Origin of the sequence: Myroides sp. DF42-4-2, from assembly GCF_030326445.1 — a bacterium.
GTDB lineage: Bacteria > Bacteroidota > Bacteroidia > Flavobacteriales > Flavobacteriaceae > Flavobacterium.
This window is the reverse complement of sequence record NZ_JACAKI010000009.1, coordinates 1-55,610: the sequence shown is the minus strand read 5'-3', so window position 1 is coordinate 55,610 and position 55,610 is coordinate 1. Positions and strand designations below refer to the sequence as shown.

Below are 55,610 nucleotides of genomic sequence, written 5' to 3'. Positions count from 1 at the left end.
CGATCATTTTTTGTTGGAGTTCTTGGTTCTGGCTTCCCAAAATTTGCAAAGCCAATAAACCTGCATTTTTACCTCCATTTAATGCAACGGTTGCAACAGGTACACCACCTGGCATTTGCAAAATAGAAAGTACACTATCCCAACCATCAATTGAATTGCTTGACTTTACTGGTACTCCAATCACGGGAAGGGGAGACATAGACGCTACCATACCCGGTAAGTGTGCGGCTCCGCCTGCGCCTGCGATAATTACTTGAATACCCCTGCTATGTGCATGAGATGAAAACTCAACTAATTTTTCAGGAGTACGGTGTGCAGAAACGATATCTACTTCTACTTCAACGCCAAATTCTTTGATAATATCAATGGCGTCTTGCATGATAGGCATATCTGAGATACTGCCCATTACTACAGCTATTTTCATAATTTATTGACTGATTACTTTGATGGTTTCTTTCACTTGTTGTGCGATTGCTCGCGCTTTGTCCATATCGCTATTCACAATGGTAACATGCCCCATTTTGCGGAAAGGTCTGGTTTCTTGTTTTCCGTAGATGTGAGGGGTAACACCTGCAATAGCAAGAATTTCGTTCATGCCCTCGTAATATACTTGTCCTGTGTATCCTTCAGCACCTACTAGGTTAACCATGACGCCCGCTACTTTGCTGTCTGTATTACCCAATGGTAAATCTAAAATAGCGCGAATATGTTGTTCAAATTGTGAGGTATAGCTTGCTTCTATCGAGTAGTGGCCTGAATTGTGTGGACGTGGTGCTACTTCGTTAACTAGAATTTCGTCTTCTTGCGTTTGAAACATCTCAACCGCCAATAAACCAACATGATTAAATTTTTCAGAGACACTTAGTGCAACTGCTCTTGCTTTGTCCGCTACTTTTTCATCAATGCGCGCTGGGCAAATCACGTATTCCACTTGATTTGCTTCAGGGTGAAACTCCATCTCTACAACGGGAAATGTTTTAATTTCACCAGAGGCTGAACGAGCTACAATAACCGCTAATTCGTTTTTGAAGGCAACCATTGTTTCTGCAATGCACTCCACCTCCGGTAATCCCGCTAGGTCTTCAACCGAACGAACCACTTTTACTCCATTGCCATCATAACCGAATTGAGCCGATTTCCATACAAAAGGAAGGGCAATGCGATTTTCATTGACTGCGACTTGTAGTGCCTCTTTAGTTGCGTAACGTGTATAGGGAGCTGTAGGGATGTTATGAGAAGTATAAAAATCCTTTTGTTTGCCTTTGTGTTGAATCAAACGCAACGTTTCAGGCGCAGGGTATACTTTTATTCCCTCTTGTTGTAATTGATCTAAGGCATCCAAATTAACACCTTCAATTTCAATGGTCAAAACATCTACCTTTTTTCCAAAGCGATATACCGTTTCATAGTCCATTAAATCCCCTTGAAAAAATTGATGTGCACCATATTGTGCTGGCGCCTCTTTACTTGGATCCAAGATAAAAGTAGCAATGTCAAACTTGCGGGTGTCGTACAAAAGCATTTTTCCCAGTTGTCCACCACCTAATATTCCCAAGCGAAAATCAGTTGAATAATAATTCATTGTGTTGTTGTAATTGTGTTTGTGCAAAGATATACTAATTCAAATGGTGTACATATAGTCCCAACAAAAAAAGTCAGTAAACAACCCCTAAAGAATTAAAATAACCGCTTGATCGATGCATAGCGGGAATAGGTAAGTAGTATCTAATATCTGGTTTTATTGAACTTTATTAGGGTGGGGGAGATACAAACCGAGATAATAGAAAAATAGTAGTGTGAAAAAAAACTTAAAATACCGCTTGGTTAGTTAAAAAATTAACTTATATTTGAAACAATATAATTAAGGTATATTGTATTAAAAAATAATATATGCCCTTGATCTGGTGTATAAAAAGTAATCTTAACAATAAAACTTATTAGCTTTGGTTTTAGAGTTAGATTGAATTAGTTTGTTTTAGACGTAGCGTTTGTAGAAAGCGCTACGTTTTTTTTTAGGTACTATCCTTACATAGTACTAAAGCTCTTCCCTAGTTATGCCAAGGAAAAAAAAATGCGGTATTTGCGAGAGGGAATCTTACTGCTGTTAATGATTGGAAAACCGAAGAAGAGGGAAAATATTTATTTCTAGCTTGTTTTCTTTGTTCAGATTTGCCCCTAACTATTGGTTAACATACCGTCTTGGGAGCTGTTATTCAAAGTAATTTTTCGAATTTCACTATGAATTTGTTTGGAATTCATTACCTAAGGTGTATAAATGTGGTGTATCTTTTTTGTATATTTGCAAATTATCAATTCAATTGTTTATGGAAATCCAAGTTTTAGACAAGACTTTTGTTCCTTTCATTTCTGAAAAACAAATTCAAGAGAGACTCAAAGAGATCGCAAGTGAAATACTGCAAGACATGAATGGAGAAACGCCAGTTTTTATTGGTGTTTTGAATGGATCTTTTATGGTTGTTTCCGATTTAGTGAAGCACTATAAAGGCGAGTGTGAAATGAGTTTTGTCAAGATGGCTTCATATATTGGAACCCAATCGACAAATCAAGTCAATCAGTTATTAGGACTGGACATTGACGTAACTGATCGCCGTGTAATTATCATTGAAGATATTGTAGATACTGGAAATACGTTGGTAGCCTTGAAAAAGCTTTTCGAACAACAACGTCCAAAAGAATTGAAAATCTGTACCTTGTGTTTAAAACCAGAAGCCTATACCAAAGATATTAAATTGGACTACGTCGCTTTTGAAATTGAGAACAAATTTATCGTAGGATACGGTATGGATTATGACAAGCATGGAAGAAATATCCCGGCTATCTATCAGATAAAAGAATAATAAACAGTAACAGCATAAATAAAGTATAGTAGCATGATTGCAATAGTTTTATTTGGAAAACCTGGTGCAGGTAAAGGTACTCAGGCAGAATTTCTAAAAGGAAAATACAATTTAACTCATATTTCTACTGGAGATGTATTTCGTTATAACTTAAAAAACGGAACAGAATTAGGAAGACAGGCCAAGGTCTTTATGGATAGAGCAGAATTAGTCCCAGATTCTATTACAATTGATATGCTTGCAGATGAGGTAGAGAAAAACATGGATAAAGCAGGGTTTTTATTTGATGGATTTCCGCGTACCATTCAACAAGCAGAAGCTTTAGAAGCTTTATTAAAAGAAAAAAACATTCGTTTTGTAGGAACAATTGGTTTAGAAGCTGATGACGATGTTTTGGTACAACGTATCCTCGAGCGCGGAAAAACAAGTGGAAGAGCAGACGATCAAGATGAGAAAATCATCAGAAGTCGCTATGAAGAATACAATGAAAAAACTGCGCCATTAATTGAGTACTATACGGCAAAAAACTGTTACAATTCCGTAGATGGAATTGGTAGCGTTGAAGAAATTACAACGCGATTAAGCGCTGTGATTGACCGCTTGATCTAATCGATCTTTTGCAAACGAAAGACAAATACAAAGACAAGGTAATAAAATAAAAGATGACTGAAGGGAATTTTGTAGACTACGTAAAAATTTATGTAGCCTCAGGAAAAGGTGGAAGAGGTTCTACGCATTTGCACCGAGAAAAATTTATTGAAAAAGGAGGTCCTGACGGTGGAGATGGTGGACGAGGAGGTCATGTCTATATTGTCGGAAATGAAGGGCTATGGACATTGTACCATTTAAAATTCATGCGCCACATTAAAGCGGGACACGGAGGAGATGGAGGAAGTTCAAGAAGTACAGGAGCAGACGGAGAAGATAAAGTTATCGAAGTGCCTTTGGGTACTGTTGTAAAAGACAAAGAAACAGGAGAAGTTCTCTTTGAGATTACCGAACACAATGAGAAGCGCATTTTAGGAAAAGGGGGTAAAGGAGGGTTAGGTAACTGGCACTTTAGAACGTCTACAAATCAAACGCCTCGTTATGCTCAACCAGGGATGCCTGGCCAAGAACTAGACATTATCCTCGAGTTAAAAGTGTTGGCAGATGTAGGGTTAGTAGGTTTTCCCAATGCAGGAAAATCAACCTTGTTGTCTGTCTTAACTTCAGCTAAACCCAAAATTGCAGATTATCCGTTTACAACTTTGAAACCCAATTTGGGAATCGTCGCTTACCGCGATTTTAAATCGTTCGTAATCGCTGATATTCCTGGAATTATTGAAGGTGCAGCAGAAGGAAAAGGCTTAGGTCACTATTTCTTGCGCCACATTGAGCGAAACTCAACCCTTCTTTTTATGGTTCCTGCTGATGCAGAAGATATCCAAAAAGAATATGAGATTTTGCTAGATGAACTCAGAAGATACAATCCTGAAATGCTCGATAAAGACCGCCTTTTGGTGATTACTAAATCTGATATGCTCGACGAAGAGCTAAAAGCAGAGATGAAAGAAGAACTCGATCAAACTTTACAAGGCGTGCCCTATATGTTTATATCGGCAGTTGCTAATCAAGGTTTGCAAGAATTAAAAGATAGATTGTGGCAAATGTTAACTAACTAAGCCTGTAAAGCGAGATTTTTCAATCTCGCTTTTTTTATGGATATACCTGCTTTTAAATGGTTATAGTTTTGTTAAATAAAGACGCATTTCTTGGCTTTTTCTAGTTTTTTTTTGATTTTTTTATATATTTACCCTCAGTTGAAATATTCGGAAAAAGAGAAATAAAGCTCATTTATGCTATTAATTATTTTACTCACTTTTGTACTAGCTTTTAGTACACTTTTCCTGAAGGGTTTAGGACGTTCTAAGTTTACAGGATTATTAACTTTACTACCGTTCGGTCTTTTTATCTATTTCCTATCCTTTATACCACAAATAAAGTCTGGAAAGGAAATAGTAATGTTTAGAAATGAATGGGTACCCTCTTTGGGTATTGCTTTTGACTTCAAGCTAGATGGATTAGCTTTGTTGTTCGCCCTCTTGATTACAGGAATTGGAACACTCGTCTATTGGTATGCCTCATACTATCTAAAAGGACATGTTTATATTCACCGGTTTTTTTCGTTTCTCGGACTTTTTATGGCTGCCATGTTAGGGGTTGTACTGTCAGATAACTTAATTACCTTATTTGTATTTTGGGAATTGACCAGTATTACTTCCTTTTTCCTGATCGGATTTAATAACGAAGAGGAAGACTCGCGAAAAAGTGCACTTTGGGCACTCGGAATTACAGGTCTCGGTGGGTTTTTCTTGCTTTCTTTTGCCGCAGTAGTCGGCAGTATTGCAGGAACCTATTCCATTCACGAATTACTGACACAATCGCAATTCTTAAAAGAACACAGCTCTTATGGCATTTTGTTGTTCTTCTTGTTCATGGGAGCTTTTACAAAATCTGCCCAATTTCCTTTCCACTTTTGGCTGCCCGGTGCCATGAAAGCCCCAACACCTGTGTCGGCTTACTTGCACTCTGCAACTATGGTGAAAGCAGGAATATATCTTTTAGCGCGTTTTACGCCTGTTTTAGGGGATCACCTGTATTGGAATACCACTTTACAGTTAATAGGCGGTATAACGATGTTATTTGGCGCAATACACTCAGTCTTCCGCAAGGATATGAAGGGAATATTAGCTTATACAACTATCTCTGCCCTGGGAATGATCGTTTTTCTACTTGGAGTAGGATCAGAAAATGCTATTTATGCCGCTGCGATTTTTATTTTAGTACACGCTTTGTACAAAGCTACACTTTTCTTAGTTACTGGAACCGTCGACCATCAAACACATACCCGTGATATCAATCAATTGGGAGGATTGTACAAAGCAATGCCAGCACTAGCTACTGCCGCTTTGATCGCTGCACTATCAAGTGCAGGAATTCCCCTCACATTTGGTTTTATAGGGAAGGAAGTTATTTACGACGCCACGTTTAATTATCCCATTAATCCTTGGGCCTTGGCGTTTACCATTGCCGCAGTGGTGACCAATGTATTCCTGACGGCTTCGGGATTCCTCGTGGGAATCAAACCATTCTTCGGCAAAGTGAAAGAAGATTGCCAAGAGGTGCCTAAACCATCTATTCAAATGTGGCTGCCCCCTTTGGTTCTGGCTGCATTGAGTTTGATTTTTGGACTTCTCCCTCAATTCGTCAACGTGGAAATCCTCGGATCTGTTGTACGTGCTATCGGTGGAAAACCTATTGAAATGGAATTGGCTATATGGCACGGCTTTAATGAGATTGTAGCCCTGAGTGGAGCAACTATCATTGGAGGTACAGCCCTGTATTTTGCCTTTAAGGGATACAAAAACTCCCTAGACGTTATGTCGCGCTTTTGCAACGTTTCGCCTCAACATATTTTCGGTTACGCCATCGAGAAGTTTAGGCTTTTTGCCTATGCTTATACTCGCTTGTTCCAAAGTGGCTACCTCCGCTTGTATTTGATGGTGATAATCGTTTTCTTCATCGGACTTGTCGGGTATAAATTATTCGCCGATGTGCCGTTGCGCGTGAATACCGAAGGATTATCTGAGTTTAGAGTGTACGAATTAGTCGTATTTTTAATTACGGTAATAGCTATTTTCTTTGCCATCAATACGCCTTCGCGTTTGTCTGCTATCGCAGCAACGGGAGTTGTGGGCTACTGTATCTGTTTGATCTTCGTTTTCTACGGTGCACCTGATTTAGCCATGACACAATTTGCAATTGATACCCTAACGGTGGTGCTCTTTGTATTGGTTTTGTTTAAACTACCCGGTTTCCTCAAACTCAGTAACCGAAAAATACAAGTGAGAGATGCTGTCGTATCTATCGCATTTGGCGCTTTAATATCGTTGATTACCCTCCAAGCCCTAGTGTCTCCAGCAGATAAAGAAATTAGTCGATACTACGCTGAAAATGCCTATGTGCTAGCAAAAGGTAAAAACGTGGTAAACGTGATTCTCGTTGATTTTAGAGGATTTGATACATTAATTGAGACCATCGTACTCTCCATCGCTGCATTAGGTGTATATGGTCTACTAAAATACGGAAAGAAAGATGAAGAAATCTCCGAATAAGAATCAAGTATTGGATTCAACAATCCTGCGAACGGCAACGAATTATTTATTGCCTTTGCTGATTTTGTTCTCTTTGTTTGTATTATTACGAGGACATTATCTCTCAGGAGGTGGCTTTGTCGGCGGATTAATCGCTTCCATTGCCTTTGTGTTACACTCCTTCGCCTATAGTACAAAACAAACCTTAGCGCTGTTTCAGTTCTCACCAATGCGTTTGATCGGGCTGGGGTTGTCGATTTCAATTATCAGTGCACTTGTCCCTGTTTTTGTGGGATTACCCGTGATGACAGGTGTTTGGTTCGCCGAATCTGTAGCCGTTATCGGAGCCGTAGGAACTGCCCTATTTTTTGATATTGGCGTGTATTTGGTTGTAATTGGCGTGGTATTGACCATCCTCTTTACAATCGCAGAAAATGTTTAATGATTAAAGATACCTATACATGGAATTATTACTAGTCGCTTTAGTAGGGATATTGTATTCAGCCGGTATTTATCTCATGTTTCGACGAAGCATGGTTAAATTGCTCTTAGGATTGATGATGCTGGGAAATGGAGCGAATATCCTTATCTTTTTAATGGGGGAACTAACCAAAGGAAAAGCACCTATAATCGATGAAGAACACACCCAGTTTTTTGATGCTTATGCTGATCCAGTGCCCCAAGCACTTATCTTAACGGCAATCGTAATCAGTTTTGGCTTAACTGCTTTCGCCATTGTTTTACTGAATAAAGTGTACAGTACTACTGGAACAGACGACTTAGATTCCCTTAATATTCAAGATTTAGATATATGATTTCAAACTTCATATTAGCGCCCATATTTGCTCATATGTTTACAGCGGTTGTGTTGTTGATTTTTTGGAAAAACGTCAAAATTCAAAAAATAATAAGCATCGTTGGAAATAGTATTGCGTTTCTCCTGTGTTGGAATTTGTTTACAGCCACTTGGGAGCACAGCGCTATTACCTTACAACTCGGAAGCTGGAAAGCGCCTTTTGGAATAACATTCGTAGCTGATACGTTAAGTGCCGTTATGGTTTTATTAACCGCAACAGTCGCTTTGGCCGTAGGGATCTATTCTACGTCCGCTATTAATATCAGCCGTATAAAATACGGTTACTTCATCATCTTTCACTTCCTCATCATGGGATTGTTAGGTGCCTTCTTAACTGGAGATATCTTCAACTTATATGTGTGGTTCGAGGTGGTGATTATCTCTTCCTTTGTTTTGCTAACCCTAGGGGGAAAGAAGAGACAAATGGAATCCGCAGTCAAGTACGTTACAATGAATATGTTGGCCTCAACCATTTTTTTAACAGCCATCGGAATCCTTTACGGAATTACTGGAAGCTTAAACATAGCCGATCTTGCACATCAAGTAGCAATTGTAGAAAATCGCGGACTTGTAACTGTCACAGCCTTGTTGTTCTTCGTTGGATTTGGAATCAAATCTGCTGTATTCCCGATGTATTTCTGGTTGCCTTCCTCTTATCATACGCCACCTTCAGCTATTGGGGCTATTTTTGGCGGATTACTTACCAAGATGGGAGTGTACTCCATGTTTCGCGTGTTTACTATTGTCTTCCAACCCGATGACTTTCTCCTTGGTGTATTTGTTGTCATTGCCATCCTAACAATGATCAGCGGTGCCCTCGGCGCAATCAATAAGCGAAATATTCGACGTATTCTTTCTTACTTTATTGTCTGTCATATCGGATACCTCATTGCTGGTTTTGGTTTGTATACCGAATTAGCCTTCGTAGGGGTGATCTTCTACCTGATTCACGATGTAATTGTCAAGAGTAATTTGTTTATGATGAGTGGGTTAATTCAAAAGATTAGAGAAACTCAAGACATCAACCGCTTAGGAGGATTGTATAAAGATTATCCGAAATTGTCGATTCTCTTTGCCGTGATCTTGTTCTCACTGGTAGGAATCCCTCCTTTATCAGGATTCTGGCCCAAAATCATGCTCTTTCAAGAAGCCTTTCGATTGGAACAATATGTCTTGCTAGGGACATTGATTTTTGCGAGCTTTATAACCTTGTTTATCGTAGCCCGTATTTGGTCCGAAGTGTTTTGGAAGGATTTACCCAAACCCAATAGCGAAGAAATTGACCACTTTGCCCCTTTTGTGAGCTCTGGGAAAGTAGCCCTGATCTTACCAGTAGCCGCTTTAGCTGCAGTGTCTTTGTTTATCGGGTTTAATGCGCCTTTAATTTTCGAAGTATCTGAACGTGTTGCCCACGAGATGATGAATCCTTCGATTTATATAGAATCAGTTTTACAAGGGATAAAATAACGAAAACATGCTAAAATACTTTTTACTTAATATCCTGTTGACGTTTGTTTGGGTGGCCCTAACCGGACAGCTAAATTATGCCAATTTCTTTTTTGGAGGTGTAGCTGGGTTTTTTATCCTCTGGATGTTGACCAAAACCTCCTCCAATAAGGCCGATAAAGAATACTTTTATCGCGTACCCAAAATTATTGTTTTTGCCTTCTATTTCTTCGTGGATATGTTGCAAGCCAACTTACAAGTGGCAATTGATGTGATCACACCCAATTACCACACCACCCCAGGAATTATAAAATACGAAATCGATGCAAAAACAGATTTTGAAATTACCATGTTAGCCAATATTATTGCCCTAACTCCAGGAACCATGGTAATCGATATTGCTGATGATAAAAGCCATATCTTTATTCATACCATGTATTTGAAAGATAAAGATAAATTTATCCAACGCATGAAAGAAAGAACAGAAATGAAACTCTTAGCTATTTTACGATGACAGTAGAAACTTATTTGATATACGTAGTGATGCCCATCATCTGCCTGTCCTTGATTCTGATCTTTATTAGATTCTTAAAAGGACCTGCTGTAGTTGATCGTGTAGTGGCTATTGATTTACTGATAACCGTAGGTGTTGGATTTATTGGACTGTTTAGTTTGATCGCCAATAACCCTATATTTTTAGATGTTGCTGTGATTATGGCGCTGATCGCCTTCTTGAGTACAGTAGCCTTTTCGTTTTACCTTGATAAAAGAGAAAGAGATGACTGATATACTAATCATGATATTGAGTACATTAGGTGCTATTTTTATCCTAATTGCCTCCATCGGTATTTTTCGAATGCCCGATTTCTATACCCGACTTTCCATCACCATTAAAGCAGCAACCCTGGGGATCGGTTGTATTCTAGGGGCAGCGGCAATTCACTTCTCCGAGTTTTCAATTACGACCAAAGTATTTGCCATTGTGTTTTTCTTGTTCATCACTTCCCCAGTCGCCGCATTCTTAATCGCTAGAACTGCTTATATGACCGGAATAAAATTGTGGAATCGCTCCGTAATTGACGAATTGAAAGACCGATATGGTTTCGATAACCCCAAAGAACACGAAGGGAAAAACATTCATCCCAAGACAAATAACAATAAAATTGATGAGGATAAGGATTAATTATTTTGTTTATTAAACTATCTTCGCACAACTAAGTAACATACTAATATAATTATGAAAAAAATCGTTCTATTACTGACCGCTTTTTTACTTGTAGCGCCGATCAAAGTTAAGGCAGACGAGGGAATGTGGTTTTTAATGTTCCTTGAGCGTTTGAACCAACGCGATATGGAAAAAATGGGATTACAGCTTACAGCTGAAGAAATTTACAGCATCAATAACCACTCGCTGAAAGATGCAATTGTTCAGTTTGATGGTGGATGTACAGCTGAGATCATTTCAGATCAAGGATTAGTTTTAACTAACCACCACTGCGGATACGATAAGATAGCGAGCTTATCAACACCAGAAGATGATATTTTAACCAATGGATTTTGGGCTAAAGACAAAGCAGCAGAACGCCCTGCAAAAGGATTATCTGTACGTTTCTTCGTGCGCATGGATGACGTTACAAAACGTATCTTGAGCGTGATAAATGATAAAATGTCTGAAGCTGATAGAGAAAAAGCAATCAACCAAGAGATTGCTAAAATTCAAAAAGAAAACGACGGTGATGGTAGATATACTGTATCTGTAAAGTCATTCTTTCAAGGTAATGAGTTTTACTACTTCGTTTATGAAGACTTTAACGACGTTCGTTTAGTAGGTACCCCACCAAATAGCATTGGTAAATTCGGTGGAGATACTGACAACTGGGAATGGCCACGCCACACAGGAGATTTTTCTTTGTTCCGCGTATATACAGATGCAAAGGGAAACCCTGCTGAATATGCTGCTGATAACGTTCCAATGAAACCAAAACACGTATTACCTGTTTCGATTGCGGGAATCAAAGAAGGTGACTTCTCTATGATTTTGGGATACCCAGGTAGAACAAACCGTTGGATGCCTGCACAAGGAGTTGAACAAAATATTAAATACGCTTATCCAGCTTGGGTTGAAGGTTCAAGATTGGGAATGGACGTAATGAAAAAATACATGGGACAAGATGACGCTGTGCGTCTGAACTATGCCTCTAAATATGCAGGTGTTGCAAACTACTGGAAAAACAGACAAGGGATGATTGATGCATTAAATCAACACCAAACGGTTGCAACAAAAACCAAAGCAGAAAACGAGTTCCAAAAATGGGCAAATAAAAAAGAAAATAAAGCAAAATACGGTAACGTAATCGCTGATATTAACGCTTTCTATCAAGCAACTAACACAAAGGCACGTCACGATAATTACTTGATGACCTTATTGCGTACTTCAGCTTTAGCTGCTACACCATACCGCTTGTCAGGTGGATTAGAAGCTTATGCTGCTGGTGATGATAAGAAAAGAGCTGAAATGCATGATGATTTTATCGCTTATATAGAGGATATCTATGAAGGACAAAACGAGGCTTTAGAAAAAGAAATGTTGGCGAAACAATTAGAATTGTATGCTACAAAATCGGAGGGTTATGCAATCGCGCCTTATATCGCTCAAATCCAAAAAGAGTATAACGGTGATTTCCAAAAATTCGTAAACGAAGCTTTTGAAAAAAGTGTTTTTGTAAACAAATCGAAAATTGAAGCTTTCTTAGCGAACCCAACAAATACAACTATTGCAAACGATCCACTATTGAAACTTTCGGTTGCAATTATGGAACAATACCGCGCAAAAAGTGACGAGTTAGCTCTATTAGAAGACAAATACCAAAAAGCTTATCGCTTGTTCGTTGACGGTGTTAGAAAAAGTAACCCAGAAGGAAAATACTATCCAGATGCAAACTCTACTTTACGCCTAACTTATGGTACAGTAAAAGACTTGCCAAGAGGAGAAAAAGTAAATGATGCAAAAGAAAACTGGTACACTACGCTAAAAGGGACTGTGGCAAAACACATTCCTGGAGATGAAGAGTTTGACGTTCCACAAAAATTAATCGACTTGTATAATGCAAAAGATTACGGAGTGTATGCTGATAAACAAAGTCACTTACCTGTAAACTTCTTAACAAACCACGATATTACAGGAGGTAACTCAGGTTCACCTGTATTGAATGGAAAAGGAGAGTTGATTGGTTTGGCTTTTGATGGTAACATTGAAGCAATGGCTGGAGACGTAATCTATGATCCAGAATTACAACGCACAATCAACGTGGATATCCGTTATGTACTATTCATCATCGACAAATTTGCTGATGCAAAACACATTGTGGATGAAATGAATGTTGTAAAATAACTGAACACATCAATATAGGCTTTCTGAAAAGCCTAACAACATAGAACCCCATCTAATTTTAGATGGGGTTTTTTTGTGCTGTACTGTCTCGTCCTGATTACTATTTTTAACAATCGTTCTTTGTTATTCACAAACTACACACCTACATCATTCAAAATTAACCTGCAATACTCCCTTCCTTGTTTTTCCATTATTTGCAAAACAAGAGCACAACCAAACAATACAAAAAGCTGTTATTTAGTTGTTTGTGTTGTTTGGTTTTACTCTTGTTCGGGTCTTCTTCGATAGACATGCGTATTTACTTGGGATAAACCCCGATTTACCGAAGCTGACTCGAACAAGACTCGAACAAGACTCGAACAAGACTCGAACAAGACTCGAACAAAATCCAACCTCTTTCCGTTTTACTGCAAGAAACTACCCCTTCTTTTTCGTCTAAATTCATCTAAATACAAAGCTCTTTGTCCGATGGTGCAGATTTGTTGCCCGGGCCTTCATCTATCCGTCTAACTGTTGTTAGGGGTATGAAATAGGTACTATGAATATCCGTTGCTTTGTATTTTGTTGAGCTTGTTCTATAGATTGAAACAACTATTTTTACCTCAGGATTAAAAATCCGCACAATCGGGATAGACAATGAAAAAACCCCGTCTAAAAAAGAAGGGGTTTTGTTTTTAGGCCTTTTGGACAGCCTCTTTTATGTTTTTTAAATAATTCCCAATAAGGGGATAAATGCGTATAAAAAGAAAATAGATAACAAGGGGAGATCGACATATAATAGTCCCTTTTTATAATAAGATACAGGAAGTAGAACTAATAGTCCCCTACTTATACTTACATAAATAAAAAAGAGAAAAATCGAATAGCTATAAGGGTTGATTAAGTCTTTTTTTCCTTGTATTAACGCCATAAAATCTCGTGTTAGGCCTCTGCTTCTACATAAGGTTTCAGGGAGTCCCTCACAGGAAGAACGAATACTGAAAGCGGTTGAGGTAGCTGTAGTAAGCCAGAAAATATACCCCCATAGACAGAGCATTAAAACAAAAAAAATACAGTTAATTATCTTATAGTTGTTCACCCTTATTCTGCTACTTGCTCGTCTAAATAGTATACCTCACCTTGCCCTTGAAGTGAATCTTCTGCTTCGTTATATTCCTCCTCGTAATAAGGGGTATAATCGTCTTGATTAAGGCTTTCAATCTCATTCTGTATGTCGTTGAGATCATTAATTACAGCATTGGCAGCAGTAGCAAAGAATGCTCCCCAAGCGAGTATAATAATAAAACTGATGCCTCCAAGCACAAGCCCAGCTATTCCTAACCCTTTTGCTTCGTTGTGCTTCTTAGCACTGGAGATAGTTAAGATCCCCAATACAATGGCGACAACTGAAACAATAAGCGCTATAAGTCCAAAACACGGAATAAAAGAAGAAGGTAAAGCAATGATCCCTGCTACAAGAGCTAAAATACCCAATACTTGCGTGTTGCTCTCACTTTTTTGTGGCGGTACTGGTGGTGGATTGTAATTGTTCATAGGGTGATTTTTATATAAATTTTAGCAAAAATACGATATATTTTGTCTCAATTCTTTGGTGAAAAGCAAATTTGCACCAAAATTGTGAACACCTAGGTATAAGAAGACAGCAGAAATACCAACGAGAGGGATAGGTATATAGCAACAACTACGACTAGAGGCTACTTGTAATTTACTGAAAGGAAGACAGATTTTGTACCGGCATTCGAAAATGTATTCTGTTTTTTTAGTAATAAAATTGTAATTTTATCCTCCAATAAGAATCGACGTAAAAAAGATATATAATGCGCGTACATTTTATCGCAATAGGGGGAAGTGCCATGCACAATCTTGCCTTAGCCTTACATGCAAAAGGAGATGTTGTTACAGGAAGTGACGATGCTATTTTTGAACCCTCTAAAACGAGATTAGCCAAGCAAGGACTACTTCCCGAAACAGAAGGTTGGTATCCAGAAAAAATTACACCGGCAATTGACGCTGTGATTTTGGGTATGCATGCCAAAGAAGATAACCCCGAGTTGATCAAAGCTAAAGAGTTAGGCCTGAAAATCTATTCCTATCCCGAGTTTATTTATGAACATGCCAAGAATAAAACCCGTGTAGTCATTGGAGGTTCTCACGGAAAAACGACCATTACTTCGATGGTGTTGCACGTGTTAAATTACCATGGCGTCGAGGTGGATTATTTAGTAGGAGCACAGCTGGAGGGATTTGATCGTATGGTGAACCTAACTAATGAAAATGATTTCATCCTCATTGAAGGCGATGAATATCTTTCTTCTCCTATTGATCGACGTCCAAAATTTCATCTATATGAACCCAATATCGCCCTCTTGAGCGGTATTGCTTGGGACCATATTAACGTGTTTCCAACGATGGAGAACTATGTGGATCAGTTCCGCATTTTTATTGATAAAATTACCAATGGTGGCATTCTAATTTACAACGAAGAAGATGAAATCGTCAAACAAATTGCTGAAGAAAGTAGCAATCCAATTCGCAAAATCCCTTATACAACCCTAGAAAATGAGATTGTTGATGGAGTTGCTTATTTAGTGACTTCCGAAGGACCGATGCCCTTAGAGGTGTTTGGTCAGCACAACATCAATAACATCAGTGGTGCTAAATGGGTATGTCAGAATATGGGAATTGACGAAGATGATTTCTATGATGCTATTACCAGTTTTAAAGGCGCTTCTAAACGTTTAGAAAAATTGTATGACAACAATACTACAGTGGTCTATAAGGATTTTGCACATTCGCCAAGTAAGGTAAAAGCAACAATGAAGGCAGTTCGCGAACAATACCCAGACAAAAAGCTAGTGGCTTGTTTAGAATTGCATACCTATAGCAGCTTGAATGCTGATTTCTTAACTGAATACAAAGGTAGTTTAGACCCTGCAGATCAAGCTGTGGTTTTCTATTCCTTAGAAGCTTTAAAAATCAAACGCATGCCAGAGATTCCTGCAGCTCAAATGCAAGAGGCCTTCGCCTTACCATCTTTGACAACCTATACCAATGCGGAAGACTTTAAAGCATTTATCAAAACACTGGAATTAAAAAATAGCGTACTGTTATTTATGAGTTCTGGAGATTATGGCGGGTTAGATTTGAATGCCTACGTTCAAACAATATAAAAAATAAAAAAATCCTTTCAACGAAAGGATTTTTTTATGGAGAATATTGAATAAACGAATAGTTGAGGTTTGCTTTCGTTTTTTAGGACTGCTTTTTGTTGAGGTTGAAAGAGTAAAAACCGCAAGATAATGTCAGCCATCAGAAAACCTATTTCCAGCTGGGCAGAAGATGATCGCCCAAGAGAAAAGCTCCTCCTCAAAGGGAAAAACTCCCTTAGTGATGCGGAGTTGCTTGCCATTTTAATCGGTTCGGGAAATAAAAACGAAAGCGCAATTGACCTCAGTCGACGGATTTTAGCGAACTATGATACCAGCCTGTCCGAATTGGCTAAACAATCCGTCTTGAACTTGCAACAGTTTAAAGGTATCGGTCAAGCCAAAGCAATTGCAATTGTTGCCGCGCTAGAACTTGGGCAACGTAGACGAAGGGCAGATGCCGTGAATCAAAATAAAATCAGTTGTAGTCAAGATGTATTTGAATTGATGCAACCCAAACTAGGAGAACTAACCCATGAGGAGTTCTGGGTCATATTTTTAAACAACGCCAATCGCGTTCGTGCTGTTGTTGCCAATAAAGAGAATCCCTTCATAAGTCACCAATGCATTGATACAGTAAACATCAGTAAAGGAGGTGTCACAGGAACGATTGTGGATTTGAGAATACTGTTTAAACTAGCTATAGAAAAACAAGCAACAGCCGTTATTCTCGTTCATAATCATCCCTCAGGAAAACTCAAACCTAGTGAAGCGGATTTCCAAATCACCAAGAAAATTAAAGAAGCAGGTAAGATTATGGATATCTCTATTTTAGATCATTTCATCATTACCGAATATGATTATTATAGTTTTGCAGATCATGGTACCTTATAAGGTGTCCCTATTTTTTCAAAATGCGTATTTTTGTACTTATACTAAGAAATAAAACGGATGTATTTAAAAAAGTTTGAACATAAAACGGATATATTTTTTGACCTTGATCATACTTTGTGGGATTTTGAAAAGAATTCTGCTTTAGCTTTCGAGCAAGTGCTAGACGAAATGAAATTGCCCTTTACTATTGAAGCGTTCTTAGAGCATTATGTCGATATTAATGCAAATTATTGGGATCGCTATAGTCTTAATCAAGTATCTCAAGCGGAATTGCGCATTGGTAGAATCCGAGATACCTTTGAGTTGTTGGAGTATACCACATCGACAGAACGCATGCTGGAAGTGGGAGATAAGTACTTGCATTATCTTCCCAACCACAATTACCTATTCGATGGTGCAGTTGAAATCCTAGAGTATCTCCACGAGAAGTATAGGTTACATATTATCACCAATGGATTTGATCAAGTTCAGGCGCGTAAGATCAAGAACTCGGGAATTGATGGTTTCTTTCAAACGGTAACCAATTCTGAACTGGCGGGTGTAAAAAAGCCAGACGCCAAAATCTTTGCCTATGCCTTGCAATTAGCTAAAGTAGGAGTGGAAGACACGGTTATGATTGGAGACAATCTATTGGCAGATATCGAAGGAGCGCAAAATGTGGGAATGGATGTTATCTATTACAACGAACACCGCAAACCAGTTCCCTTAACTTTGCCACAAGTCAATACCTTATTAGATATAAAAAGCCTGCTGTAGAGCAGGCTTTTGTATTAGTAGTTGTATTTGAATTGCCATCTGTTTTTTAAGAACTCACGCGTGCTATTTTCACGGCTGTTTTGTCCAGGCTCATAGAAGACAGTGCCAGTAAGTTCTGCAGGAAGAAATTCCTGATCGACAAAATTATTCGGATAGTCGTGGGAGTATTTATACTCTTCTCCATAACCCAATTCCTTCATGAGTTTGGTCGGCGCATTGCGCAAGTGAATGGGAACCGATAAATCGCCCGTTTGCTTTACCATTTGTTGCGCCTGACCAATGGCCATATAGGTCGAGTTGCTCTTTGGAGACGTGGCTAAGTAAATCGCACATTGGCTCAAGAGAATTCGACTCTCCGGATAGCCAATAACAGATACAGCCTGAAAGGTAGAAGTGGCCATGATTAGAGCCGTTGGGTTAGCGTTTCCAATATCTTCAGAAGCTGCAATAACTAATCGCCTTGCAATAAATTTTACATCTTCCCCTCCTTCAATCATACGGGCCAACCAATATACAGCCCCATTGGGGTCACTGCCACGGATGGATTTAATGAATGCTGAGACAATGTCGTAATGCTGTTCTCCCGTTTTGTCATAGAGAACCGTATTTTTCTGAACAATTTGCATTACATAGTCATTGGTGACCACTATATCATCACCCGTTGTCGCATTGACAATAAGTTCAAAGGTGTTGAGGAGCTTTCGTCCATCTCCTCCCGATACACGAAAAAGTGCTTCGGTTTCCTGTAGGTCGATGCGTTTAGATTTTAGAAAAGAATCCTTAGTGATAGCGCGGTCTAACAGTGCGCGTAAATCCTCTTTGGTAAAAGCGTTTAACGTATAAACCTGACAGCGCGAAAGCAAGGCAGGAATAACTTCAAAACTAGGGTTTTCTGTTGTTGCGCCAATTAAAGTTATCCAGCCGCGTTCAACCGCCGCTAAAAGCGAATCTTGTTGGGATTTGCTAAAGCGATGAATCTCGTCTATAAACAAAATCGGATTGCGAGCCGTAAATAAACCGTGATTCGATTTCGCTTTGTCAATCACCTCACGGACGTCTTTTACCCCCGAGTTGATCGCACTCAAAACGTAAAAAGGACGTTGACTCTCTTTAGCTAAGATTTCAGCCAATGTCGTTTTGCCCGTGCCTGGAGGTCCCCAAAAAAGCAAAGAAGGAATAAAACCCGTTTGCAATTGCTTTGTTAAGATTCCTTTTTCCCCCACTAAGTGTGCTTGACTGACATAGTCAGCTAAGGTCTGCGGTCGTACTCGTTCTGCTAATGGTGCATCCATGACATTGTGATTTTGAGAAATACAAAAATACAATCTATAATCTCATATAAAAAGAAGTCGTTTAAAATTGTATACATTCCCTTTGCTTTATCTAGCTGAATTGAAACACTATTTTATATCTTTATGTTTTACCTAGCATTCAACAGGATCAAATGAAAGAGAAACAACTTGTCATCACTGCCGATTTAATCATACTGCCCGTCTTATTTCTAATGTTGATTTGGACGGTGTATTGGTTGGATTGGAAAGACTACTTACAATTGTACCAATATGGAGTATATCCTCGCACCCTAAAAGGATTGAGGGGGATCATTTTCAGCCCTTTTATTCACGGAGGGCTCAAACATATTTACAACAATTCCGTCGCCCTATTTGTCTTGCTGTTGCTCGTTCAATTCTTTTACAAAAAACAAGTGTGGCAAATCTTGGGATGGGGAATCCTTTTATCCGGATTAGGTACTTGGTTGATCGCAAGAGAAAGCTATCACATTGGAGCAAGTGGATTGATTTACGTGCTGGTGAGCTATATGTTCTTCAAGGGAATACAAACCAAGTATTTCCGCTTAGTCGCATTGTCTCTTCTGATTGTGATGCTTTACGGCAGTATGATTTGGTACGTGTTTCCCGATATTGAAGAAGGTATTTCTTGGGAAGGTCACCTCAGTGGATTTATCACGGGTATGCTGTTGTCTTTCGTATTAAAATCACCTGTATATGCAGAGAAGGTATACAAATACGAATGGCAGTCACCCGATTATAATGAAAGCAACGATCCCTTTATGCAGTGCTTTGATGCGGAGGGCAATTTTGTGATCGTCCCCAAAGAAGTACGCCAAGCTGAAGCTTTGAAAAATCCCTATCGAAAAACATTGCCTATACTATATAAGAGAAGTGACATAAAGGAAAATGGGGATAGCAGCACTTATTTTGCGAGTGAAAATTAGCTCAACTAAAAAAGGAAAGGATTGCCATGGCAATCCTTTCCTTTTTTATTGTTGAATGCGTACGCTTCTACTTTTAAATAGAGTCAACTAATTCCTAGTTGTTTTGGTATTTCGATCTACCTTTCCTTCGCTTGGGTATTGTCCTATCCAGCTATCGTCTTTGTCTAATGATTTCGTATAGAAAAGCGCCACATGCAACCGATACGTTTAACGAATCGATGGTGCTGAACATAGGTAGTTTTGCTTTTTCATCAATGATCTTTAAAACGGAAGGATTGATTCCTCTATCTTCGCTACCCATAATGATAGCCATTGGAACGTTGAGGTCAACATCGTAGATCTCCTTTTCTGCTTTTTCAGTAGCACCTAACGTTAATACGCCAGAACCTTGCAAATAGAAAACAGCATCTTTGATGTGGTCTACCTTACAAATAGGAATATTGAAAACAGCACCAGCAGAAGTTTTGATGGTATCCCCATTTACAGGAGCAGCACCATTTTTAGAAATAATAATTCCGTCTGCCCCACAACAAACTGCCGTGCGGATGATTGCGCCAAAATTACGCGCATCAGATAATTGGTCTAACACAACAAAAAGAGGCTTCTCTTTCTTCTCTAAGGTAGTTTCAACCAACTCCTCTAATGAGATAAATGTAATAGGTGCAATACTACCAATAGCTCCTTGGTGATTTTTCTTTGTCAAGCGATTGAGCTTTTCAATTGGCACATAAGAGAAGTTAATGTTGTTTCTCTTTAGTGTTTTGATTAACTCATTCATTAATTCACCTTGTGCATCCTTTTGTAAGAATACCTTGTCTATATCTTTACCTGCTTCAATGGCTTCGATTATCGCGCGAATACCAAAAATTTGATTCTCCTGATCCATGGCGCAAAGGTAGTTATATTTTTATTATGCGTTAGATGTTTTTTGCAGTAGCGTTAAACTTTTGTCTTCCGATGTTGCAATTGTAGTAGCCAACTTAAAAGATAAAATTAGAACAACGTTTTGAAGCCGATGTGAATGGTTGTATTGTCAAAAGAAAATGGAATACCCGGTTGTTTGCCGTTGGCAAAAGATAGATTAAAGTAACTCGAGGCTGTTATAAAACCTAGTCCCATACCTATACTATATAAGGTGTTCTTTTGTTCCAAGGGTTTATAGGTTTGAATGGCATAATCAAAAAGCGTATGCAAGTACAGGCTGGGATGTACTAAAAAGCGATATTCTGTATTAATTAAATTCAGCTGATTGGCCAGTAAACTGTTTTCCTGAAATCCGCGTAAGGACTGACTTCCACCAAAGCGATATAGTTCGTTAATCAGATAGTCTTTGCTGAATAACGCGTAATAGGTCCAATTAATATAAAAGTAATGCTTGGGAGCTAGCTCGATATTCTTATTGGCGTGAACTTGTACGATGTATTGCGCTTGCTTGGAATCCTCTGTTGTTCGGTTTCCTGTACCAACCAATGCATCTAAAGTATAATTGATAGGGAATAGAGGAAGATTCGCTCGTTTTTTTGTTAATGTATAGTTTAGCGTAAAAAAGGTGCTGTCAAAATTTTCCATCGAAGGCAATACACTGTTGGTAGTAGAAGAGGTGCTTTGATAGCCCAATTTGAGGTTTTGGTTGTATCGGATGGCATAGCCCAGTTGTAGACCAAGTTTAGTGTTTTGGTAAATCGTATCTTGTTTTTGAATATTGAGCTGACCGCTTACATTCAAAGGAGTATTAAAAAGGTATACAAAAGAGGTTTTGAAGTCAAATTGCGTTTGTTTGTTTGCATCACTGCGCCAGTACAAGGCGATAGACTCACCTTTGTTTAGTACATTGTGTAGTGCTAAATCAAGATAGCCTGCCATGGTGAATTTGTCCTCTTCGTCTGTGCTAAACCCCATAAAACCATCAAAAGAATTGGTGTTGGCTTTGTCTACATATAGATATAAGGTAGTTGCATCATCCGTAAACAAGGTTTCTGGTGTTTTATAGGACTTCAAAAAGTCGAGCTCACTCACGGTTTGTGAAAGGGCAGAGACAAGTTGGTCGCTATATGGTTTGTTGAGGTAGCGCTTGGTCACCTGTCGAATAATGTGTTCAGGAACCTTGGTGGTGCTTTTTATGGCGATCTGATCCAGTTGGCGACTGTTGGTAAGGTCAATTTTTAAATCACAGTATAAAATAGCGTTGGTTATGTTGTGATTGAGCAACTGTAAGGTTGACATCCCCAAGCCATGCTGATCCAATTGTTTGGTGTATTGTTGTAAGTGAGGAGACAACGCTTCAAAATCGAGAACAAGACTGTCTCGCGTAAAATTGAGTTGTTGTTGAATCGAAGCAGAGAGTAGTTTGTTCGATAGGATCACTTGGCGAATAGGATCACCTAGTGTATAGTGATAAGTAATGTGAAGATCTTGTTGTTCCTTCTTTTTAGTGAAGGAAAGATATCCTTTTTGTTGTAACAGTAGATCAATTTGAGCAACTGCTTGATTGACAGATTGTAAATCCGAATGTTTTTTTTCATACGCCAAGGCGTGTAGCAATTCGCGCTCTTTTTCTTGGGTAGCTGTTATTTCAAGGGTCAATAGCACATCTTGTCCATAGCTAGTAAATCCTAGCAAGCAACACAAAAAAAGAGAGAGAATTAACTTAGGCACCTTGACTATATATTTAGGTGTAAAGTAAAATAAAAAAAGTAAGAAGCTGAGACTTAAAGAATAAAATAAATAAATTACTTGAAAATTAATAGATTGTCTTTTGATAAAAGAAAAAAACTTTCTACATTTGCAACCCCGTATATAGTGGGGAATAATATATTGTAGAAATTATTAATAAACATTATGCCAACAATTCAACAATTAGTAAGAACAGGGAGAACCCAATTAACTAAGAAGAGTAAATCGGTTGCTTTGGATTCTTGTCCTCAAAGAAGAGGAGTTTGTACGCGTGTTTATACTACTACACCTAAAAAACCTAACTCTGCAATGCGTAAAGTTGCAAGGGTACGTTTGACAAATGGTAATGAAGTAAACGCTTACATCCCAGGAGAAGGACACAATTTACAAGAGCACTCGATAGTATTAGTTAGAGGAGGAAGGGTAAAAGATTTGCCAGGTGTTAGATACCACATCGTACGTGGAGCTTTGGATACTGCTGGAGTAAACGGTAGAACACAAAGAAGATCTAAATATGGTGCAAAACGCCCTAAAGACAAAAAATAATCGTTTAAACGTTTAAGAAAAAGACATGAGAAAAAGACAGGCGAAAAAGAGACCTCTTTTACCAGATCCGAAATTTAATGATCAATTAGTGACGCGTTTTGTGAATAACTTAATGTGGGATGGTAAGAAGTCTACGGCTTTTAAAGTATTTTATGATGCTTTAGCAATCGTTGAAGAGAAGAAACAAGATGAGGAGAAAACTTCATTAGAAATTTGGAAAGAGGCGTTAACTAACGTTATGCCACACGTAGAAGTTCGCTCTCGTCGTGTTGGAGGGGCTACATTCCAAATTCCTATGCAAATTCGTCCAGATAGAAAAATTTCTATGGCAATGAAATGGATGATTTTGTATGCGAGAAGAAGAAATGAGAAATCTATGGCTGCAAGATTAGCTTCTGAAATTTTAGCTGCTGCTAAAGAAGAAGGTGCTGCAGTTAAAAAGAGAATGGATACGCACAAAATGGCTGAGGCTAATAAAGCGTTCTCTCACTTTAGATTTTAATCCCTACAGAAAACTTATACAATGGCAAGAGATTTAAAATATACAAGAAATATTGGTATCGCTGCTCACATCGATGCTGGTAAAACAACTACTACAGAACGTATTTTGTTCTACACAGGTAAAAACCACAAAATGGGAGAAACTCACGAAGGATCTTCTACAATGGACTGGATGGAGCAAGAGGCGGAAAGAGGTATTACTATTACTTCAGCAGCGACTACTTGTACTTGGAATTTCCCAACTAAACAAGGTGAGAAGATAGCTGAGTCTATGGAGTACCACTTCAATATTATTGATACTCCGGGTCACGTTGACTTTACAGTAGAGGTGAACCGTTCTTTACGTGTATTAGATGGATTAGTATTCTTATTTAGTGCAGTTGATGGTGTTGAGCCACAATCTGAAACTAACTGGAGATTAGCTGATAACTATAAAGTTCCTCGTATGGGGTTCGTTAATAAAATGGACCGTCAAGGAGCTAACTTCTTAGCAGTATGTCAGCAAGTTAAAGATATGTTGAAATCAAACGCTGTGCCAATCGTATTACCAATTGGTGATGAAGCAGATTTCAAAGGTATCGTTGACTTAGTGAAAAACCGCGCAATCGTATGGCATGATGAAAATCATGGTTCTACTTTTGACGTAGTTGAGATTCCTGCAGATATGGTTGACGATGTTAAACAATACAGAGGTCAATTAATCGAGGAGATCGCGGCTTATGACGAGAATCTACTTGAAAAATATATGGAAGATGAGAACTCAATCACTGAGGACGAAATCCATAGAGCATTACGTGCTGCTACATTAGATATGAGCATCATCCCAATGTCTTGTGGTTCATCTTTCAAAAACAAAGGGGTTCAGTTTATGTTGGATGCTGTTTGTCGTTACTTACCTTCTCCGATGGACAAGGAAGCTATCGAAGGAACAAATCCTGATACTGAAGAGCCAGTTGTTCGTAAACCATCAGTTGCTGAGCCGTTTGCTGCATTAGCATTTAAAATCGCTACAGATCCTTTCGTAGGACGTTTAGCTTTCTTTAGAGCTTATTCAGGACACTTAGATGCTGGTTCTTACGTATTGAACACACGTTCAGGAAACAAAGAGCGTATTTCTCGTATCTACCAAATGCACGCAAACAAACAAAATCCAATCGAATATATTGAGGCTGGAGATATTGGAGCTGCTGTTGGATTTAAAGATATCAAAACAGGGGATACATTATGTGATGAAAAACATCCTATCGTATTAGAAAGTATGGATTTCCCTGATCCAGTTATCGGTATCGCTATTGAGCCAAAAACAAAAGCGGATATGGATAAAATGGGTACTGCTTTAGCTAAATTATCTGAAGAGGATCCTACGTTTACTGTGAAAACAGATAAAGCTTCTGGACAAACAGTAATCTCTGGTATGGGAGAGTTGCACTTAGATGTATTAATCGACCGTATGAGACGTGAATTCAAAGTTGAAGTGAACCAAGGGGAGCCTCAAGTTGAGTACAAAGAAACGCTTACTCGTGTTGCAAACCACAGAGAGTCTTACAAAAAACAATCAGGTGGACGTGGTAAATTCGCGGATATCGTGTTTACAATTGGACCTGCTGACGATGTGGATGGAAAACCATTCGTTGGATTACAATTCGTAAATGAGGTAAAAGGAGGAAACGTACCAAAAGAATATATTCCTTCTGTAGAAAAAGGATTCAAAGAAGCGATGAAACAAGGGCCTTTAGCAGGTTTCGAAATGGATTCGATGAAAGTAACTTTAACAGATGGTTCTTACCACGCGGTTGACTCGGATGCTTTATCGTTCGAATTAGCAGCGAAAATGGGTTACAAAGCGGCTGCTAAAGCTGCTGGTGCTGTAATTCTTGAGCCTATCATGAAGTTAGAGGTATTGACTCCTGAAGAAAACATGGGTGATATCGTTGGGGATTTGAACCGTCGTCGTGGACAAATCAACAGCATGGATGATAGAAATGGAGCAAAAGTGGTTAAAGCTTCTGTGCCATTATCAGAAATGTTCGGATATGTAACTACATTGAGAACATTATCATCAGGTAGAGCTACTTCTACAATGGAGTTCTCTCACTACGCTGAAACACCATCAAACATTTCAGAAGCTGTAATCACTAAAGCAAAAGGAAACGCTTAATTTTCGAGAAAATGAGTCAAAAAATCAGAATAAAATTAAAATCTTACGATCATATGTTGGTTGATAAATCAGCGGAGAAAATCGTAAAAACTGTAAAAAGTACAGGTGCAGTAGTAACAGGTCCAATTCCGTTACCAACTCATAAAAAAATCTTTACTGTTTTACGTTCACCACACGTAAACAAAAAAGCAAGAGAACAATTTGAAGTTAGTTCATACAAAAGATTGTTAGATATTTATTCATCTTCTTCTAAAACAATTGATGCTTTAATGAAATTAGAGTTACCAAGCGGTGTAGAAGTTGAGATTAAAGTGTGATCTTTCAACGCAATTTCAAATAAAAAATAAAGAGTAGGGATTGAGTATTAGAGCTGTCAAGGCTCTAATGCTTAATTCTTTTAAATAAGTTTAAATAATTTAATTAAATATTTATGTCTGGGTTAATTGGTAAAAAAATCGGCATGACTAGTATTTTCGACGAAAATGGAAAAAACATTCCATGTACAGTAATCGAAGTTGGTCCATGTGTCGTTACCCAAGTCAGAACCAATGAGGTTGACGGGTATGAAGCGTTACAACTTGGTTTCGATGACAAGACAGATAAACACGCTACTAAAGCTGAGTTAGGTCACTTTAAAAAAGCGGGAACATCTGCTAAAAGAAAAGTCGTTGAGATCAAAGAATTCGAAGGAGAGCACAAATTAGGTGATGTTATCACAGTTGATTTGTTCTTAGAAGGAGAGTATGTAGACGTTCAAGGTGTATCTAAAGGAAAAGGTTTCCAAGGAGTTGTTAAACGTCATGGATTTGGTGGAGTAGGTCAAGTTACTCACGGTCAAAAAAATCGTTTAAGAGCACCAGGTTCTGTGGGAGCTTCTTCTTATCCATCTCGAGTATTCAAAGGAATGCGCATGGCAGGAAGAACTGGAGGAGAAAATGTAACAGTACAAAATCTAAGAGTTTTAAAAGTAGTTGCTGAAAAGAACTTACTTGTGGTTAAAGGAGCTATTCCAGGACACAAAAACTCTTATGTAATCATTCAGAAGTAATGGAAGTAAAAGTTTTAGATATTACAGGGAAAGATACTGGTAGAAAAGTTGAACTTTTAGATTCAGTATTCGGTATTGAGCCAAACAATCATGCAGTATATCTTGATGTTAAACAATATTTAGCAAATCAAAGACAAGGTACGCACAAAGCAAAAGAAAGAGCTGAGATTGCAGGAAGTACACGCAAGATTAAAAAACAAAAAGGAACTGGAACGGCGAGAGCAGGTAGCATCAAGTCACCAGTATTCAGAGGAGGAGGAAGAATCTTCGGACCAAGACCAAGAAACTACTCTTTCAAATTGAATAAGAACTTAAAACGCTTGGCAAGAAAATCGGCGTTTTCAATTAAGGTTCGCGAAGAGAACTTAATCGTTTTAGAAAACTTCAACTTCGAAGCTCCAAGTACTAAGAATTTCATTAGTGTATTGAAAGCTTTAGGGTTAGAAAATAAAAAATCTCTATTTGTGTTGGGTGAATCAAATAAAAATGTATATTTGTCATCACGCAATTTAGAGAAGGCTGCTGTTGTAACTAACTCAGAATTAAGTACTTACGCTATTTTAAATGCGGGAAGCTTAGTCTTGACAGAGGGATCTGTGGCTGGAATTGTTGAAAATTTAAGCAAATAATAGGAACATGAGTGTTTTAATTAAGCCTATAATTACAGAAAAAGTAACAAAAGACGGCGAAGTTTTTGGTCGTTATGGTTTCGTAGTTGATAGAAAAGCAAACAAAATTGAGATCAAAAAAGCGGTAGAAGCTACTTATGGTGTTAGTGTTGTTAACGTGAATACTATGAACTATGGTGCTAAGCGTTCTGTTAAGTATACAAAAAGCGGTATGATTAACGCTAAAACTAATGCTTTCAAAAAAGCAATAGTTGAATTGAAAGAAGGAGATAATATAGACTTTTATTCAAATATCTAATAAATAATGTCAGTTAGAAAATTAAAACCTATTACCCCAGGTCAGCGTTTTAGAGTTGTAAATAGTTTTGACGCTATAACAACTGATAAGCCGGAGCGTAGTTTACTAGCACCGAAAAAAAAATCTGGAGGTAGAAATAGTCAAGGAAAAATGACCATGCGCTACACAGGTGGTGGTCATAAACAAAGATATCGTATCATCGATTTCAAAAGAGCAAAAGAAGGAGTTCCTGCAATTGTTAAGACAATCGAGTATGATCCAAACCGTTCAGCATTTATTTCATTACTTGCTTATGCGGATGGAGCTAAGACATACGTTATCGCTCAAGCTGGTCTGAAAGTTGGACAAACTGTAGTTTCTGGACCAGATGCATCACCTGAAGTAGGGAATGCAATGCCTTTAAGTAAAATTCCTTTAGGAACTGTTATTTCTTGTATTGAATTACGTCCTGGTCAAGGAGCAGTAATTGCTCGTTCAGCTGGTACTTTCGCACAATTAGTAGCAAGAGATGGTAAGTATGCAACAATTAAAATGCCTTCTGGAGAAGTGCGTTTGATTTTGTTAACTTGTATGGCTACGATTGGAGCTGTATCGAACCACGATCACCAATTAATCGTTTCTGGTAAAGCAGGTAGATCAAGATGGTTAGGTAGAAGACCAAGAACTAGAGCTGTAGCTATGAACCCGGTAGATCACCCAATGGGAGGTGGAGAAGGTCGTTCTTCTGGAGGACATCCACGTTCAAGAAACGGGATGCCTGCTAAAGGTTATAGAACTCGTTCTAAAGTTAAGTCGAGTAACAAGTATATCGTTGAACGTAGAAAGAAATAAAAGAGTAAGACATGGCACGTTCGTTAAAAAAAGGACCTTATGTTCACTTTAAATTAGAGAAGAAAGTTCTTAAAAATGTAGAGTCTGGAAATAAAGCTGTGATCAAAACATGGTCAAGAGCTTCTATGATTACTCCAGATTTCGTTGGACAGACAATCGCAGTACATAATGGTCGTCAATTTGTTCCTGTATATGTAACAGAGAACATGGTTGGACATAAATTAGGGGAATTTTCACCAACAAGATCGTTTAGAGGTCACGCTGGTGCAAAGAATAAAGGTAAAAAATAATAAGAAGCTATGGGAGTTCGTAAAAGAGAAAGAGCTGAGCAAACGAAAGAAGCTAATAAGCAAGTTGCTTTTGCTAAGCTAAACAATTGCCCTACTTCTCCAAGAAAAATGCGCTTAGTAGCGGATTTAGTAAGAGGACAGAAAGTAGAAAAAGCTCTAAATATATTGAAATTCAGTTCAAAGCACGCTTCTCGTAATTTAGAGAAATTGCTTTTATCTGCAATCGCAAACTGGCAAGCAAAAAACAGCGAAGAAAACATGGAAGAAGCTGGACTTTTTGTAAAAGAAATTAGAGTAGATGGAGGAATGATGTTGAAAAGACTTCGTCCTGCACCTCAAGGAAGAGCACACAGAATAAGAAAGCGTTCTAATCACGTTACAGTTGTATTAGGATCTAATAATAACACACAAAGCAATTAATAAACAGTATGGGACAAAAAACTAATCCGATCGGGAATCGCCTTGGTATTATTAGAGGATGGGACTCAAACTGGTATGGTGGAAATGATTACGGTGACAAAATCGCTGAAGATCACAAAATCAGAAAGTATATCCATGCTCGTTTATCAAAAGCTAGTGTATCTAAAGTAATCATCGAGAGAACTTTGAAACTTGTAACCGTTACTATTACTACTGCTAGACCTGGTATCATTATCGGGAAAGGTGGACAAGAAGTAGACAAGTTGAAAGAGGAATTGAAAAAGATTACTGATAAGGAAGTTCAAATCAATATCTTTGAAATTAAGAGACCTGAACTTGATGCGTTTTTAGTGGCTGCTAGTATCGCGCGTCAAATCGAAAACAGAATTTCTTACCGTAGAGCAATCCGTATGGCTATTGGTGCTGCGATGAGAATGAATGCTGAAGGAATCAAAGTAATGATTTCTGGTCGTTTGAACGGTGCTGAAATGGCTCGTTCAGAATCATTCAAAGAAGGAAGAATTCCATTATCTACTTTCAGAGCAGACATCGATTATGCACTTGCTGAAGCTCATACTACTTACGGTAGAATGGGAATTAAAGTGTGGATCATGAAAGGTGAAGTTTACGGTAAAAGAGATCTTTCTCCGTTAGCTGGTATGGATAAAAAACAATCTAAATCAGCAGGATCTAGTAAAGGTAGACCTAACCAACGCAAAAGAAAGTAATTTTTAAACTGAAGAAAAATGTTACAGCCTAAAAGAACAAAATACCGTAAGGTACAGAAAGGTAAGATGAAAGGGATTTCCCAAAGAGGGCATGAACTTTCAAATGGTATGTTCGGAATTAAATCTTTAGATTCAGCATTTATCACTTCTCGTCAAATCGAGGCTGCGCGTATCGCTGCAACTCGTTTCATGAAACGTGAAGGACAATTGTGGATCAAGATTTTCCCAGACAAGCCAATCACTAAGAAGCCTCTTGAAGTGCGTATGGGTAAAGGTAAAGGTGCAGTGGAATACTGGGTTGCTGTGGTAAAACCAGGAAAAATAATGTTTGAGGTTGGTGGCGTGCCACTATCTGTAGCGAAAGAAGCTTTACGCTTAGCTGCTCAAAAACTTCCTGTGAAAACAAAATTTATAATTGCTAGAGATTTCGAAGCATAATAGAAATTTATCATGAAACAATCTGAAATAGTAAACCTATCTGTAGCTGATTTACAAGAGCAATTAAAAGAATTGACTAACGCATTAAATAGCTTAAAAGCGACTCATGCAATTTCTCCAATCGAGAATCCACTTCAAATCAGAAAGGTGAGAAGAACAATTGCAAGAGTGAACACAGAGCTAAGCAAAAGAGAGTTACAATAATTGTATTCTGCTGAAAGATGGAAAATAGAAAAGAAAGAAAAGAAAGAATAGGTGTTGTTACTAGCAACAAAATGGAGAAATCTATTGTTGTTTCTGAAGTAAAAAAGGTAAAACACCCATTATATGGAAAGTTCGTGAAGCAAACTAAAAAGTATGTGGCACACGACGAAACAAACGACTGCAACATTGGTGATACAGTTAGAATTATGGAGACACGTCCATTATCTAAATCAAAATGTTGGAGATTAGTTGAAATCATTGAAAGAGCGAAATAATTATGGTACAACAAGAATCTAGACTTAAAGTAGCAGATAACACGGGAGCAAAAGAAGTTTTGACAATCCGTGTATTAGGTGGAACAAAGCGTCGTTACGCTTCAGTAGGAGATAAAATTGTAGTAAGTATCAAAGACGCAACTCCAAATGGAAGCGTTAAGAAAGGTACAGTTTCTACTGCTGTAGTTGTTCGCACTAAAAAAGAGGTTAGAAGAGCTGATGGATCATACATTAGATTCGATGATAACGCTTGTGTATTATTAAATGCTGCAGGTGAAATGAAAGGAACTCGTGTTTTTGGACCAGTAGCAAGAGAACTTCGTGAAAAACAATTCATGAAAATTGTATCATTAGCACCTGAGGTGTTGTAAATCGTTCTAAACATGATTAAGCTAAAGATAAAAACAGGAGATACTGTACGTGTTATCGCTGGTGATCACAAAGGATCTGAAGGAAAAATCGTACGTGTATTACGCGAAAAAAACAAAGCTATTGTTGAGGGGGTAAACATCATTTCAAAGCATGTTAAGCCTAGCGCTACTAACCCTCAAGGTGGAATTGTTAAGAAAGAGGCTCCTATCCATATTTCTAATTTAGCGATCGTTGATCCTAAAACTAACGATACTACGAAAGTAGCTATCCAAAAGAATGAAAATGGAAAAAATGTAAGAGTTTCTAAAAAATCAAATCAAGTATTATAGTTATGGCTTATATACCAAGACTTAAAGAAGAATATAAAAGCAGAGTAATCTCTGCTCTTAAAGAGGAGTTTGGATACAAGAACATTATGCAAGTTCCTAAACTTGAGAAAATTGTTGTTAGCCGTGGTGTTGGTGCAGCTGTATCTGATAAAAAGTTAGTTGACTACGCAGTAGAAGAATTAACTAAAATTACAGGACAAAAAGCTGTAGCTACTATTTCTAAGAAAGACGTTGCTTCTTTCAAATTGAGAAAAGGAATGCCAATTGGAGCTAAAGTTACTTTACGTGGAGAAAGAATGTATGAATTCTTGGATCGTTTAGTTACTTCGGCTTTACCACGAGTAAGAGATTTCTCTGGTATTAAATCTGAAGGATTTGACGGTAGAGGAAATTATAACTTAGGTGTAACTGAGCAAATTATTTTCCCTGAAATCAATATTGATAAAGTAAACAAAATCGCTGGTTTCGATATTACTTTTGTAACATCTGCTAATACAGATAAAGAAGCAAAATCTTTACTAGCTGAATTAGGATTACCTTTTAAAAAGAATTAGAGTTATGGCTAAAGAATCAATGAAAGCCCGTGAGGTGAAAAGACAAGCATTAGTAGCTAAATATGCGGACAAAAGAAAAGCTCTTTTGGAAGCAGGTGACTACGAAGGGTTACAAAAATTACCTAAAAATGCTTCTCCTGTACGTTTACACAACAGATGTAAATTAACTGGAAGACCTAGAGGGTATATGCGTCAATTCGGTATTTCTCGTGTTACTTTCCGTGAGATGGCTAACCAAGGGTTGATACCAGGAGTTAAAAAGGCAAGTTGGTAATTAAGATTTAAAGGTAAAAACAATGTATACAGATCCAATAGCAGATTTCCTTACAAGAATTAGAAATGCTGTGCGTGCAAACCACAAAGTGGTAGAGATCCCAGCATCTAACTTCAAAAAAGAAATCACGAAAATTTTATTCGATCAAGGATATATCTTAAGCTACAAATTTGATGACAGTACAGTTCAAGGTACCATCAAAATAGCTTTGAAATATGATAAAGACACAAAAGAGTCTGTGATTAGAGATATCCAAAGAATTAGTAAACCAGGTTTGCGTAAATACGCTTCTGCAACTGACCTTCCTAGAATCTTAAATGGTTTGGGAATTGCAATCGTTTCTACATCAAAAGGATTGATGACAGGGAAACAAGCAAAACAACTTAATGTTGGTGGAGAAGTAGTTTGTTACGTATACTAATTTAAAAAGACTAAGAAATGTCAAGAATAGGAAAAAGTCCGATAGCAATTCCTGCTGGTGTAACAGTTGATGTTCAAGAAGGCGTTATTGTTGTTAAAGGTAAATTAGGAGAGCTTACTCAGAAATTCGATACAGTTAGTGTTAAAGTAGAAGATAATCAAGTTATTGTTGAAAGATCATCTGACGCAAAAGATGAAAGAGCAAAACACGGATTATATCGTAGCTTAATCAACAATATGATTACTGGTGTTTCTGAAGGATTTACAATAACTTTAGAATTTGTAGGGGTAGGATATCGTGCTTCTAATCAAGGACAAAAGTTAGACTTAGCTTTAGGTTTCTCTCACAATATCGTGATGGATATCGCTCCTGAAGTTGTAGTAGAAACTATATCAGAAAAAGGTAAAAATCCTTTAGTAAAATTAACTTCTTACGACAAACAATTAGTAGGTCAAGTAGCTGCAAAAATCCGCTCTTTCCGTAAGCCAGAGCCTTACAAAGGAAAAGGAATCAAGTTTGTAGGTGAGGAATTAAGAAGAAAAGCAGGTAAATCAGCTTAAAAATTAAGACTATGTCATTAACAAAATCTGAAAGAAGACAACGTATAAAGTTCAGAATTAGAAAGACTGTTAGCGGTACTCCTGCAAGAACAAGACTTTCTGTATTCAGAAGTAATAAAGAGATCTATGCACAAATCATAGATGACGTAAATGGAGTAACTTTAGTGTCAGCATCGTCAAGAGAAGCTGGGATAACAAGAGGAACCAATGTTGAAACTGCTGCATCGGTTGGAAAACTAATCGCAGAGAAAGCTTTAAAAGCAGGTATCGAAACTGTATCTTTTGATAGAAACGGTTATTTATACCACGGACGTGTTAAATCATTAGCAGACGGCGCTAGAGAAGCTGGATTAAAATTCTAATTAGTTATGTATCAAAATTATAAAAACGTAGAATTTGTAAAACCAAGCGGTCTTGATTTAAAAGATCGTTTGGTTAGTGTTAACCGTGTTACTAAAGTGACAAAAGGGGGAAGAGCTTTTGGTTTTTCTGCTGTTGTTGTAGTAGGTGACGAAAACGGTGTAGTGGGTCACGGTTTAGGTAAATCTAAAGATGTATCTGAGGCTATTGCTAAAGCAGTTGAAGATGCTAAGAAAAACTTAGTTAAAGTTCCTTTGAACGGTCATACGATTCCGCATGAACAAAAAGGAAAATTCAGTGGAGCTCGTGTATTGTTGATGCCTGCATCATTAGGTACGGGAGTTATTGCTGGAGGTTCTGTCAGAGCGGTAGTTGAAGCTGTAGGAATTACAGATTTATTATCTAAGTCTCAAGGTTCTTCGAATCCACATAACGTGGTGAAAGCTACTTTCGATGCTTTATTACGATTAAGAAGCGCTTCTACAGTTGCAAAACAAAGAGGAATTTCTTTAGAAAAAGTATTTAAAGGTTAATTTGAAAGATTATGTCGAAAATCAAAATAAAACAAGTAAGAAGCCAAATTAATTGTCCTCTTAACCAAAAGAGAACATTAGAGGCTTTAGGACTTCGTAAGATTGGTCAGGTAGTTGAACACGATTCTACTAGCGCAATTTTAGGAATGGTAAATAAAGTTCAACACTTAGTTTCTGTAGAAGAAATTAAATAATATTCGCAATAGATGAATTTAAGTAATTTACAACCAGCAAACGGTTCAGTACACAACCAAAACAAACGTGTTGGTCGTGGTGAAGGTTCTGGAAAAGGAGGAACTTCTACAAAAGGACATAAAGGTGCTAAATCACGTTCAGGTTACTCGAAAAAAATCGGATTTGAAGGAGGACAAATGCCACTTCAAAGACGTGTACCTAAATTCGGTTTCAAAAACATTAACAGAGTTGAGTACGCTGTGATTAACTTAGAGGCTTTACAAGGTCTTGTTGATAGCGGAAAAGTAACTGATGCTGTAGATTTTTCTCAATTAGTTGATTTAGGATTAGCTACAAAAAACAGTTTAGTTAAGGTTTTAGGACGTGGAGAGCTAAAAGCAAAATTAAAAGTTTCTGCTCATAAATTTTCAGCTTCTGCCCAAGCAGCTATCGAAGCAGCAGGAGGAGAAGTTGTAACGTTATAAAATCTTAGTGAACAGGATGAAGAAGTTTTTTGAAACATTAGCCAGTATCTGGAAAATTGAAGAGTTAAAAAATAAAATCTTAATCACATTAGGACTATTACTTGTGTACCGTTTCGGTACACAAGTAACTCTACCAGGTATTGATGCAACGAAATTGCAAGCGTTGACGGATCAAACTGATCAAGGAATTGGATGGTTAATTAACGTGTTTACAGGTGGTGCTTTCGCACAAGCATCTGTTTTTGCTTTAGGTATTATGCCTTACATTTCTGCTTCCATTGTGGTGCAGCTGATGGGAATTGCGGTTCCTTATCTGCAAAAATTACAAAATGATGGAGAAAGCGGTAGAAAGAAAATGAATCAAATTACAAGATGGTTAACTATTGGTATTACCTTATTACAAGGACCAAGTTATATCTATAACTTGTATGTGCAATTGCCGTCAGATGCATTTTTGCTAGGTTTTAATTCTTTCTCATTCTTGTTTTCTTCAGTAATGATTCTAACTGCCGGGACTATTTTCGCAATGTGGTTAGGAGAAAAAATTACTGATAAAGGGATTGGAAATGGTATTTCGTTATTGATTATGGTTGGTATTATTGCAAGACTTCCTATGTCTTTCATTCAAGAGTTCCAATCGCGTATTACAGAAAATAACGGAGGACCAATGTTAGTTGTTATTGAAGTAATTTTATGGTTATTGATTATCGTTGCTTGTATCTATTTGACTCTTGCAGTGCGCAGAATTCCAGTTCAATATGCACGTAGAAGTGCTTCTGGAACCTACGATCAATCCATGTTAGGAGGAAACCGTCAGTGGATTCCTTTAAAACTAAATGCTTCAGGAGTTATGCCAATTATCTTCGCTCAGGCGATCATGTTTGTGCCTGCTGCTGTAGCTGGTTTATCAACTTCGGATACTGCAAAATCAATCAGTAATACATTCCATAATGTGTTCGGTTGGGAGTATAATTTACTTTTTGCTTTATTAATCATTATTTTTACGTACTTTTACACCGCGATTACAGTACCTACTAATAAAATGGCAGATGACTTGAAGCGAAGTGGTGGTTTTATTCCTGGGGTTAAACCAGGTTCTGAAACTGCAGATTTCTTAGATAGAATTATGTCGTTGATTACATTCCCTGGATCTCTTTACCTTGCTATCATTGCTGTTTTCCCAGCAATTATCGTAAGTATCTTAGGAGTTCAACAAGGATGGGCGATGTTTTATGGTGGAACTTCACTATTAATTATGGTGAGCGTTGTAATTGATACAATCCAACAAGTTAATTCATACTTATTGAACAAACAGTACGATAGTATGATGACGAGTGGTAAAAATAGAAGAGCGACAGCTTAATTTTTATGGCAAAACAATCAGCAATAGAACAAGACGGAGCAATAATTGAAGCATTGTCTAATGCAATGTTCCGTGTAGAATTAGAAAATGGTCACGTTGTGATCGCGCACATCTCAGGTAAAATGCGTATGCACTACATTAAGTTGTTACCTGGTGATCGCGTGAAATTGGAAATGAGTCCATATGACTTGACCAAAGCAAGAATTACTTATAGATATTAAAGAGGCTATTAAAATGAAAGTAAGAGCATCAGTTAAAAAAAGAAGTGCCGAGTGCATCATAGTACGTAGAAAAGGTAGACTTTACGTTATTAATAAAAAGAATCCTAGATTTAAACAAAGACAAGGATAATTATGGCAAGAATCGCAGGGGTAGATATACCTAAATACAAAAGAGGAGTTATTGCTTTAACTTATATCTTCGGAATTGGTTCTAGTAGAGCTAAAGAAATTTTAGCTAAAGCCAATGTAGATGAAGATAAGAAAGTACAAGATTGGAATGATGATGAGATCGGAGCTATCCGTGAAGCAGTAAGTTATTTCAAAATTGAAGGAGAGTTACGTTCAGAAATCTCTTTAAACATCAAACGTCTTATGGACATCGGATGTTACAGAGGTATTCGTCATAGAACAGGACTTCCACTTAGAGGTCAAAGAACGAAAAATAACTCGAGAACGAGAAAAGGTAAAAGAAAAACTGTTGCTAACAAGAAAAAAGCAACTAAATAATAAGTAGTAATATGGCTAAAGCGAATACAAAAAAGCGTAAAGTTGTTGTAGAAACAACAGGTGAAGCTCATATTAATGCAACATTCAACAATATCATTATTTCTTTAACAAACAAGAAAGGTGAAGTAATCTCTTGGTCGTCTGCAGGTAAGATGGGGTTCAGAGGTTCTAAAAAGAACACTCCGTACGCTGCTCAGATGGCTGCTGAAGATTGTGGTAGAGTTGCACTTGAGGCAGGATTGAAAAAAGTAAAAGTATATGTAAAAGGTCCTGGAAACGGAAGAGAATCTGCAATCAGATCTTTACATAACGGTGGAATCGAAGTAACTGAGATTATCGATATTACTCCAATGCCACACAACGGATGTCGTCCTCCTAAGAGAAGAAGAGTTTAATTTATAGTATAACCAAAGGTAGGATAGATTATCGGAGGAAAGTGACCTGAATTCATAATCCCTACCTTTTTTTTATTTTGAAAAATGGCAAGATATACTGGTCCACAAACAAAAATCGCTCGTAAGTTCGGCGAAGCTATTTTCGGAGATGATAAATCATTCGAAAAAAGAAACTACCCTCCAGGACAACACGGATTAGCAAAGAAAAGAGCTAAAAAATCTGAGTATGCAATCCAGTTGATGGAGAAACAAAAAGCAAAATACACATACGGTATCTTAGAAAAGCAATTCCGTAATATTTACAAGAAAGCTGCGGCTGCTCGTGGAGTTACTGGTGAGGTATTGATTCAATTGTGTGAATCGAGATTAGATAACGTAGTTTACAGAATGGGAATTGCTCCTTCTCGTAGAGCTGCACGTCAAGTAGTTTCTCACAGACATATCACAGTGAACGGTGAAGTAGTGAATATTCCTTCTTACCAATTAAAAGCTGGTGATAAAGTTGCTGTTCGTGAAAAATCTAAATCTTTAGAAGTTATCGAACGTTCGTTATCTAATTCTAGTTCTGTTTACGAATGGATTACTTGGAATCCTGAAACTTTAGAAGGTACTTTCGTTGCTGTACCTCAAAGACTTCAAGTTCCAGAAAACATCAAAGAACAGTTAATCGTAGAGTTGTACAACAAATAATAATTGACATTCAGTCGAAACAAATATGGCAATATTTAATTTTCAAAAGCCCGATAAAGTTATCATGATTGATTCGACCGATTTTAAAGGTAAATTCGAATTTAGACCTTTAGAACCGGGATATGGATTGACTATTGGTAATGCATTGAGAAGAGTACTTCTGTCTTCGTTAGAGGGGTATGCTATTACTTCAGTACGTATCGAAGGAGTTGATCACGAGTTTTCTACCATCGCTGGTGTTGTTGAGGATGTTACTGAAATTATCCTTAACCTAAAGCAGGTACGTTTTAAACGTCAGGTGGAAGATGTAGATAATGAATCTGTAAGCATCACTTTTTCAGGAAAAGAACAAATGACAGCTGGTGATTTCCAGAAGTTTATTTCTAATTTCCAAGTATTAAATCCAGAGTTGGTTATCTTCAATTGCGAAAGCAGTGTTTCAATTACCATGGATTTAACCATCGAAAAAGGAAGAGGTTACGTGGCAGCAGAGGAGAACAGAAAACCCAATGCACCTATCGGAACAATTTTCACAGATTCGATTTATACTCCAGTTAAGAACGTTAAGTATGCTATAGAAAATTACCGTGTAGAACAAAAAACTGACTACGAAAAGTTAGTGTTTGATATTACTACAGACGGTTCTATTCATCCAAAAGACGCCTTAACAGAAGCAGCTAAAACATTGATTCATCATTTTATGCTGTTCTCAGACGAGAGAATTACTTTAGAGGCTGATGAAATTGCTCAAACTGAATCATACGATGAAGAATCATTGCATATGAGACAGCTTCTAAAAACTAAATTGGTAGATTTAGATCTTTCAGTTCGAGCGTTAAATTGTTTAAAGGCGGCTGAAGTAGATACATTAGGAGATTTAGTATCTTTCAACAAAAACGATTTGATGAAATTCAGAAACTTCGGTAAGAAGTCTTTATCTGAGTTAGAAGAATTAGTAGCTGTGAAAGGATTAAATTTTGGTATGGATCTATCAAAATACAAATTAGATAAAGAATAATCTAGACCGCTAAAGTCTAAATTCGATAACGCAATGAGACACGGAAAAAAAATAAATCACTTAGGTAGAAAAGCTGGACATAGAAATTCTATGTTGGCTAATATGGCTTGTTCTTTGATCGAACACAAGCGTATCAATACTACTGTAGCTAAAGCGAAAGCATTAAAACAATATATTGAACCATTAGTAACTAAAGCTAAAACTGACGATACACATAATCGTCGTGTTGTTTTCTCTTATTTGAGAAGCAAAGAAGCTGTTACTGAATTGTTCAGAGAGGTTGCTCAAAAAGTTGGTGATCGTCCAGGTGGATACACTCGTATCATCAAGTTAGGTAACCGTTTAGGAGATAACGCTGATATGGCTATGATCGAATTCGTTGACTTCAACGAAATCTACAATGTAGCGAAAAAAGAAGCTAAGAAAACGACTCGTAGAGGGAAGAAGAAAGCTGAAACTGTTGAAGCTCCTCAAGCTGAAGCTACTACAACTGAAACAGAAACAAATGAATAATCATTCATTACATATGTTTTCATTATAAAATTAAAAGGACATTCTTTTTAGAATGTCCTTTTTTTTGCTTTATTTTTGCATCACTACAATACAACTTACACATGGAATATAAAAGAAAAGAAGACGGTATCATTGTTTTAGCTGATGGCACCGTTTTTTATGGTAAATCAATTGGTATTAAGGGAACCGCTTTCGGAGAAATCTGCTTTAATACCGGAATGACTGGATATCAAGAAGTCTTTACTGATCCGTCGTATTATGGACAAATCATGTTAGCTACCAATCCACACATCGGTAACTATGGCGTTAATGCAGACGAAGTTGATTCTGATGGGATTAAAATCGCAGGTTTAGTATGTAAGAACTTTAGCTACGAATATTCCCGTCCTAATGCTGATGCAAGCCTATATGATTATTTCGATGCGCATCAATTAGTAGCTATCTCTGACGTGGATACAAGAGCGTTAACCGCCTATATCCGTGATCATGGTGCTATGAATGCCGTTTTAAGCACTGATGGTAAAACAGTAGCAGAATTGAAAGCCTTATTGAACGAAGTGCCTTCTATGGAAGGTTTAGAGCTTTCTTCTGTAGTATCTACGAAAGAACCTTACTTTTTCGGTAATCCTGATAGTACCTACCGCGTGTCTGTACTTGATTTGGGAATTAAAACAAATATTTTGCGTTGTTTGGCCGAACGCGATTGCTATATCAAAGTGTTCCCATTCAATAGTACGTACGAAGATTTGCTTGCTTTCGATCCGCATGGTATCTTCTTGTCTAACGGACCTGGTGACCCACAAGCATTAGCTGATAAAGGTGTTTTAGCCGTAGTGAAGCAAGTAGTAGAAGGAAGTTTACCTGTTTTTGGTATCTGTCTAGGACACCAATTAATCTGCTTGTCTCAAGGCGTAGGTACCTACAAAATGTTTAGCGGACACAGAGGAGTGAACCACCCTGTCATGAATGTCTTAACCGGTAGAGGCGAAATTACTTCTCAGAACCACGGATTTGCAGTTGACAAGGAAGCATTAGCTAATCATCCTACACTTGAAATCTCACACTTGCATTTGAACGATGGGACAGTGGCAGGTGTACGCATGAAAAACAAAGCTGTTTTCTCCGTACAATATCATCCAGAATCTAGCCCTGGGCCACACGATTCTAGATACTTATTCGACGATTTCGTTTCGAATATGGCAATAAAATAAAAAAGCTCCTTTTTAGGATTATATTAGCTTTGAAAAAGTATACTTACACAACATAAGGGTCAGCAACAATATACCATATTAGGTTAACGACCGAATTCTAATACACAACTTTGATTATGAGTACAATTTTAAGCGTTCACGCACGTCAAATTTTAGATTCTAGAGGTAATCCAACTGTTGAAGTGGATGTTATTACCAGCAATGGTAGTTTAGGAAGAGCTGCAGTTCCATCAGGAGCTTCTACAGGAGAACACGAAGCTGTCGAATTGAGAGATGGTGGACACGCGTTTATGGGTAAAGGCGTTTTAAAAGCAGTTGAAAACGTAAACACCATTATCGCAGAGCACATTGTAGGTTTAAGCGTATTCGAACAAAACTATATCGATCAACTGATGATTGACTTAGATGGTACACCAAATAAAAGTAATTTAGGGGCAAACGCTATTTTAGGTGTTTCTTTAGCTTTGGCTAAAGCTGCTGCTGAAGAGTTAGGTATGCCACTATACCGCTATGTAGGAGGTGTTTCAGCCAATACACTTCCTGTTCCCATGATGAATATTATCAATGGAGGTTCTCACTCGGATGCGCCTATCGCATTTCAAGAGTTTATGATCATGCCTGTCAAAGCGATCACCTTCTCACATGCCATGCAAATGGGGACAGAAATTTTTCACCACTTGAAAAAAGTTTTACACGATAGACAATTGAGTACTGCTGTTGGAGATGAAGGAGGATTCGCTCCTACATTAAAAGGGACAGAAGACGCTTTAGATTCAATTAAAGTAGCAGTAGAAAATGCTGGTTACCGCTTTGGTGATGAAATTATGTTAGCATTGGATTGTGCAGCCTCTGAGTTCTATGTAAACGGATCTTACGATTACACAAAATTCGAAGGTGATTTAGGAAAAGTTCGCACATCGAAAGAACAGGCAGATTATTTAGCTGAATTAGCTGCTAAATATCCTATCATTTCTATCGAAGACGGAATGCAAGAAGATGATTGGGAAGGATGGAAGTACTTAACTGAGCGTATTGGTGATAAAGTTCAATTAGTAGGAGACGATTTATTTGTAACTAATGTAACGCGTCTAGAAAGAGGAATCAATGAAGGAATTGGAAACTCTATTCTGATTAAAGTGAATCAAATCGGAACATTAACCGAAACGATTGCAGCGGTTAATATGGCGAAAAATGCAGGATATACTTCCGTGATGTCTCACCGTTCAGGAGAAACGGAAGATAGTACTATTGCAGATTTAGCAGTAGCATTAAACTGTGGACAAATTAAAACAGGTTCAGCTTCGCGTTCAGACCGTATGGCAAAATACAACCAATTGCTTCGTATTGAAGAAGAATTAGGTGATGTTGCTTATTATCCACAAGAAAAAGCATTTAAAATAAACTAATACCATTAGATTAATAAAAAAACCCAACTTATTGTGTTGGGTTTTTTTTTGCAAAAAAAATGAGTATTTATTATTTTTTTAATAGTATATTGTAGATTGAAATATAATTGTTTATAACAATATACCTTTATAGAAATTGTGTCGAAAATGTTGTGAATCAATGATTATTAATAGCTTTTAGCTATTGTATGTAAGCATAATATTTCCTATCTTTCCGACTGCAAAAAAACATTTTAAGTGTTTTTGATTATATAAATAAAAAGTAAAGAAAAATAAAAAATAACAATATGTCTAAAACAGCTTTTATAGAAGTTGATGGTCAGAGACACGAACTACCAGTATTAGTTGGTACTGAAAACGAAGTAGCAATTGATATCTTAAAATTACGTGCATTAACAGGGGCTATCACTTTAGATCCAGGATACAAAAATTCTGGTTCATGCCAAAGTGCGATTACTTTCTTAGATGGGGAACAAGGAATTTTAAGATATAGAGGCTATTCAATCGAGGACCTTGCTGCTAAATCTAACTTTTTAGAAGTTTCTTATTTGATTATTTTCGGAGAGTTACCTACACAAGAGCAATTAACTCAGTTTGAAAAAGATATTCGCAAATACTCTTTGGTAAACGAAGAAATGAAGAATATCATTGATGGTTTCCCGAAAACAGCACACCCAATGGGCGTTTTAGCTTCTTTGACTAGTGCATTAACGGCTTTTAATCCTAAAGTTGTCGATGCTGATTGTGAGAAGAGCTTATACGAAGCTGTTTGTAAAACAATGAGTAAGTTCTTAGTTATCGCAACTTGGACGTATAGAAAAGCAAAAGGATATCCATTAAATTACTACAACAATACAAAAAGCTATGTAGATAATTTCATGAACTTGATGTTTGCTTTGCCAACTGAACCATATGAAATCGACCCAATCATTAAAAATGCGGTTGATAAATTATTCATCCTACACGCAGATCACGAACAAAACTGTTCTACTGCAACTGTACGAATGGTAGGTTCTTCACATGCAGGTTTATTCGCGTCTATTTCAGCGGGTGTTTCTGCACTTTGGGGACCACTTCACGGTGGTGCTAACCAAGCCGTACTTGAAATGTTAGAAGCTATTCAAAATGACGGTGGTGATGTTGAAAAATACATCAACAAAGCAAAAGACAAAGATGATCCATTTAGATTAATGGGATTCGGTCACCGCGTTTACAAAAACTTCGATCCAAGAGCGCGTATCATTAAAAAAGCAGCTGATGAAGTGTTAGCTAAATTAGGAGTTGATGATCCTGTTTTAGATATCGCTAAACAATTAGAAGCAGCAGCATTAAAAGATCCGTACTTCGTAGATCGTCACTTATATCCAAACGTAGATTTCTACTCTGGAATTATCTATAGAGCATTGGGTATCCCAACAGAAATGTTTACCGTAATGTTTGCTATCGGTCGCTTACCAGGTTGGATCGCTCAGTGGAAAGAAATGAGAATTAACAAAGAACCAATCGGACGTCCACGTCAATTATACGTTGGAGAACCGTTGAGAGATTTCGTTCCAATGAATGAAAGAAAATAAGAGCAAAAAGGAGATGTTTATACATCTCCTTTTTTGTTTAAGCTATGTTTTGTCAAGGATTGACAAACTTCACAAAAAAAACAAACACATTAAAGGTTTTACTATATTTGTACAAAATGACAGTTTATGTTACAATTAAATGTAAAGAATGAAACCTCTCGCTTGCGGGCTGTGGTCCTAGGCACTGCCGTTAGTAATGGACCCACACCTACAATAGAAGAAGCCTACGATCCTAAATCGCTTGAGCACATCAAAGCAGGTACGTATCCTGTAGAAGCAGATATGATTAACGAAATGGAAGCGTTTAATCAAGTTTTTCAAAAATACGACGTACAGGTTTTTCGACCTGAAATTATTGAAGACTACAACCAGATTTTTACCCGAGATATCGGGTTCGTTATTGATAATAAATTTATCAAAGCCAATATACTTCCCGATCGCGATAGAGAACTAGCCGCTATTAACTACGTTTTAGACCAAATTAATCCAAACGATATTATATCCGCACCAGAGGAAATGCATTTCGAAGGCGGGGATGTAATGTTGTGGAATGATCACCTATTTATCGGTTCTTATAAACGACCAGATTACAGCAACTATATTACCGCTCGAACCAACGAACTGGGCGTTGCCTTTATTCGCGAATTATTTCCAAATAAGATAGTTAAGAGCTTTGATTTAGTCAAATCTAAAGTAGAACCTAGAGATAATGCACTTCACCTCGATTGTTGTTTTCAACCTGTAGGATTGGACAAAGCGATTATCTATAAAGGAGGATTCTATGACCAAAACGAATACAATTACTTGGTAGACATCTTTGGAGAAGAAAACCTATTCCAAATTACACGAGAAGAAATGTATCACATGAACTCCAACATATTCTCAATCGCACCTGACGTAGTAGTCTCTGAAAAGAACTTTACGCGATTGAATAATTGGTTGAGAAGTCACAATATAACAGTGGAAGAGATTCCGTATGCCGAAATTGCCAAGCAAGAAGGCTTATTGCGTTGTTCCACATTACCTTTAATACGAGATTAATTCGAATACTATGAAACAAATTACAAATAATATTCTGATGATTCGCCCGGTTGCTTTTCGTATGAATGAGCAAACAGCTGTGAACAATTACTACCAAAAGGTATTAGACAATTTAACACCTGCAACGGTGAATGCAAAAGCACAACAAGAATTTGATGCTTTTGTAGAAAAATTGCGTGGAGTAGGAGTGAATGTTACCGTTGTGGATGATACCCTAGATCCCGATACACCAGATAGTATTTTTCCTAATAACTGGATTTCTTTCCACGAATCAGGAGAAGTGGTTTTATATCCGATGTTTGCAGAAAACAGAAGATTGGAAAGACGAGAAGATATCTTGGATATATTAGAAGAACAAGGATTCGTAATCAACGATATTTGGGACTATACATCAGCAGAGGAAGATGATTTATTCTTGGAAGGAACAGGAAACTTGCTGTTAGATCGCACCAATGAAATTGCCTATTGTGCTTTATCTCCACGTGCAGATGAGGGATTAGTTATTGAGTTTTGTGAAGATTTCGAAATGAACCCCGTTATCTTTGAAGCGTTTCAAACTGTAAATGGCGAGCGCAAAAACATTTACCACACTAATGTGATGATGTGTCTAGGTGATACATTTGCCGTGATTTGTGCGGATACCATAGACGATAAACAAGAGCGAAAAATCGTTTTAAATCACCTAAAACAATCGGGTAAAGAAGTAGTGTTGATTACCGAAGAGCAAGTGAATAATTTTGCAGGAAATATGTTGCAAATTCTAGGAGCTAACGAAGAAAAATACTTAATCATGTCTACCCAAGCTTATAACAGCTTGACTGATGCACAGATTAAAACTCTAGAAAAGCATTCAAAAATACTACACAGTAGCTTAGATACTATCGAAGCATGTGGTGGGGGAAGTGCACGCTGCATGATGGCAGAAGTGTTTTTACCTAAAAACTAGTAGTTATACGTATAGATCAAAAAGCGAAGTAGTTAACTTCGCTTTTTTTATGAAAAATATATTATTTAAATTGATTTTAAATAATATATTTTATTTATCTTTGCAATTAAGAATCTATCTAAATAAAAGACATTACATATAAATGAAACGTTCACTACTGCTTGCAACAGGGACCTTACTTACGTTGAGTTCTTCCGTAGTTGCTCAAACGAATGATACGATCAAAGAACCAGAGCGAAAATTGGAAGAAATTGTGATTTCTGGTCAATATAATCCTCAATCGATCAACAAAGCTGTCAACAACGTAACTGTTATCAATAGACAACGCATTGAAAATTTAGGAGCGGTTACTTTAGCAGATGCTTTGAATCAAGTAATGAATATTTCAATTCTTCCCAATGCAGGGACGGGCCGTTCAACAGTAAAAATGTTTGGTCTAGACGCTCAGTATTTTACCATCTTAATTGATAACGTACCCATGATCTCAGACGAGGGATTCGGGAACAATACCGACCTAACCCAAATTAACCTTGATGATATCGAACAAATCGAAATTGTTGAGGGAGCCATGGGAGTTGACTATGGGGCCAATGCAGTAACGGGAATCATTAATATTATCACAAAAAAGAACAATATCAACGATTGGAATGTCAACTTGTTTGTACAAGAGGAATCCGTTGGAAACGAATATGACTGGAAGAATAAAGGAAAGCATGTTCAAGGAATTACCATGGGACACAACATCAATGATAATTTATATGCCAGTTTATCTTATATCCACAGTGATTTTAAAGGATGGTATGACGACCGAAAAGGATTTACCTACTTTGGAGATGAAGATAAAAGGGGGCATGAATGGTTGCCAAAAAATCAAAATAACGTCAAAGGGTTTTTGAATTACCACAAGAATTCGTATCGCGTATATTATAAATTCGAGTTCTTCGATGAGCGTATGAAAGATTATGCGAAGCTGTTTAGCATTAACGAAGATCCTATTTTCGAAACAATCAATCCTGTAGCAATGGATCGTATTCTCAATACAAAACGTTGGTCTAATGTATTAAATACGTCTGGTAAATTAGAGGATTTATTTCGTTTTGATTTATCGTTCTCATATCAAAAACAAGAGCGAGAAACAGATAAGTACAGATATCGCATTATGTACGACGAAAAATACGATCGCAGTTCATTTAAAAGTGAAAGTAGAGAGGTGTTCTTTTCTCGCGGTACGTTTAGCGAGTTTGTAAACCTCGAAAAGGCAAAGTTTCAAGTAGGATATGAAGTAGCGTATACCAACGGATATTCTGCTATGTCAGAACAGTTAGCAGAAAATCCACAGAAAAAAGCATTGGGAAGTTATGACTTTTACGCTTCTTCTGAAATCAATGTTTTGCCGCGATTAATGGTACGCCCGGGGTATCGCTTGATGACATCTAATACCTTTGACAGTCAACACGCGTTGAGCTTAGTGTTGAAATACGTACTACCAGGTGATTACGAAGTTAGAGGAACTATTGGAACTTCCCCTCGTTTGCCGAATTACGAAGAATTATATACCTATTTCGTCGATGTGAATCACGATTTACAAGGAAATGAAAATTTGAATCCTGAAAAGGGAAAAACGGCGTTCTTAAACGTTAAAAAAACCTTTGCTTTAGGAGATAATATCGAAGTAAGCAATAGTTTAACTGGACGCTATTTACAAGTTTCAGACAAAATTGATTTAATCGAATTAGTAAATCCAGACGGATTGAAATTTGTTTACGAAAATACAGATCTATACCGCAATATTGGGGTGACGTTTTTAAGCCAGTTAAGTTGGAATTCGTTCGACTTTGGTCTTGGTTTTACTATGTCTGGAGTATCTCAAGAAATTTATCAAGCACCAAAGGGAACCGATAAATTCTTGTATACACCAGAGGTGACCGCTAATGTCAATTACCGCTTGCCAAAAACAGGAACAAATTTTTCTTTATACTATAAATTCAATGGAGAAGAAGAGCGTTTCAAAAAAGGTTCAGATGAATTTGGAGAGTACTACGTAAAAGGGAAACAAGAAAGTTATTCTTGGTTAGACATTACAGTTAGACAACCGTTCTTTAAAAATATGTTGCACGCAACTGTTGGAGTGAGAAACTTATTTGACATTAAAGACATCCGTTCAACTACAAGTGGAGGAACAGGACATTCAGCTGGGGCTACTTCAAATCCAATTGGATATGGAACCAGTGTCTTTATTAAATTACAATATAAATTAGGCTTTTAATTATGAAGAATTTTAGATTAGGAAAACTTGTTATTGCAATTGTTGCACTCGTTTTTTTCAGTTCATGTGAGAAAGATTCTAATAATGGAAATAATGATGTCCGCGATTTTATTGTTGCTTTTGACGATCCCTCTATTCCATATAGAGAAATTGAAACTACAAGAGAGGTTGAACTTGTTTTTTCTGAAATTGCACAAGGGGATGGAAGCATTGAAATTCAGATAATCCCAAGTAAAGCAATTTATGGGGTAGATTTCTCAACGCAACCTGCCGCAGCCGGAGATAAATTAATTGTGCCTATCGTAAAGGGAACCAAGAGTTCGACTTTTACGTTTGAAAATTTAATTTTCCCGTATGATCGAATGGATAAAACGATACAGTTTAATATTGCCAAAGTGAATTATGAGGCTAAAACGCCAAAAATTCAAGGGTACAATGTTATGATGATTAGTTTTGATACTTCTTTGGGTGGAATTTTAACACCAAATGTAGGTGGTCCAACCCAACCCAATCAAGTCTATGTCGATTTAGGAGGAAAAGCCATGTATGAAGTGAAGCGTACCTCTTGGGATTTAGCCTTTGACAGTGGAAGTGAGTTCAGAGTTCGTCTAAACGGATCAGTGTATATGGCTGCTGGAATTATAAAAGGAGCTAAAAATATTGATGAAGTTCGTGAAGATGCTACCATCCAAACAATGAAAGGACTGGTTAAAATCGGAACTTTTGACCCGGCTAACTTAGAGTATATTGACGATCCTTCTGGAGATCCTGATATTACTGCAATTCACCGTATATCCGATGTCGATGCAGATAATAAAATCTATTTAGTCAATTTAGGATTTGAACCAGGAACAGGAAATGTTGAGCCAGGTTCAGTAGAAGTAACAGGAAAAGAACGCGGTTGGAAAAAATTGCGCATCCTAAAACGTCAAGGAGGCTACCTATTGCAATACGCAGACTTAAATGAAAGCACACACAAAGAGGTACTCATTCCTAAAACACCTGGTTTTAACTTTACGTTCTTTAGCTTTAATAGCAATGGAATCGTATCCGTTGAACCGAGTAAAACAAAATGGGATCTTAACTTTACTGTATTTACAAATAAAGTAGATCAAGCCGGTGACCCAAAAGGATCTTATGGATACTCAGATTTTATCTTGCAAAATAGATATGGCGGAGTAAAAGCATACAAAGTTGAAATTCCAAAAGGCGATAAGACCTTTTTCAAGGCGTACAATCTACAAAGCGTTGAAGAAAGTAAATTGTCTGAAGACTTTTCTACTATTGGTGGAACATGGAGAGAGGTCGCAAATGCTAAAATTTTGTACAAAGACGTTTTCTACGTAATCAAAGACGCCAAAGGAAATTATTATAAAATGAGAATGTTAGATTTCTTCAATGCAGCAGGAGACCGCGGATATCCGAAGTTCGAATACGCCTTGTTGAGATAAAAAATATAGAAGATTATATAGAGATTAGTTGTCGCACTCTATATGTTGAATTCAATCGAATGGCAAATAGCTTTTTGTATTTGTTCTTTATTGAGTTGTTAGTTTATTTTTGTTAGGAAAACCCCGAAATCGCATTTCGGGGTTTTTCGTTTGTACTTTTTTAGCTAAGGAAATGAAAATAAACGAATAGAATATTATGTGGACTCATTCTAAATAGCTATCTTTGAACAAAATTAAAAGGAATGAGTAATTTAGATTTAAATGAGGTGGCAAATCAGCTGCGATGTCCGTCAGGAGAAGCAGGAGAGGAGTTGGCGGAAGTAATGTTTAAATCAAATAGCAATATGATTTACAAAACAGTAGACCGTTTGCAACTTTATCAGAGCGAAACTGTTTTAGAAATTGGATTCGGAAGCGGAAAACACTTGCCTTATATTTTTTCTATAGCCAAAGATATTCACTATTCGGGGATTGAAATTTCAGCGCTTATGTTGGATATGGCAATTAAGGTAAAAGAGTCTTTGCCGCAGGAACAAATTGACTTGACACTGGCACAAGAAGAAAACATCCTTCCCTATCCTGATAAAGTTTTTAATCATTGTTTTTCAGTCAATACAGTTTATTTTTGGAATGATCCAGTCAAGTATTTCACCGAGATTTATCGCGTATTGAAACCAGGTGGGAGTATCGCTTTGTCTTATATTAGAGAAGATTTTGCGCAGCAGCAACCGTTTGCCAATGAAGATATTTTTCATTTTTACAGGACAGAATGGTTGATTCGCATTATGACCAATATAGGATATAGCCATGTTGAGCGTTGGCAATACATCGAGAATACCCTGGATAAATTAGGAAATAAAGTGATTCGCCCCTTTGTTGTACTAAGAGGCAAAAAATAACAAGAGAGAAGAAAACGAATTGTTCTTGTTTTAAAAGAATGCGTTTGTGAATTTTGTAAACGCATGGAGATTATTTAACTTCGCATCGATATTACCCAAAGGAGATTTGATACAATCTCCTTTATTTATTCATAGACAACACACAAGAAAAATGGAATTATTACGTCAGCGTATTCTTCAAGATGGACGATGTTTTGAAGGAGGAATTTTAAAAGTAGATAGCTTTATCAATCATCAAATGGATCCAGTTTTAATGAAATCCATTGGCGTAGAGTTTGTACGCCGATTTGCAGCTACTAATGTCAATAAGATTATGACTATTGAAGCTAGTGGAATTGCACCTGCAATTATGACGGGCTATTTGCTCAATCTTCCCGTGGTCTTCGCAAAGAAAAAGAAGCCATCTACGATGGAAAATATGTTGCACACACAGATCCACTCGTTCACAAAAGACAGAACTTATGATGTCGTGATCAGTAATGATTTCCTAACCCCTGAAGATAATGTACTATTTGTTGATGATTTCTTGGCCTATGGAAATGCTGCAGTAGGAGTATTAGATCTTATTGAGCAATCAGGTGCTACTTTGGTTGGGATGGGATTCATCATTGAAAAAGCCTTCCAACAAGGTCGAACGCTACTAGAAGAAAAAGGAGTTCGCGTGGAGTCTTTAGCCATCATCGACGATTTGTCAAACTGTACAATTACCATCCGATAAAATAGTATACCCATTCCAATGTGAATGGGTTTTTTAGTTAGAGGTGTTCCAGGGACGACCTGAATATGTTAAACTATTTCTATAGGGTTAGCGTTTCTTTTTTATAAGTATTACCTTAATAGCTTGCAATAATTTTTTACAAGAGTAAGTAGTATGAAAAAAAATATACCCTTTTCTTTCCTAGATTTAGCTGTCATAGGGGCAGATAAATCGACGAAAGAGACGTTAAACAACGTATTAGCGACTGCACAACATGCTGAAAAGCTGAACTATCAACGTTTTTGGTTAGCCGAACACCACAATATGCCTCATATTGCAAGTTCAGCTACTGCTGTTTTAATTGGATATGTCGCCGGTGGAACAGAAAAAATACGCGTAGGCTCTGGCGGAATTATGTTGCCTAACCACCCTCCTTTAGTGATTGCGGAACAATTCGGAACATTAGAATCTTTATATCCCAATCGGATTGATTTGGGATTGGGAAGAGCACCAGGTACAGATCAAGTAACTGCAATGGCTTTGAGGAGAAATGATACGATGAGCGCGAATTTCTTTCCGCAGCAAATACAAGAATTAAAAACCTTTCTTAGTTCCTCTAATGCAACCGCAAAAGTAAGAGCTTTCCCAGGGGAAGGATTGGATATCCCCTTTTGGATTTTGGGCTCGAGTACAGATAGCGCTTATTTGGCCGCGGAGTTGGGATTACCTTATGCTTTTGCTAGCCATTTTGCTCCTGATCAAATTCAGATGGCAGGAAAAATATATCGAAATAATTTCAAAGCGTCTGCTCAATTAGACGAACCCTACTTCATGCCTTGTGTCAATGCAATACTGGCAGATTCTACCCATGAAGCCGAACGATTAGCCACCTCATTTTACCGCATGTTTTTGGGAATTATTCGAAATGACAGAAAACCATTGCAACCACCTATCGAATCGATGCAAGGAATCTGGACCGTACAAGAAGAAGCTGCTGTTTACAATATGACGGCTTGTTCTTTTATCGGTACGAAAGAGGAGCTGTTGCCTGAACTCAATCGCTTTTGTGAAGTGCTGGAAGTAGATGAATTGATGATCACCACACCAATCTATGATTACGACAAGCGCAAGTACAGCATGCAATTATTTGCTGAAGTGATGAACGATTTGGCGCGTAATTAATTTTCTGTGTATTTTTGTTTTCTAAATTCAAATAGTATGATAAAGAGAATAGGGAGTATGTTACTTCTATTAATTCTACTAACCGCTTGTAGCAATAAAAGTTCCTATACTGAAATGGGGTATCCAGGTAAATTTAGTATTGATGCACCTTCAACAATGCAGAAGACTAAACACCTGAATAGTGCAGCGAGTTTTCAGTTGCAAAATGCCAATGAAGAATTGTATTTTATTGTGCTTAATGAAAACAAAGCAGCAATTAAAGCGATGTTTGAGGAAGCCGAGACAAATGTAGAAGGCGATGAAAAAGCATTTGACTTGTTTGCTCAAGGAACGTTGGATCTTTTGACTTCAACTTTAACGAATATTGAACCAAATAAACTCGTATTTACAGCTAACACAATTCATGGGTTAAAAGGGAAACGTGTTGATTTTACAGCTACTGTTTCTGGTTTAGACGTTTATTATACTTTTGCTGCCTTTGAGGGAAAAGACGATTACTATCAAGTATTGACTTGGACATTAAAGAAAAGAAAAGAGGAGAATAAAGAAAAAATGGAGCGAATGATTACTAGTTTCAAAGAAGTGAATGAATAAAAAAAGGTCAGCGTACACAACGCTGACCTTTTTTTGTGGATTAGATTTTTGCATCTAATTTATTGTCTTTTTTGAATGTGTTTTGTTGATCAAACCCTTTCATCTTTAAATAAGCATCAATGGTTGCGTCTTTTCCTCTAAATTCGCGGTACATTTCATCTGAGGGTTTTGTATTTCCTTTGGATAAAATTTTCGCTCTAAAGATTTCTCCATTTTCACGGGTCATTCCTCCATTTTCTATGAGCCATTGGAATGCATCATTGTCTAGTGTTTCTGCCCAAGTGTACGAATAGTACCCTGCTGCATACCCACCGCCAAATACATGGTTGAAGAAAGAAGAGCGATATCTCGGTGGTACAGTCGCTAAATCAATACCGTATTTTGCTAAGGCTTCTTTTTCGAATGTAGCGACATCTTTAATCGCTGTCGTCGAAGAAATCGTGTGCCATTCCATATCTAATAAAGAGGCACTTAAAATTTCAGTTAAACCATAGCCAATATTAAAGTTTTGTGCTGCTTTCATTTTTTCGATTAAACTAGCAGGTATTACCTCACCTGTTTCATAGTGTTTTGCATAGTTGGTCAATACTTCAGGTAAAAAGGCAAAATGCTCGTGAAACTGAGAAGGCAATTCTACGAAGTCGCGGGAAACACTTGTTCCTGCCAAAGTAGGATAAGTTACATCAGAGAAGAATCCGTGTAATCCATGTCCGAACTCATGGAACATAGTAATTACTTCATCAGGTGATAATAGTGTTGGTTGACCCGCTGCTGGCTTTTGGTAATTGCACACATTGTATACGACAGGCGCTTGGTTTAATAACTTGGATTGGGTAACTAGATTGCCCATCCAAGCACCTCCGCGTTTTGATTCACGTGCGTAAAAGTCAACGTAAAATAAACCAATCGGGCTTTTGTCTTCGTTGAAAATTTCAAATACGCGAACATCTTCCTGCCATACAGGGATGTCTTTGCGCTCCTCGAAGGTAATACCATATAGTTTTTGTGCCATATAGAAAACGCCTTTTTCTAATACAGCATTCATTTCAAAATACGGTTTTACATCATTTAGGTTCAACGCGTATTTTTGTTCTCTGATTTTTTCTGCATAATAATCCCAATCAGCAGCAGTTAAAGTAAAAGGATCGGCCTCTTGATTAATAAGGTCTTGAATTTCCTTTGCTTCTTGTGTCGCAGCACCTACTGCATAAGGACTTAATTGGTCCATTAATTTTTTAGCTTGTTCGGGTTTATTGGCCATACTTCCTTGTAAACTCCACTCAGCATAGTTTTTATAACCTAATAATTCTGCTTTTTCAGCTCTTTTCTTCGCAATCGCTAGTAATGTTGCTCTTGTATCGTTATCATCACCTTGTTCTGTGCGACTCCAACCTGCTTCAAATAATTTTTGGCGCGATTCTTTTTTGTTTAAAGTAGCAGCAATCGGTTGTTGTGTAGTATTGTTTAAAGGGATAGCATAAGTTCCATCTGCTTGTTTGAAGGCTTCCATTTCAGAAGACGAAAGTCCGTCCAACTCATCTTGTGTAAAAACTACGCTTCCTGCTTTTGTTGCAGCTAGGAGCTGATCGCCAAAGGTAGTTGTTAACGTAGCCAATTCTTGATTGATAGCTTTTAGCGTTTCCTTCTGTTCAGATTTTAAATTTGCCCCTGAACGTACGAATTCCTGATAGTATACCTCTAATAAACGTGTTTGTTCATTCGTTAAACCCAGCGATGCTTGCTGATCATGAAGCTGTTTTACTTTTTGAAAAAGAGCATCATTTAGGTAGATCCCATCGCGGTGGGCAGCAAATTTAGGAGATAGCTCTTGGTTAATGGCTTTAATCTCATCATTTGTATGGGCTCCAACCAATATATGGAAGACAGCACTTACGCGATCCAATAAAGCACTTGACTTTTCTAACTCAACTAAAGTGTTTTCAAAAGTTGGCGCTTCTGTGTTGGCTGTGATTTTATCGATCGCTTCTACCTGGCGACGCATTCCTTCTAAAATAGCCGGTTTGAAATCTTTGTTTTTTATCTTTTCAAAGTCTGCTGTTTGATAAGGTAACGTACTTTCTGTATAAAAGGAATTATTTTCATCCCAATTTGTAGCTGCTTCCATTTGATCCGGATTTTGTTTGCATGAGACACTAAATAAAGAAACACCCGTTAAGGTTCCAAGAATTGCTTTTTTCACATACATAATATTTAATGTTTAAAATAGATGAAACCAAAGATAGACATATATTATTAGGTTGGTCTTTTTTGTTGTTTGGCTTTTATCTCACTTAGTTCATATTTTGTTTTGGTGTTCGATGAATATATCTCACCTAGATTATATTTGTTTTGGTGTTCGATGAATCTACACTTCGTTACGATTTTCGATTTGTTTTTTGCACGGTTTGTTCTTTGCACGGTTTGTTCTTTGCACGGTTTGTTCTTTGCACGGTTTGTTCTTTGCGCGGTTTATCTCACTTAGATTATATTTGTTTTGGTGTTCGATGAATCTACGATTTGTTCTTTGCGCGGTTTATCTCACCTGGTTTATATTGGTTTTGGTGTTCGATGAATATATCTCACCTAGTCTATATTGGTTTTGGTATTCGATGAATCTTCACTTCGTTACGATTTTCGCTACGCTACGATTTGCACGGTTTGTTTAGTTTCTTCTTTTGTAAGATAATTGTACTTTACAACGAGCATCGAACGAAGAACGAAGAGCAACGAGCAACCTACAAAAAAAACTTTTCGATCTAACGTGCGTTATAGTAATGAGTTGTGAATAAAAGTGGAATTTCACTGAAAAAAAAGCA

66 protein-coding genes (1 of these 66 running past the window's edge) are annotated in these 55,610 nt (G+C 37.4%); 58 read left to right on the top strand and 8 right to left on the bottom strand.

All coding sequences use genetic code 11. The annotated features are described in order from the left end of the window. Positions 1-424, bottom strand: the 5' portion of a protein-coding gene (gene purE, locus HX062_RS08465) for a 5-(carboxyamino)imidazole ribonucleotide mutase (RefSeq protein WP_182626764.1). It extends 59 nt beyond the left edge of the window; the window shows 424 of its 483 coding nt (coding positions 1-424); its start codon is at positions 422-424; its stop codon lies off the left edge, out of view. Between the two features lie 3 nt (positions 425-427). Continuing rightward, entirely contained in the window at positions 428-1,582 is a 1,155-nt protein-coding gene (locus tag HX062_RS08460; RefSeq protein ID WP_286467101.1) for a 5-(carboxyamino)imidazole ribonucleotide synthase, read from the bottom strand. 742 nt (positions 1,583-2,324) lie between these two features. Between HX062_RS08460 and hpt the strand changes: the two genes are divergently transcribed. From hpt to HX062_RS08405, 11 genes are all read left to right on the top strand, one after another. Then, a complete protein-coding gene (gene hpt / locus HX062_RS08455) occupies positions 2,325-2,858 on the top strand; it encodes a hypoxanthine phosphoribosyltransferase (protein WP_255492397.1) in 534 nt (177 codons plus the stop codon). A 33-nt stretch (positions 2,859-2,891) separates the two neighbouring features. Continuing rightward, on the top strand, positions 2,892-3,467 hold the full coding sequence (locus HX062_RS08450) for an adenylate kinase (RefSeq protein WP_255492396.1): 576 nt from the start codon (positions 2,892-2,894) through the stop codon (positions 3,465-3,467). Positions 3,468-3,520: 53 nt separating this feature from the next. Then, entirely contained in the window at positions 3,521-4,522 is a 1,002-nt protein-coding gene (gene obgE / locus HX062_RS08445) for a GTPase ObgE (RefSeq protein ID WP_182626762.1), read from the top strand. A gap of 174 nt (positions 4,523-4,696) precedes the next feature. After that, a complete protein-coding gene (locus HX062_RS08440) occupies positions 4,697-7,015 on the top strand; it encodes a putative monovalent cation/H+ antiporter subunit A (protein ID WP_286467100.1) in 2,319 nt (772 codons plus the stop codon). Continuing rightward, a complete protein-coding gene (locus HX062_RS08435; RefSeq protein WP_182626760.1) occupies positions 6,996-7,436 on the top strand; it encodes a Na+/H+ antiporter subunit B in 441 nt (146 codons plus the stop codon). Before HX062_RS08440 ends, HX062_RS08435 begins: the two co-directional genes overlap by 20 nt. A gap of 19 nt (positions 7,437-7,455) precedes the next feature. Then, on the top strand, positions 7,456-7,809 hold the full coding sequence (locus HX062_RS08430) for a Na+/H+ antiporter subunit C (RefSeq protein ID WP_182626759.1): 354 nt from the start codon (positions 7,456-7,458) through the stop codon (positions 7,807-7,809). Further along, positions 7,806-9,317 (top strand): proton-conducting transporter transmembrane domain-containing protein, encoded by a 1,512-nt coding sequence (locus HX062_RS08425; protein WP_182626758.1) that lies wholly within the window; start codon positions 7,806-7,808, stop codon positions 9,315-9,317. Before HX062_RS08430 ends, HX062_RS08425 begins: the two co-directional genes overlap by 4 nt. Before the next feature lie 7 nt (positions 9,318-9,324). Beyond that, a complete protein-coding gene (locus tag HX062_RS08420) occupies positions 9,325-9,810 on the top strand; it encodes a Na+/H+ antiporter subunit E (RefSeq protein ID WP_182626757.1) in 486 nt (161 codons plus the stop codon). Continuing rightward, complete coding sequence (locus HX062_RS08415) at positions 9,807-10,082, top strand: monovalent cation/H+ antiporter complex subunit F (protein ID WP_182626756.1); 276 nt, start codon at positions 9,807-9,809, stop codon at positions 10,080-10,082. Before HX062_RS08420 ends, HX062_RS08415 begins: the two co-directional genes overlap by 4 nt. After that, positions 10,075-10,479, top strand: coding sequence for a monovalent cation/H(+) antiporter subunit G (gene mnhG, locus HX062_RS08410; protein ID WP_182626755.1), 405 nt, complete (start codon positions 10,075-10,077; stop codon positions 10,477-10,479). Before HX062_RS08415 ends, mnhG begins: the two co-directional genes overlap by 8 nt. A gap of 54 nt (positions 10,480-10,533) precedes the next feature. Then, positions 10,534-12,687, top strand: a complete 2,154-nt coding sequence (locus HX062_RS08405) for a S46 family peptidase (protein WP_286467098.1) — start codon at positions 10,534-10,536, stop codon at positions 12,685-12,687. A 706-nt stretch (positions 12,688-13,393) separates the two neighbouring features. Here the strand turns inward: HX062_RS08405 and HX062_RS08400 are convergent. Together HX062_RS08400 and HX062_RS08395 are read right to left on the bottom strand one after the other, a co-directional pair. Continuing rightward, positions 13,394-13,597 (bottom strand): hypothetical protein, encoded by a 204-nt coding sequence (locus tag HX062_RS08400; protein ID WP_286467097.1) that lies wholly within the window; start codon positions 13,595-13,597, stop codon positions 13,394-13,396. 170 nt (positions 13,598-13,767) lie between these two features. Next, complete coding sequence (locus HX062_RS08395; RefSeq protein WP_182626753.1) at positions 13,768-14,220, bottom strand: DUF4190 domain-containing protein; 453 nt, start codon at positions 14,218-14,220, stop codon at positions 13,768-13,770. 284 nt (positions 14,221-14,504) lie between these two features. On the opposite strand from HX062_RS08395, the gene HX062_RS08390 reads away from it, so the two are divergent. The 3 genes from HX062_RS08390 (at position 14,505) to HX062_RS08380 (ending at position 17,483) form a co-directional block, all read left to right on the top strand. Further along, positions 14,505-15,857: a UDP-N-acetylmuramate--L-alanine ligase gene (locus tag HX062_RS08390; RefSeq protein WP_286467096.1), complete on the top strand. Its 1,353-nt coding sequence runs from the start codon at positions 14,505-14,507 to the stop codon at positions 15,855-15,857. Positions 15,858-15,986: 129 nt separating this feature from the next. Continuing rightward, entirely contained in the window at positions 15,987-16,727 is a 741-nt protein-coding gene (locus HX062_RS08385) for a JAB domain-containing protein (RefSeq protein WP_286467094.1), read from the top strand. Positions 16,728-16,784: 57 nt separating this feature from the next. Further along, a complete protein-coding gene (locus HX062_RS08380; RefSeq protein WP_182626750.1) occupies positions 16,785-17,483 on the top strand; it encodes a YjjG family noncanonical pyrimidine nucleotidase in 699 nt (232 codons plus the stop codon). A gap of 14 nt (positions 17,484-17,497) precedes the next feature. Here the strand turns inward: HX062_RS08380 and HX062_RS08375 are convergent, their stop codons facing one another. Next, complete coding sequence (locus HX062_RS08375) at positions 17,498-18,775, bottom strand: replication-associated recombination protein A (protein ID WP_286467092.1); 1,278 nt, start codon at positions 18,773-18,775, stop codon at positions 17,498-17,500. Between the two features lie 152 nt (positions 18,776-18,927). Here HX062_RS08375 and HX062_RS08370 point away from each other — a divergent pair, with 152 nt between their 5' ends. Further along, positions 18,928-19,719: a rhomboid family intramembrane serine protease gene (locus HX062_RS08370; RefSeq protein WP_286467091.1), complete on the top strand. Its 792-nt coding sequence runs from the start codon at positions 18,928-18,930 to the stop codon at positions 19,717-19,719. Positions 19,720-19,870: 151 nt separating this feature from the next. Here HX062_RS08370 and rlmB read toward each other — a convergent pair whose 3' ends face one another. Together rlmB and HX062_RS08360 are read right to left on the bottom strand one after the other, a co-directional pair. Further along, on the bottom strand, positions 19,871-20,605 hold the full coding sequence (rlmB, locus tag HX062_RS08365; protein ID WP_182626747.1) for a 23S rRNA (guanosine(2251)-2'-O)-methyltransferase RlmB: 735 nt from the start codon (positions 20,603-20,605) through the stop codon (positions 19,871-19,873). A 107-nt stretch (positions 20,606-20,712) separates the two neighbouring features. Then, entirely contained in the window at positions 20,713-22,374 is a 1,662-nt protein-coding gene (locus HX062_RS08360) for a BamA/TamA family outer membrane protein (protein WP_286467090.1), read from the bottom strand. 183 nt (positions 22,375-22,557) lie between these two features. Between HX062_RS08360 and rpsL the strand changes: the two genes are divergently transcribed. The 43 genes from rpsL to HX062_RS08145 all read left to right on the top strand — a co-directional run bounded on the left by rpsL (position 22,558) and on the right by HX062_RS08145 (position 52,794). After that, complete coding sequence (gene rpsL, locus HX062_RS08355; RefSeq protein WP_002987523.1) at positions 22,558-22,938, top strand: 30S ribosomal protein S12; 381 nt, start codon at positions 22,558-22,560, stop codon at positions 22,936-22,938. 25 nt (positions 22,939-22,963) lie between these two features. Beyond that, positions 22,964-23,440, top strand: a complete 477-nt coding sequence (gene rpsG / locus HX062_RS08350) for a 30S ribosomal protein S7 (RefSeq protein ID WP_002987522.1) — start codon at positions 22,964-22,966, stop codon at positions 23,438-23,440. 21 nt (positions 23,441-23,461) lie between these two features. Further along, positions 23,462-25,597, top strand: a complete 2,136-nt coding sequence (gene fusA / locus HX062_RS08345) for an elongation factor G (RefSeq protein WP_182626745.1) — start codon at positions 23,462-23,464, stop codon at positions 25,595-25,597. An 11-nt stretch (positions 25,598-25,608) separates the two neighbouring features. Next, positions 25,609-25,914, top strand: a complete 306-nt coding sequence (rpsJ, locus tag HX062_RS08340) for a 30S ribosomal protein S10 (protein ID WP_026710316.1) — start codon at positions 25,609-25,611, stop codon at positions 25,912-25,914. Positions 25,915-26,027: 113 nt separating this feature from the next. Then, the gene (gene rplC / locus HX062_RS08335) at positions 26,028-26,645 is read left to right on the top strand and encodes a 50S ribosomal protein L3 (protein ID WP_286467089.1); all 618 of its coding nucleotides are present in this window, start codon (positions 26,028-26,030) and stop codon (positions 26,643-26,645) included. Continuing rightward, positions 26,645-27,274: a 50S ribosomal protein L4 gene (gene rplD / locus HX062_RS08330; protein ID WP_182626743.1), complete on the top strand. Its 630-nt coding sequence runs from the start codon at positions 26,645-26,647 to the stop codon at positions 27,272-27,274. The genes rplC and rplD overlap by 1 nt, the downstream gene beginning before the upstream one ends. A 7-nt stretch (positions 27,275-27,281) precedes the next feature. Continuing rightward, a complete protein-coding gene (rplW, locus tag HX062_RS08325; RefSeq protein WP_158962477.1) occupies positions 27,282-27,572 on the top strand; it encodes a 50S ribosomal protein L23 in 291 nt (96 codons plus the stop codon). A gap of 6 nt (positions 27,573-27,578) precedes the next feature. Next, the gene (rplB, locus tag HX062_RS08320) at positions 27,579-28,403 is read left to right on the top strand and encodes a 50S ribosomal protein L2 (protein ID WP_182626742.1); all 825 of its coding nucleotides are present in this window, start codon (positions 27,579-27,581) and stop codon (positions 28,401-28,403) included. An 11-nt stretch (positions 28,404-28,414) separates the two neighbouring features. After that, positions 28,415-28,693 carry a 30S ribosomal protein S19 gene (rpsS, locus tag HX062_RS08315; protein WP_002987514.1) on the top strand — a complete coding sequence of 93 codons (279 nt, stop codon included), beginning with the start codon at positions 28,415-28,417 and terminating at the stop codon, positions 28,691-28,693. A gap of 9 nt (positions 28,694-28,702) precedes the next feature. Beyond that, a complete protein-coding gene (gene rplV / locus HX062_RS08310; protein WP_182626741.1) occupies positions 28,703-29,113 on the top strand; it encodes a 50S ribosomal protein L22 in 411 nt (136 codons plus the stop codon). Between the two features lie 8 nt (positions 29,114-29,121). Then, positions 29,122-29,841 (top strand): 30S ribosomal protein S3, encoded by a 720-nt coding sequence (gene rpsC, locus HX062_RS08305; RefSeq protein ID WP_182626740.1) that lies wholly within the window; start codon positions 29,122-29,124, stop codon positions 29,839-29,841. 18 nt (positions 29,842-29,859) lie between these two features. Further along, entirely contained in the window at positions 29,860-30,279 is a 420-nt protein-coding gene (gene rplP / locus HX062_RS08300; protein ID WP_002987510.1) for a 50S ribosomal protein L16, read from the top strand. A gap of 12 nt (positions 30,280-30,291) precedes the next feature. Further along, positions 30,292-30,483, top strand: a complete 192-nt coding sequence (rpmC, locus tag HX062_RS08295; protein WP_002987509.1) for a 50S ribosomal protein L29 — start codon at positions 30,292-30,294, stop codon at positions 30,481-30,483. A gap of 17 nt (positions 30,484-30,500) precedes the next feature. After that, positions 30,501-30,758 (top strand): 30S ribosomal protein S17, encoded by a 258-nt coding sequence (rpsQ, locus tag HX062_RS08290; RefSeq protein WP_182626739.1) that lies wholly within the window; start codon positions 30,501-30,503, stop codon positions 30,756-30,758. A 2-nt stretch (positions 30,759-30,760) separates the two neighbouring features. Beyond that, positions 30,761-31,129, top strand: coding sequence for a 50S ribosomal protein L14 (gene rplN / locus HX062_RS08285; protein WP_002987507.1), 369 nt, complete (start codon positions 30,761-30,763; stop codon positions 31,127-31,129). Between the two features lie 12 nt (positions 31,130-31,141). After that, on the top strand, positions 31,142-31,459 hold the full coding sequence (gene rplX, locus HX062_RS08280; protein WP_182626738.1) for a 50S ribosomal protein L24: 318 nt from the start codon (positions 31,142-31,144) through the stop codon (positions 31,457-31,459). Between the two features lie 2 nt (positions 31,460-31,461). Further along, positions 31,462-32,013, top strand: coding sequence for a 50S ribosomal protein L5 (gene rplE / locus HX062_RS08275; RefSeq protein ID WP_182626737.1), 552 nt, complete (start codon positions 31,462-31,464; stop codon positions 32,011-32,013). A 4-nt stretch (positions 32,014-32,017) separates the two neighbouring features. Next, positions 32,018-32,287: a 30S ribosomal protein S14 gene (gene rpsN, locus HX062_RS08270; protein ID WP_002987503.1), complete on the top strand. Its 270-nt coding sequence runs from the start codon at positions 32,018-32,020 to the stop codon at positions 32,285-32,287. A gap of 22 nt (positions 32,288-32,309) precedes the next feature. Next, complete coding sequence (gene rpsH, locus HX062_RS08265) at positions 32,310-32,708, top strand: 30S ribosomal protein S8 (RefSeq protein WP_002987500.1); 399 nt, start codon at positions 32,310-32,312, stop codon at positions 32,706-32,708. A gap of 17 nt (positions 32,709-32,725) precedes the next feature. Then, positions 32,726-33,268: a 50S ribosomal protein L6 gene (gene rplF / locus HX062_RS08260; protein ID WP_182626736.1), complete on the top strand. Its 543-nt coding sequence runs from the start codon at positions 32,726-32,728 to the stop codon at positions 33,266-33,268. Positions 33,269-33,279: 11 nt separating this feature from the next. Beyond that, the gene (gene rplR, locus HX062_RS08255) at positions 33,280-33,630 is read left to right on the top strand and encodes a 50S ribosomal protein L18 (RefSeq protein ID WP_060874045.1); all 351 of its coding nucleotides are present in this window, start codon (positions 33,280-33,282) and stop codon (positions 33,628-33,630) included. 6 nt (positions 33,631-33,636) lie between these two features. Continuing rightward, positions 33,637-34,161, top strand: coding sequence for a 30S ribosomal protein S5 (gene rpsE, locus HX062_RS08250; RefSeq protein ID WP_002987497.1), 525 nt, complete (start codon positions 33,637-33,639; stop codon positions 34,159-34,161). 11 nt (positions 34,162-34,172) lie between these two features. Beyond that, positions 34,173-34,355: a 50S ribosomal protein L30 gene (rpmD, locus tag HX062_RS08245; RefSeq protein ID WP_182626735.1), complete on the top strand. Its 183-nt coding sequence runs from the start codon at positions 34,173-34,175 to the stop codon at positions 34,353-34,355. Between the two features lie 12 nt (positions 34,356-34,367). Continuing rightward, a complete protein-coding gene (gene rplO, locus HX062_RS08240; RefSeq protein WP_182626734.1) occupies positions 34,368-34,820 on the top strand; it encodes a 50S ribosomal protein L15 in 453 nt (150 codons plus the stop codon). Positions 34,821-34,836: 16 nt separating this feature from the next. Next, on the top strand, positions 34,837-36,183 hold the full coding sequence (secY, locus tag HX062_RS08235) for a preprotein translocase subunit SecY (RefSeq protein WP_002987494.1): 1,347 nt from the start codon (positions 34,837-34,839) through the stop codon (positions 36,181-36,183). A 5-nt stretch (positions 36,184-36,188) separates the two neighbouring features. Beyond that, positions 36,189-36,404 carry a translation initiation factor IF-1 gene (infA, locus tag HX062_RS08230; RefSeq protein WP_002987492.1) on the top strand — a complete coding sequence of 72 codons (216 nt, stop codon included), beginning with the start codon at positions 36,189-36,191 and terminating at the stop codon, positions 36,402-36,404. A gap of 13 nt (positions 36,405-36,417) precedes the next feature. Next, the gene (gene ykgO, locus HX062_RS08225) at positions 36,418-36,534 is read left to right on the top strand and encodes a type B 50S ribosomal protein L36 (RefSeq protein WP_002987490.1); all 117 of its coding nucleotides are present in this window, start codon (positions 36,418-36,420) and stop codon (positions 36,532-36,534) included. Positions 36,535-36,536: 2 nt separating this feature from the next. Next, a complete protein-coding gene (gene rpsM / locus HX062_RS08220; RefSeq protein WP_182626733.1) occupies positions 36,537-36,911 on the top strand; it encodes a 30S ribosomal protein S13 in 375 nt (124 codons plus the stop codon). Positions 36,912-36,922: 11 nt separating this feature from the next. Continuing rightward, entirely contained in the window at positions 36,923-37,306 is a 384-nt protein-coding gene (rpsK, locus tag HX062_RS08215; RefSeq protein ID WP_158962485.1) for a 30S ribosomal protein S11, read from the top strand. 84 nt (positions 37,307-37,390) lie between these two features. Continuing rightward, entirely contained in the window at positions 37,391-37,996 is a 606-nt protein-coding gene (gene rpsD, locus HX062_RS08210; protein ID WP_002987483.1) for a 30S ribosomal protein S4, read from the top strand. 25 nt (positions 37,997-38,021) lie between these two features. After that, positions 38,022-39,014: a DNA-directed RNA polymerase subunit alpha gene (locus tag HX062_RS08205; RefSeq protein WP_182626732.1), complete on the top strand. Its 993-nt coding sequence runs from the start codon at positions 38,022-38,024 to the stop codon at positions 39,012-39,014. 33 nt (positions 39,015-39,047) lie between these two features. Further along, positions 39,048-39,527, top strand: a complete 480-nt coding sequence (rplQ, locus tag HX062_RS08200; RefSeq protein WP_286467084.1) for a 50S ribosomal protein L17 — start codon at positions 39,048-39,050, stop codon at positions 39,525-39,527. 101 nt (positions 39,528-39,628) lie between these two features. Beyond that, positions 39,629-40,738: a glutamine-hydrolyzing carbamoyl-phosphate synthase small subunit gene (gene carA, locus HX062_RS08195; protein ID WP_182626730.1), complete on the top strand. Its 1,110-nt coding sequence runs from the start codon at positions 39,629-39,631 to the stop codon at positions 40,736-40,738. Positions 40,739-40,854: 116 nt separating this feature from the next. After that, entirely contained in the window at positions 40,855-42,144 is a 1,290-nt protein-coding gene (gene eno, locus HX062_RS08190) for a phosphopyruvate hydratase (protein WP_182626729.1), read from the top strand. Between the two features lie 287 nt (positions 42,145-42,431). Next, entirely contained in the window at positions 42,432-43,718 is a 1,287-nt protein-coding gene (locus tag HX062_RS08185) for a citrate synthase (RefSeq protein ID WP_182626728.1), read from the top strand. Positions 43,719-43,844: 126 nt separating this feature from the next. Further along, the gene (locus HX062_RS08180) at positions 43,845-44,759 is read left to right on the top strand and encodes a dimethylarginine dimethylaminohydrolase family protein (RefSeq protein ID WP_182626727.1); all 915 of its coding nucleotides are present in this window, start codon (positions 43,845-43,847) and stop codon (positions 44,757-44,759) included. 10 nt (positions 44,760-44,769) lie between these two features. Further along, positions 44,770-45,705, top strand: coding sequence for a citrulline utilization hydrolase CtlX (gene ctlX, locus HX062_RS08175; protein ID WP_286467082.1), 936 nt, complete (start codon positions 44,770-44,772; stop codon positions 45,703-45,705). Positions 45,706-45,847: 142 nt separating this feature from the next. Next, positions 45,848-47,971, top strand: coding sequence for a TonB-dependent receptor plug domain-containing protein (locus HX062_RS08170; protein WP_286467081.1), 2,124 nt, complete (start codon positions 45,848-45,850; stop codon positions 47,969-47,971). A 2-nt stretch (positions 47,972-47,973) separates the two neighbouring features. After that, positions 47,974-49,422: an HmuY family protein gene (locus HX062_RS08165; RefSeq protein ID WP_286467079.1), complete on the top strand. Its 1,449-nt coding sequence runs from the start codon at positions 47,974-47,976 to the stop codon at positions 49,420-49,422. A gap of 242 nt (positions 49,423-49,664) precedes the next feature. Beyond that, positions 49,665-50,321: a class I SAM-dependent methyltransferase gene (locus tag HX062_RS08160; RefSeq protein WP_182626723.1), complete on the top strand. Its 657-nt coding sequence runs from the start codon at positions 49,665-49,667 to the stop codon at positions 50,319-50,321. 151 nt (positions 50,322-50,472) lie between these two features. Then, a complete protein-coding gene (gene xpt, locus HX062_RS08155; RefSeq protein ID WP_182626722.1) occupies positions 50,473-51,039 on the top strand; it encodes a xanthine phosphoribosyltransferase in 567 nt (188 codons plus the stop codon). Positions 51,040-51,192: 153 nt separating this feature from the next. After that, a complete protein-coding gene (locus HX062_RS08150; RefSeq protein WP_286467078.1) occupies positions 51,193-52,200 on the top strand; it encodes an LLM class flavin-dependent oxidoreductase in 1,008 nt (335 codons plus the stop codon). Positions 52,201-52,236: 36 nt separating this feature from the next. Next, complete coding sequence (locus HX062_RS08145) at positions 52,237-52,794, top strand: hypothetical protein (protein WP_286467077.1); 558 nt, start codon at positions 52,237-52,239, stop codon at positions 52,792-52,794. 40 nt (positions 52,795-52,834) lie between these two features. Here the strand turns inward: HX062_RS08145 and HX062_RS08140 are convergent, their stop codons facing one another. Beyond that, positions 52,835-55,000, bottom strand: a complete 2,166-nt coding sequence (locus HX062_RS08140) for a M3 family metallopeptidase (protein ID WP_286467076.1) — start codon at positions 54,998-55,000, stop codon at positions 52,835-52,837. Between the last annotated feature and the right edge of the window lie 610 nt (positions 55,001-55,610).

What these genes read in the sequence shown, in the direction of transcription:
- HX062_RS08460 (WP_286467101.1), bottom strand. Translation starts at nt 1,582, where the DNA reads ATGAATTATTATTCAACTGATTTTCGCTTGGGAATATTAGGTGGTGGA.
- hpt (WP_255492397.1), top strand. Translation starts at nt 2,325, where the DNA reads ATGGAAATCCAAGTTTTAGACAAGACTTTTGTTCCTTTCATTTCTGAA.
- HX062_RS08450 (WP_255492396.1), top strand. Translation starts at nt 2,892, where the DNA reads ATGATTGCAATAGTTTTATTTGGAAAACCTGGTGCAGGTAAAGGTACT.
- obgE (WP_182626762.1), top strand. Translation starts at nt 3,521, where the DNA reads ATGACTGAAGGGAATTTTGTAGACTACGTAAAAATTTATGTAGCCTCA.
- HX062_RS08440 (WP_286467100.1), top strand. Translation starts at nt 4,697, where the DNA reads ATGCTATTAATTATTTTACTCACTTTTGTACTAGCTTTTAGTACACTT.
- HX062_RS08435 (WP_182626760.1), top strand. Translation starts at nt 6,996, where the DNA reads ATGAAGAAATCTCCGAATAAGAATCAAGTATTGGATTCAACAATCCTG.
- HX062_RS08430 (WP_182626759.1), top strand. Translation starts at nt 7,456, where the DNA reads ATGGAATTATTACTAGTCGCTTTAGTAGGGATATTGTATTCAGCCGGT.
- HX062_RS08425 (WP_182626758.1), top strand. Translation starts at nt 7,806, where the DNA reads ATGATTTCAAACTTCATATTAGCGCCCATATTTGCTCATATGTTTACA.
- HX062_RS08420 (WP_182626757.1), top strand. Translation starts at nt 9,325, where the DNA reads ATGCTAAAATACTTTTTACTTAATATCCTGTTGACGTTTGTTTGGGTG.
- HX062_RS08415 (WP_182626756.1), top strand. Translation starts at nt 9,807, where the DNA reads ATGACAGTAGAAACTTATTTGATATACGTAGTGATGCCCATCATCTGC.
- mnhG (WP_182626755.1), top strand. Translation starts at nt 10,075, where the DNA reads ATGACTGATATACTAATCATGATATTGAGTACATTAGGTGCTATTTTT.
- HX062_RS08405 (WP_286467098.1), top strand. Translation starts at nt 10,534, where the DNA reads ATGAAAAAAATCGTTCTATTACTGACCGCTTTTTTACTTGTAGCGCCG.
- HX062_RS08400 (WP_286467097.1), bottom strand. Translation starts at nt 13,597, where the DNA reads ATGGCGTTAATACAAGGAAAAAAAGACTTAATCAACCCTTATAGCTAT.
- HX062_RS08395 (WP_182626753.1), bottom strand. Translation starts at nt 14,220, where the DNA reads ATGAACAATTACAATCCACCACCAGTACCGCCACAAAAAAGTGAGAGC.
- HX062_RS08390 (WP_286467096.1), top strand. Translation starts at nt 14,505, where the DNA reads ATGCGCGTACATTTTATCGCAATAGGGGGAAGTGCCATGCACAATCTT.
- HX062_RS08385 (WP_286467094.1), top strand. Translation starts at nt 15,987, where the DNA reads ATGTCAGCCATCAGAAAACCTATTTCCAGCTGGGCAGAAGATGATCGC.
- HX062_RS08380 (WP_182626750.1), top strand. Translation starts at nt 16,785, where the DNA reads ATGTATTTAAAAAAGTTTGAACATAAAACGGATATATTTTTTGACCTT.
- HX062_RS08375 (WP_286467092.1), bottom strand. Translation starts at nt 18,775, where the DNA reads ATGGATGCACCATTAGCAGAACGAGTACGACCGCAGACCTTAGCTGAC.
- HX062_RS08370 (WP_286467091.1), top strand. Translation starts at nt 18,928, where the DNA reads ATGAAAGAGAAACAACTTGTCATCACTGCCGATTTAATCATACTGCCC.
- rlmB (WP_182626747.1), bottom strand. Translation starts at nt 20,605, where the DNA reads ATGGATCAGGAGAATCAAATTTTTGGTATTCGCGCGATAATCGAAGCC.
- rpsL (WP_002987523.1), top strand. Translation starts at nt 22,558, where the DNA reads ATGCCAACAATTCAACAATTAGTAAGAACAGGGAGAACCCAATTAACT.
- rpsG (WP_002987522.1), top strand. Translation starts at nt 22,964, where the DNA reads ATGAGAAAAAGACAGGCGAAAAAGAGACCTCTTTTACCAGATCCGAAA.
- fusA (WP_182626745.1), top strand. Translation starts at nt 23,462, where the DNA reads ATGGCAAGAGATTTAAAATATACAAGAAATATTGGTATCGCTGCTCAC.
- rpsJ (WP_026710316.1), top strand. Translation starts at nt 25,609, where the DNA reads ATGAGTCAAAAAATCAGAATAAAATTAAAATCTTACGATCATATGTTG.
- rplC (WP_286467089.1), top strand. Translation starts at nt 26,028, where the DNA reads ATGTCTGGGTTAATTGGTAAAAAAATCGGCATGACTAGTATTTTCGAC.
- rplD (WP_182626743.1), top strand. Translation starts at nt 26,645, where the DNA reads ATGGAAGTAAAAGTTTTAGATATTACAGGGAAAGATACTGGTAGAAAA.
- rplW (WP_158962477.1), top strand. Translation starts at nt 27,282, where the DNA reads ATGAGTGTTTTAATTAAGCCTATAATTACAGAAAAAGTAACAAAAGAC.
- rplB (WP_182626742.1), top strand. Translation starts at nt 27,579, where the DNA reads ATGTCAGTTAGAAAATTAAAACCTATTACCCCAGGTCAGCGTTTTAGA.
- rpsS (WP_002987514.1), top strand. Translation starts at nt 28,415, where the DNA reads ATGGCACGTTCGTTAAAAAAAGGACCTTATGTTCACTTTAAATTAGAG.
- rplV (WP_182626741.1), top strand. Translation starts at nt 28,703, where the DNA reads ATGGGAGTTCGTAAAAGAGAAAGAGCTGAGCAAACGAAAGAAGCTAAT.
- rpsC (WP_182626740.1), top strand. Translation starts at nt 29,122, where the DNA reads ATGGGACAAAAAACTAATCCGATCGGGAATCGCCTTGGTATTATTAGA.
- rplP (WP_002987510.1), top strand. Translation starts at nt 29,860, where the DNA reads ATGTTACAGCCTAAAAGAACAAAATACCGTAAGGTACAGAAAGGTAAG.
- rpmC (WP_002987509.1), top strand. Translation starts at nt 30,292, where the DNA reads ATGAAACAATCTGAAATAGTAAACCTATCTGTAGCTGATTTACAAGAG.
- rpsQ (WP_182626739.1), top strand. Translation starts at nt 30,501, where the DNA reads ATGGAAAATAGAAAAGAAAGAAAAGAAAGAATAGGTGTTGTTACTAGC.
- rplN (WP_002987507.1), top strand. Translation starts at nt 30,761, where the DNA reads ATGGTACAACAAGAATCTAGACTTAAAGTAGCAGATAACACGGGAGCA.
- rplX (WP_182626738.1), top strand. Translation starts at nt 31,142, where the DNA reads ATGATTAAGCTAAAGATAAAAACAGGAGATACTGTACGTGTTATCGCT.
- rplE (WP_182626737.1), top strand. Translation starts at nt 31,462, where the DNA reads ATGGCTTATATACCAAGACTTAAAGAAGAATATAAAAGCAGAGTAATC.
- rpsN (WP_002987503.1), top strand. Translation starts at nt 32,018, where the DNA reads ATGGCTAAAGAATCAATGAAAGCCCGTGAGGTGAAAAGACAAGCATTA.
- rpsH (WP_002987500.1), top strand. Translation starts at nt 32,310, where the DNA reads ATGTATACAGATCCAATAGCAGATTTCCTTACAAGAATTAGAAATGCT.
- rplF (WP_182626736.1), top strand. Translation starts at nt 32,726, where the DNA reads ATGTCAAGAATAGGAAAAAGTCCGATAGCAATTCCTGCTGGTGTAACA.
- rplR (WP_060874045.1), top strand. Translation starts at nt 33,280, where the DNA reads ATGTCATTAACAAAATCTGAAAGAAGACAACGTATAAAGTTCAGAATT.
- rpsE (WP_002987497.1), top strand. Translation starts at nt 33,637, where the DNA reads ATGTATCAAAATTATAAAAACGTAGAATTTGTAAAACCAAGCGGTCTT.
- rpmD (WP_182626735.1), top strand. Translation starts at nt 34,173, where the DNA reads ATGTCGAAAATCAAAATAAAACAAGTAAGAAGCCAAATTAATTGTCCT.
- rplO (WP_182626734.1), top strand. Translation starts at nt 34,368, where the DNA reads ATGAATTTAAGTAATTTACAACCAGCAAACGGTTCAGTACACAACCAA.
- secY (WP_002987494.1), top strand. Translation starts at nt 34,837, where the DNA reads ATGAAGAAGTTTTTTGAAACATTAGCCAGTATCTGGAAAATTGAAGAG.
- infA (WP_002987492.1), top strand. Translation starts at nt 36,189, where the DNA reads ATGGCAAAACAATCAGCAATAGAACAAGACGGAGCAATAATTGAAGCA.
- ykgO (WP_002987490.1), top strand. Translation starts at nt 36,418, where the DNA reads ATGAAAGTAAGAGCATCAGTTAAAAAAAGAAGTGCCGAGTGCATCATA.
- rpsM (WP_182626733.1), top strand. Translation starts at nt 36,537, where the DNA reads ATGGCAAGAATCGCAGGGGTAGATATACCTAAATACAAAAGAGGAGTT.
- rpsK (WP_158962485.1), top strand. Translation starts at nt 36,923, where the DNA reads ATGGCTAAAGCGAATACAAAAAAGCGTAAAGTTGTTGTAGAAACAACA.
- rpsD (WP_002987483.1), top strand. Translation starts at nt 37,391, where the DNA reads ATGGCAAGATATACTGGTCCACAAACAAAAATCGCTCGTAAGTTCGGC.
- HX062_RS08205 (WP_182626732.1), top strand. Translation starts at nt 38,022, where the DNA reads ATGGCAATATTTAATTTTCAAAAGCCCGATAAAGTTATCATGATTGAT.
- rplQ (WP_286467084.1), top strand. Translation starts at nt 39,048, where the DNA reads ATGAGACACGGAAAAAAAATAAATCACTTAGGTAGAAAAGCTGGACAT.
- carA (WP_182626730.1), top strand. Translation starts at nt 39,629, where the DNA reads ATGGAATATAAAAGAAAAGAAGACGGTATCATTGTTTTAGCTGATGGC.
- eno (WP_182626729.1), top strand. Translation starts at nt 40,855, where the DNA reads ATGAGTACAATTTTAAGCGTTCACGCACGTCAAATTTTAGATTCTAGA.
- HX062_RS08185 (WP_182626728.1), top strand. Translation starts at nt 42,432, where the DNA reads ATGTCTAAAACAGCTTTTATAGAAGTTGATGGTCAGAGACACGAACTA.
- HX062_RS08180 (WP_182626727.1), top strand. Translation starts at nt 43,845, where the DNA reads ATGTTACAATTAAATGTAAAGAATGAAACCTCTCGCTTGCGGGCTGTG.
- ctlX (WP_286467082.1), top strand. Translation starts at nt 44,770, where the DNA reads ATGAAACAAATTACAAATAATATTCTGATGATTCGCCCGGTTGCTTTT.
- HX062_RS08170 (WP_286467081.1), top strand. Translation starts at nt 45,848, where the DNA reads ATGAAACGTTCACTACTGCTTGCAACAGGGACCTTACTTACGTTGAGT.
- HX062_RS08165 (WP_286467079.1), top strand. Translation starts at nt 47,974, where the DNA reads ATGAAGAATTTTAGATTAGGAAAACTTGTTATTGCAATTGTTGCACTC.
- HX062_RS08160 (WP_182626723.1), top strand. Translation starts at nt 49,665, where the DNA reads ATGAGTAATTTAGATTTAAATGAGGTGGCAAATCAGCTGCGATGTCCG.
- xpt (WP_182626722.1), top strand. Translation starts at nt 50,473, where the DNA reads ATGGAATTATTACGTCAGCGTATTCTTCAAGATGGACGATGTTTTGAA.
- HX062_RS08150 (WP_286467078.1), top strand. Translation starts at nt 51,193, where the DNA reads ATGAAAAAAAATATACCCTTTTCTTTCCTAGATTTAGCTGTCATAGGG.
- HX062_RS08145 (WP_286467077.1), top strand. Translation starts at nt 52,237, where the DNA reads ATGATAAAGAGAATAGGGAGTATGTTACTTCTATTAATTCTACTAACC.
- HX062_RS08140 (WP_286467076.1), bottom strand. Translation starts at nt 55,000, where the DNA reads ATGTATGTGAAAAAAGCAATTCTTGGAACCTTAACGGGTGTTTCTTTA.